Annotated in this window: 55 protein-coding genes and 1 pseudogene (1 of these 56 running past the window's edge); 37 read left to right on the forward strand and 19 right to left on the reverse strand. The window is 72.3% G+C overall.

The features are described from left to right. Positions 1–133: 133 nt before the first annotated feature. A complete protein-coding gene (locus LZ604_RS15470) occupies positions 134–964 on the reverse strand; it encodes a TetR family transcriptional regulator (RefSeq protein ID WP_234515681.1) in 831 nt (276 codons plus the stop codon). Between the two features lie 118 nt (positions 965–1,082). After that, entirely contained in the window at positions 1,083–2,888 is a 1,806-nt protein-coding gene (locus LZ604_RS15475) for a 3-hydroxyacyl-CoA dehydrogenase family protein (RefSeq protein WP_234515682.1), read from the reverse strand. Positions 2,889–3,277: 389 nt separating this feature from the next. Here LZ604_RS15475 and LZ604_RS15480 point away from each other — a divergent pair, with 389 nt between their 5' ends. Further along, positions 3,278–3,853, forward strand: a complete 576-nt coding sequence (locus LZ604_RS15480) for an adenylosuccinate lyase (protein ID WP_234515683.1) — start codon at positions 3,278–3,280, stop codon at positions 3,851–3,853. Positions 3,854–4,125: 272 nt separating this feature from the next. Here the strand turns inward: LZ604_RS15480 and LZ604_RS15485 are convergent, their stop codons facing one another. The 3 genes from LZ604_RS15485 to LZ604_RS15495 form a co-directional block, all read right to left on the reverse strand. Continuing rightward, positions 4,126–4,524 (reverse strand): RidA family protein, encoded by a 399-nt coding sequence (locus tag LZ604_RS15485; protein ID WP_234515684.1) that lies wholly within the window; start codon positions 4,522–4,524, stop codon positions 4,126–4,128. A gap of 54 nt (positions 4,525–4,578) precedes the next feature. Further along, positions 4,579–6,156 (reverse strand): alpha/beta hydrolase, encoded by a 1,578-nt coding sequence (locus LZ604_RS15490; RefSeq protein WP_234515685.1) that lies wholly within the window; start codon positions 6,154–6,156, stop codon positions 4,579–4,581. 144 nt (positions 6,157–6,300) lie between these two features. After that, the gene (locus LZ604_RS15495; RefSeq protein ID WP_234515686.1) at positions 6,301–7,356 is read right to left on the reverse strand and encodes an Rv2578c family radical SAM protein; all 1,056 of its coding nucleotides are present in this window, start codon (positions 7,354–7,356) and stop codon (positions 6,301–6,303) included. A 214-nt stretch (positions 7,357–7,570) separates the two neighbouring features. On the opposite strand from LZ604_RS15495, the gene LZ604_RS15500 reads away from it, so the two are divergent. The 3 genes from LZ604_RS15500 to LZ604_RS15510 all read left to right on the forward strand — a co-directional run bounded on the left by LZ604_RS15500 (position 7,571) and on the right by LZ604_RS15510 (position 11,727). Further along, positions 7,571–8,524 carry an alpha/beta hydrolase family protein gene (locus tag LZ604_RS15500; protein WP_234515687.1) on the forward strand — a complete coding sequence of 318 codons (954 nt, stop codon included), beginning with the start codon at positions 7,571–7,573 and terminating at the stop codon, positions 8,522–8,524. Between the two features lie 44 nt (positions 8,525–8,568). Continuing rightward, positions 8,569–9,012 carry an SRPBCC family protein gene (locus LZ604_RS15505; protein ID WP_234515688.1) on the forward strand — a complete coding sequence of 148 codons (444 nt, stop codon included), beginning with the start codon at positions 8,569–8,571 and terminating at the stop codon, positions 9,010–9,012. 318 nt (positions 9,013–9,330) lie between these two features. After that, complete coding sequence (locus LZ604_RS15510; protein WP_372482145.1) at positions 9,331–11,727, forward strand: MFS transporter; 2,397 nt, start codon at positions 9,331–9,333, stop codon at positions 11,725–11,727. A 22-nt stretch (positions 11,728–11,749) separates the two neighbouring features. On the opposite strand, the gene LZ604_RS15515 is transcribed toward LZ604_RS15510, so the two are convergent. Beyond that, entirely contained in the window at positions 11,750–12,754 is a 1,005-nt protein-coding gene (locus tag LZ604_RS15515) for a LacI family DNA-binding transcriptional regulator (RefSeq protein ID WP_234515689.1), read from the reverse strand. 109 nt (positions 12,755–12,863) lie between these two features. Here LZ604_RS15515 and LZ604_RS15520 point away from each other — a divergent pair, with 109 nt between their 5' ends. Then, a complete protein-coding gene (locus LZ604_RS15520) occupies positions 12,864–14,018 on the forward strand; it encodes a Gfo/Idh/MocA family protein (RefSeq protein WP_234515690.1) in 1,155 nt (384 codons plus the stop codon). 65 nt (positions 14,019–14,083) lie between these two features. Here LZ604_RS15520 and LZ604_RS15525 read toward each other — a convergent pair. Beyond that, positions 14,084–14,248 (reverse strand): annotated as a pseudogene (locus LZ604_RS15525) (UTRA domain-containing protein); the annotation flags it as partial. 366 nt (positions 14,249–14,614) lie between these two features. Here LZ604_RS15525 and LZ604_RS15530 point away from each other — a divergent pair. The 10 genes from LZ604_RS15530 to LZ604_RS15575 all read left to right on the forward strand — a co-directional run bounded on the left by LZ604_RS15530 (position 14,615) and on the right by LZ604_RS15575 (position 26,293). Further along, complete coding sequence (locus tag LZ604_RS15530) at positions 14,615–15,637, forward strand: sugar ABC transporter substrate-binding protein (RefSeq protein WP_234515691.1); 1,023 nt, start codon at positions 14,615–14,617, stop codon at positions 15,635–15,637. Next, positions 15,637–16,713: an ABC transporter permease gene (locus LZ604_RS15535; RefSeq protein WP_234515692.1), complete on the forward strand. Its 1,077-nt coding sequence runs from the start codon at positions 15,637–15,639 to the stop codon at positions 16,711–16,713. Before LZ604_RS15530 ends, LZ604_RS15535 begins: the two co-directional genes overlap by 1 nt. A 5-nt stretch (positions 16,714–16,718) precedes the next feature. After that, positions 16,719–17,621 (forward strand): ATP-binding cassette domain-containing protein, encoded by a 903-nt coding sequence (locus LZ604_RS15540; RefSeq protein ID WP_234515693.1) that lies wholly within the window; start codon positions 16,719–16,721, stop codon positions 17,619–17,621. 1 nt (position 17,622) lies between these two features. Further along, complete coding sequence (locus LZ604_RS15545) at positions 17,623–18,525, forward strand: sugar phosphate isomerase/epimerase family protein (RefSeq protein ID WP_234515694.1); 903 nt, start codon at positions 17,623–17,625, stop codon at positions 18,523–18,525. 70 nt (positions 18,526–18,595) lie between these two features. After that, a complete protein-coding gene (locus LZ604_RS15550) occupies positions 18,596–19,429 on the forward strand; it encodes a M55 family metallopeptidase (RefSeq protein WP_234515695.1) in 834 nt (277 codons plus the stop codon). Then, positions 19,422–20,735: a M20/M25/M40 family metallo-hydrolase gene (locus LZ604_RS15555; RefSeq protein ID WP_234515696.1), complete on the forward strand. Its 1,314-nt coding sequence runs from the start codon at positions 19,422–19,424 to the stop codon at positions 20,733–20,735. Before LZ604_RS15550 ends, LZ604_RS15555 begins: the two co-directional genes overlap by 8 nt. A 12-nt stretch (positions 20,736–20,747) precedes the next feature. Further along, the gene (locus LZ604_RS15560) at positions 20,748–22,712 is read left to right on the forward strand and encodes a dipeptidyl-peptidase 5 (RefSeq protein WP_234515697.1); all 1,965 of its coding nucleotides are present in this window, start codon (positions 20,748–20,750) and stop codon (positions 22,710–22,712) included. Next, positions 22,709–23,635 (forward strand): S66 peptidase family protein, encoded by a 927-nt coding sequence (locus tag LZ604_RS15565; protein ID WP_234515698.1) that lies wholly within the window; start codon positions 22,709–22,711, stop codon positions 23,633–23,635. The genes LZ604_RS15560 and LZ604_RS15565 overlap by 4 nt, the downstream gene beginning before the upstream one ends. Positions 23,636–23,676: 41 nt before the next feature. Further along, a complete protein-coding gene (locus LZ604_RS15570; RefSeq protein WP_234515699.1) occupies positions 23,677–24,246 on the forward strand; it encodes a GNAT family N-acetyltransferase in 570 nt (189 codons plus the stop codon). A gap of 94 nt (positions 24,247–24,340) precedes the next feature. Continuing rightward, positions 24,341–26,293 carry a DUF5107 domain-containing protein gene (locus tag LZ604_RS15575; RefSeq protein WP_234515700.1) on the forward strand — a complete coding sequence of 651 codons (1,953 nt, stop codon included), beginning with the start codon at positions 24,341–24,343 and terminating at the stop codon, positions 26,291–26,293. 38 nt (positions 26,294–26,331) lie between these two features. Here LZ604_RS15575 and LZ604_RS15580 read toward each other — a convergent pair whose 3' ends face one another. Further along, positions 26,332–26,685, reverse strand: a complete 354-nt coding sequence (locus LZ604_RS15580; RefSeq protein WP_234515701.1) for a VOC family protein — start codon at positions 26,683–26,685, stop codon at positions 26,332–26,334. A gap of 136 nt (positions 26,686–26,821) precedes the next feature. On the opposite strand from LZ604_RS15580, the gene LZ604_RS15585 reads away from it, so the two are divergent. Together LZ604_RS15585 and LZ604_RS15590 are read left to right on the forward strand one after the other, a co-directional pair. After that, positions 26,822–27,313: a phage holin family protein gene (locus LZ604_RS15585; protein ID WP_234515702.1), complete on the forward strand. Its 492-nt coding sequence runs from the start codon at positions 26,822–26,824 to the stop codon at positions 27,311–27,313. A 27-nt stretch (positions 27,314–27,340) separates the two neighbouring features. Then, the gene (locus LZ604_RS15590; RefSeq protein WP_234515703.1) at positions 27,341–28,363 is read left to right on the forward strand and encodes an SDR family oxidoreductase; all 1,023 of its coding nucleotides are present in this window, start codon (positions 27,341–27,343) and stop codon (positions 28,361–28,363) included. A gap of 171 nt (positions 28,364–28,534) precedes the next feature. On the opposite strand, the gene LZ604_RS15595 is transcribed toward LZ604_RS15590, so the two are convergent. Further along, positions 28,535–29,491, reverse strand: coding sequence for an LLM class F420-dependent oxidoreductase (locus tag LZ604_RS15595; RefSeq protein ID WP_234515704.1), 957 nt, complete (start codon positions 29,489–29,491; stop codon positions 28,535–28,537). A 181-nt stretch (positions 29,492–29,672) separates the two neighbouring features. On the opposite strand from LZ604_RS15595, the gene LZ604_RS15600 reads away from it, so the two are divergent. The 12 genes from LZ604_RS15600 to LZ604_RS15655 all read left to right on the forward strand — a co-directional run bounded on the left by LZ604_RS15600 (position 29,673) and on the right by LZ604_RS15655 (position 37,774). After that, positions 29,673–31,025 (forward strand): NAD(P)/FAD-dependent oxidoreductase, encoded by a 1,353-nt coding sequence (locus LZ604_RS15600; RefSeq protein ID WP_234515705.1) that lies wholly within the window; start codon positions 29,673–29,675, stop codon positions 31,023–31,025. Beyond that, positions 31,022–32,869 (forward strand): transketolase, encoded by a 1,848-nt coding sequence (locus LZ604_RS15605; RefSeq protein ID WP_234515706.1) that lies wholly within the window; start codon positions 31,022–31,024, stop codon positions 32,867–32,869. Before LZ604_RS15600 ends, LZ604_RS15605 begins: the two co-directional genes overlap by 4 nt. Before the next feature lie 13 nt (positions 32,870–32,882). Next, positions 32,883–33,803, forward strand: a complete 921-nt coding sequence (ligD, locus tag LZ604_RS15610; RefSeq protein ID WP_234515707.1) for a non-homologous end-joining DNA ligase — start codon at positions 32,883–32,885, stop codon at positions 33,801–33,803. Positions 33,804–33,861: 58 nt separating this feature from the next. Further along, positions 33,862–34,197: a gas vesicle protein GvpO gene (locus LZ604_RS15615; RefSeq protein WP_234515708.1), complete on the forward strand. Its 336-nt coding sequence runs from the start codon at positions 33,862–33,864 to the stop codon at positions 34,195–34,197. Between the two features lie 72 nt (positions 34,198–34,269). Then, the gene (locus LZ604_RS15620; RefSeq protein ID WP_234515709.1) at positions 34,270–34,689 is read left to right on the forward strand and encodes a gas vesicle structural protein GvpA; all 420 of its coding nucleotides are present in this window, start codon (positions 34,270–34,272) and stop codon (positions 34,687–34,689) included. Continuing rightward, a complete protein-coding gene (locus LZ604_RS15625; RefSeq protein WP_234515710.1) occupies positions 34,686–35,444 on the forward strand; it encodes a GvpL/GvpF family gas vesicle protein in 759 nt (252 codons plus the stop codon). The genes LZ604_RS15620 and LZ604_RS15625 overlap by 4 nt, the downstream gene beginning before the upstream one ends. A 4-nt stretch (positions 35,445–35,448) precedes the next feature. Further along, positions 35,449–35,715, forward strand: coding sequence for a gas vesicle protein GvpG (locus tag LZ604_RS15630; protein WP_234515711.1), 267 nt, complete (start codon positions 35,449–35,451; stop codon positions 35,713–35,715). Next, positions 35,712–36,212, forward strand: coding sequence for a hypothetical protein (locus LZ604_RS15635; protein ID WP_234515712.1), 501 nt, complete (start codon positions 35,712–35,714; stop codon positions 36,210–36,212). Before LZ604_RS15630 ends, LZ604_RS15635 begins: the two co-directional genes overlap by 4 nt. Then, positions 36,209–36,535: a gas vesicle protein gene (locus tag LZ604_RS15640; RefSeq protein WP_234515713.1), complete on the forward strand. Its 327-nt coding sequence runs from the start codon at positions 36,209–36,211 to the stop codon at positions 36,533–36,535. The genes LZ604_RS15635 and LZ604_RS15640 overlap by 4 nt, the downstream gene beginning before the upstream one ends. Further along, on the forward strand, positions 36,532–37,308 hold the full coding sequence (locus LZ604_RS15645; RefSeq protein ID WP_234515714.1) for a GvpL/GvpF family gas vesicle protein: 777 nt from the start codon (positions 36,532–36,534) through the stop codon (positions 37,306–37,308). Before LZ604_RS15640 ends, LZ604_RS15645 begins: the two co-directional genes overlap by 4 nt. Continuing rightward, complete coding sequence (locus LZ604_RS15650; RefSeq protein ID WP_234515715.1) at positions 37,305–37,493, forward strand: gas vesicle protein; 189 nt, start codon at positions 37,305–37,307, stop codon at positions 37,491–37,493. Before LZ604_RS15645 ends, LZ604_RS15650 begins: the two co-directional genes overlap by 4 nt. After that, entirely contained in the window at positions 37,490–37,774 is a 285-nt protein-coding gene (locus LZ604_RS15655; protein ID WP_234515716.1) for a gas vesicle protein K, read from the forward strand. Before LZ604_RS15650 ends, LZ604_RS15655 begins: the two co-directional genes overlap by 4 nt. Positions 37,775–37,830: 56 nt before the next feature. Here LZ604_RS15655 and LZ604_RS15660 read toward each other — a convergent pair whose 3' ends face one another. The 3 genes from LZ604_RS15660 to LZ604_RS15670 all read right to left on the reverse strand — a co-directional run bounded on the left by LZ604_RS15660 (position 37,831) and on the right by LZ604_RS15670 (position 40,519). After that, on the reverse strand, positions 37,831–38,001 hold the full coding sequence (locus tag LZ604_RS15660) for a hydrophobic protein (RefSeq protein WP_234515717.1): 171 nt from the start codon (positions 37,999–38,001) through the stop codon (positions 37,831–37,833). Positions 38,002–38,042: 41 nt separating this feature from the next. Next, positions 38,043–38,858: a class I SAM-dependent methyltransferase gene (locus LZ604_RS15665; protein WP_234515718.1), complete on the reverse strand. Its 816-nt coding sequence runs from the start codon at positions 38,856–38,858 to the stop codon at positions 38,043–38,045. Between the two features lie 167 nt (positions 38,859–39,025). Next, complete coding sequence (locus LZ604_RS15670) at positions 39,026–40,519, reverse strand: bifunctional phosphatase PAP2/diacylglycerol kinase family protein (protein WP_234515719.1); 1,494 nt, start codon at positions 40,517–40,519, stop codon at positions 39,026–39,028. Positions 40,520–40,629: 110 nt separating this feature from the next. Between LZ604_RS15670 and LZ604_RS15675 the strand changes: the two genes are divergently transcribed. Continuing rightward, positions 40,630–42,249: an ABC-F family ATP-binding cassette domain-containing protein gene (locus tag LZ604_RS15675; protein ID WP_234515720.1), complete on the forward strand. Its 1,620-nt coding sequence runs from the start codon at positions 40,630–40,632 to the stop codon at positions 42,247–42,249. On the opposite strand, the gene LZ604_RS15680 is transcribed toward LZ604_RS15675, so the two are convergent. Further along, positions 42,246–43,352, reverse strand: a complete 1,107-nt coding sequence (locus LZ604_RS15680) for a baeRF2 domain-containing protein (protein ID WP_234515721.1) — start codon at positions 43,350–43,352, stop codon at positions 42,246–42,248. The genes LZ604_RS15675 and LZ604_RS15680 overlap by 4 nt on opposite strands. Before the next feature lie 87 nt (positions 43,353–43,439). On the opposite strand from LZ604_RS15680, the gene LZ604_RS15685 reads away from it, so the two are divergent. After that, positions 43,440–43,703 (forward strand): DUF6158 family protein, encoded by a 264-nt coding sequence (locus LZ604_RS15685; protein ID WP_234515722.1) that lies wholly within the window; start codon positions 43,440–43,442, stop codon positions 43,701–43,703. 114 nt (positions 43,704–43,817) lie between these two features. On the opposite strand, the gene LZ604_RS15690 is transcribed toward LZ604_RS15685, so the two are convergent. The 4 genes from LZ604_RS15690 to LZ604_RS15705 form a co-directional block, all read right to left on the reverse strand. After that, positions 43,818–44,348 (reverse strand): type 1 glutamine amidotransferase domain-containing protein, encoded by a 531-nt coding sequence (locus LZ604_RS15690; RefSeq protein ID WP_234515723.1) that lies wholly within the window; start codon positions 44,346–44,348, stop codon positions 43,818–43,820. A 5-nt stretch (positions 44,349–44,353) separates the two neighbouring features. Then, the gene (locus LZ604_RS15695; protein ID WP_234515724.1) at positions 44,354–45,064 is read right to left on the reverse strand and encodes a diguanylate cyclase; all 711 of its coding nucleotides are present in this window, start codon (positions 45,062–45,064) and stop codon (positions 44,354–44,356) included. Beyond that, the gene (locus tag LZ604_RS15700; protein WP_234515725.1) at positions 45,061–45,207 is read right to left on the reverse strand and encodes a hypothetical protein; all 147 of its coding nucleotides are present in this window, start codon (positions 45,205–45,207) and stop codon (positions 45,061–45,063) included. The genes LZ604_RS15695 and LZ604_RS15700 overlap by 4 nt, the downstream gene beginning before the upstream one ends. Positions 45,208–45,310: 103 nt before the next feature. Then, positions 45,311–45,685: a DUF2795 domain-containing protein gene (locus LZ604_RS15705; protein ID WP_234515726.1), complete on the reverse strand. Its 375-nt coding sequence runs from the start codon at positions 45,683–45,685 to the stop codon at positions 45,311–45,313. Between the two features lie 448 nt (positions 45,686–46,133). On the opposite strand from LZ604_RS15705, the gene LZ604_RS15710 reads away from it, so the two are divergent. The 3 genes from LZ604_RS15710 to LZ604_RS15720 all read left to right on the forward strand — a co-directional run bounded on the left by LZ604_RS15710 (position 46,134) and on the right by LZ604_RS15720 (position 49,825). Further along, the gene (locus LZ604_RS15710; protein ID WP_234515727.1) at positions 46,134–46,928 is read left to right on the forward strand and encodes an RNA polymerase sigma factor SigF; all 795 of its coding nucleotides are present in this window, start codon (positions 46,134–46,136) and stop codon (positions 46,926–46,928) included. A 576-nt stretch (positions 46,929–47,504) separates the two neighbouring features. Continuing rightward, a complete protein-coding gene (locus tag LZ604_RS15715; protein WP_234515728.1) occupies positions 47,505–48,749 on the forward strand; it encodes an aminotransferase class I/II-fold pyridoxal phosphate-dependent enzyme in 1,245 nt (414 codons plus the stop codon). Beyond that, positions 48,746–49,825, forward strand: a complete 1,080-nt coding sequence (locus LZ604_RS15720) for an MBL fold metallo-hydrolase (RefSeq protein ID WP_234515729.1) — start codon at positions 48,746–48,748, stop codon at positions 49,823–49,825. Before LZ604_RS15715 ends, LZ604_RS15720 begins: the two co-directional genes overlap by 4 nt. A 9-nt stretch (positions 49,826–49,834) precedes the next feature. On the opposite strand, the gene LZ604_RS15725 is transcribed toward LZ604_RS15720, so the two are convergent. Beyond that, a complete protein-coding gene (locus LZ604_RS15725) occupies positions 49,835–50,458 on the reverse strand; it encodes a DedA family protein (protein WP_234515863.1) in 624 nt (207 codons plus the stop codon). Positions 50,459–50,579: 121 nt separating this feature from the next. Further along, entirely contained in the window at positions 50,580–51,353 is a 774-nt protein-coding gene (locus LZ604_RS15730; RefSeq protein WP_234515730.1) for an MBL fold metallo-hydrolase, read from the reverse strand. An 84-nt stretch (positions 51,354–51,437) separates the two neighbouring features. On the opposite strand from LZ604_RS15730, the gene LZ604_RS15735 reads away from it, so the two are divergent. The 3 genes from LZ604_RS15735 to LZ604_RS15745 all read left to right on the forward strand — a co-directional run. Next, positions 51,438–51,890: a recombinase family protein gene (locus LZ604_RS15735; protein WP_234515731.1), complete on the forward strand. Its 453-nt coding sequence runs from the start codon at positions 51,438–51,440 to the stop codon at positions 51,888–51,890. Positions 51,891–52,014: 124 nt separating this feature from the next. Continuing rightward, entirely contained in the window at positions 52,015–54,102 is a 2,088-nt protein-coding gene (locus tag LZ604_RS15740) for an alkaline phosphatase family protein (RefSeq protein ID WP_308283590.1), read from the forward strand. A gap of 97 nt (positions 54,103–54,199) precedes the next feature. After that, positions 54,200–54,857: the 5' portion of an intradiol ring-cleavage dioxygenase gene (locus tag LZ604_RS15745; RefSeq protein ID WP_234515732.1), read on the forward strand. Its footprint extends 170 nt past the window's final position; 658 of the gene's 828 nt are visible here — the first part of the coding sequence; it begins with the start codon at positions 54,200–54,202; the stop codon falls past the right edge of the window.

A 54,857-nucleotide genomic window follows, 5' to 3' on the forward strand; every position in this document is an offset into this window, starting at 1 on the left:
ACAAACACCAACGCGGCGCCCGCGACTTTTTTTAAAAACCCACCGAAAAAACCCACCGCCGGGGTGGTCCACCGGGGCGGGGGGGGGGCCCGCCCCGGGGGCCCGCCCCCCGCCCCTTCCCGCAGCGGTGCCGCTAGGAGCGCTCCTTGAGCGCCTGCTCGATGGTGCGCATCACCTCGTCGAGGGAGGCATCCGTCCTCGCCACCGTCACCAGGACCTCGCCCTGGGAGGTCACCGAAGCCGGCGTGGTCCGGGGCGCGGCGTCCCGCCCGGCGCCGATGCCCGTGCCGAACGTCCTGCGCACGATCGCGAAGGCGTGATCCAGCTGGGCCTCGACGTCCCCCTGGCCGCCGGCCCGCAGCCAGCGCCGCAGGACGTGGTTGTGGGCGGTGACGACCGCCGACGCGGCGACCTCCGCGAGCAGCGGATCGTCGTTGGCGTCGTCGTCGTGCGCGTGCTCGTCGAAGTGGCCGAGCAGATAGCGGGTGAACAGCCGCTCGTAGCGGGCCACCGAGGCGATCTCCGCCTCCCGCAGGGTCGGCACCTCGCGGGTCAGCTTGTAGCGCTGCACGGAGATCTCCGGCCGGGCCGCGTACATCTTCATGACTTCCTTGATGCCGCGGCACACGGTGTCCAGCGGGTGCTCGTGCGCGGGCGCGGCATTGAGCACCGCCTCGGCTCGGATCAGGGTGTCGTCGTGGTCGGGGAAGATCGCCTCTTCCTTGGAGCGGAAGTGGCGGAAGAAGGTGCGCCGGGCGACCCCGGCGGCCGCCGCGATCTCGTCGACGGTGGTCGCTTCGTACCCTTTGGTGGCGAAAAGCTCCATCGCCGCGGCCGCCAGTTCTCGGCGCATCTTGAGCCGCTGGGCGGCGGCGCGGCTGCCTGCGGCACTCTCCGGTGCGTCGGGCGTAGCTGGTGTGCGTGAGGACCTGGCGGGCTGGGACATGACCCGAACGTACTGCATGTGCGCAGGATGGTGCTCATGTCCCGGGTTCCCCCCGCCCCGCGCGGGCGGGGGGTCACCCAGGGGATCGAGCAGTCCGCCCCAGTCGGCGCCGCCTTCGAACCAGTCGCCGGGCCGGTCAGCGCTTGGCATATTCGCGGAAGCCGCGGCCGGTCTTACGGCCGAGGCAGCCCGCGGCCACCAGGTGTTCCAGGAGCGGCGCGGGAGCCAGGCCCGGGTCACGGAACTCGCGGTGCAGGACCTTCTCGATGGCGAGCGAGACGTCCAGACCGACCACGTCGAGCAGTTCGAACGGCCCCATCGGGTAGCCGCCGCCCAGCTTCATCGCCGCGTCGATGTCGTCGAGCGACGCGTAGTGCTCCTGCACCATCTTGACCGCGTTGTTGAGGTACGGGAAAAGCAGCGCGTTCACGATGAAGCCGGCGCGGTCGCCGCAGTCCACCGGGTGCTTCCTGATCGCCGCGCACAGCTCGCGGACCGTGGCGTGCACATCGTCCGCGGTCAGCACGGTGCGGACCACCTCGACCAGCTTCATGGCGGGCGCCGGGTTGAAGAAGTGCATGCCGATCACGTCCTGCGGGCGCGAGGTGGCGCGGGCGCAGGCGACGACGGGCAGCGACGAGGTGGTGGTGGCGAGGATCGCGCCGGGCTTGCAGACCTTGTCGAACGTGGCGAACAGCTGCTGCTTGACCTCCAGGTCCTCGGCGACCGCCTCCAGCGCCAGGTCGACGTCGGCGAAGTCGTCGTAGGAGCCCGTCGGCCGGATCAGGTCCAGCGTCTGTGCGGCCGCCTCGGCCGTCATCCGGCCCTTGTCGACCGAGCGCGCCAGCGACTTGCCGATCCGGGCCTTCGCGGCCAGCGCCTTCTCCTCGGTGCGGGCCGCGAGGACCACCTCGTACCCGGCCTTGGCGAACACCTCGGCGATCCCGGACGCCATGGTGCCGGAACCGGCGACTCCGACCGAGCGGACCGGCCGGCCCGCCACCGAGGCGGCGTCCGCGACCGGCGTCAGCGCGTCCTGTACGACGGTCGGGCTGCCGGGCGCCTCGTAGGTGTAGAAGCCGCGCCCCGACTTGCGGCCGGTCAGGCCCGCCTCGCTGAGCTGCTTCAGGATCGGTGCGGGCGCGTGCAGCCGGTCGTGGGAGGCCGCGTACATGGCCTCCAGAACGGTGCGCGCGGTGTCGACGCCGATCAGGTCGAGCAGGGCGAGCGGGCCCATGGGCAGGCCGCAGCCGAGCCGCATGGCGGCGTCGATGTCCTCGCGGGAGGCGTACTTGGCCTCGTACATCGCGGCGGCCTGGTTGAGGTAGCCGAACAGCAGCCCGTCGGCGACGAATCCGGGCCGGTCACCGACCGCGACGGGCTCCTTGCCGAGGTCCAGGGCGAGGTTGGTGACGGCGGTGACGGCCGCGGGCGCGGTCAGTACGGAGGAGACGACCTCGACCAGGCGCATCGCGGGCGCCGGGTTGAAGAAGTGCAGTCCGAGGACCCGCTCCGGGTGGGCCGAGTCGGCCGCCAGCCGGGTGACGGAGAGGGCGTTGGTGCCGGTGGCGAGGATGGTGTCCGGGCGCACGATGTCGTCGAGGGCCCGGAAGACCTGCTGCTTGATCTCGTACGACTCCGGGACCACCTCGATGACCAGGTCGGCTTCGGCCGCCGCGCGCAGGTCGGTGAAGGTGCGGAAACGGGCGAGGGCGTCCTCGCGCTCCTGCTCGGTCAGGCGGCCGCGGCTCACGGCTCGGGCGGTCGCGGCGTTCAGGGCGGCGACGGCCTTGGTGGCCGCGGCCTCGCTGATGTCGATGCCGACGACCTCGCGGCCGGCCCGGGTCAGCACCTCGGCGATGCCGGTGCCCATGGTGCCGAGACCGATCACGGCAATGGTCTTGAGCGGGGACAGAGGGGTGTCGGACAGGGGAGTGGCCATCGCGGGACTCCAGGAATGAGGGTGACGACTGAGAGGGCAGGCCTGGATACGCCGAAGGGCGCACACAGTGCGGAGAACGCGGGTGTCTGCCGGGCTGACGAGCGCACACGCCCGGTGCGTCCGCGGACGTGCACACGTCCGGGGGCGCTGTTCCGACCGGCCCTGTCCCGGAGCCGGGTCGTACTCGGGTACACGATGTACCGAACCGACGGGCGTCTCCCGCCCTGACGGCTGAGAGATGCCCCTGCAGTGGCTGCGTCACCAAACCACTGCGAGCCGCGAGCGGGTAGCTCGCTCGAATGAGCTTAACCGGTGGGTAACGAGCGCGCCACCCCTCGACTCTGTGATGTAGGTCCCCCGGTCGGGTCGGCCCCCCTACTCTCGGCTTCATGGACGAAGCGTTGCGATCGCTCACGGAACGTTTACGGATGGAGGCCGGCTCCTCGCCGGTGTACGGGCGGCTCGTCGCCACGGACGACCTCGACGAACTCGCCGCCGTGCTGACCGAGCACGGACAGCCGCTGTGGGCACGGGAGCTGGCCGCCTTCCGGCTGGGTGTGGCGGGGGACCGGAGGGCCTTCGAGACGCTCGTCCTGCTGCTCAACCATCGCGATCCCCAGCGATGTGTGTCGGCCGCGCACGCCCTGGCGCGGCTCGGCGATCCCCGCACCGCCCGCGCCGCGGCCGCCCTGGCCACCAACGAACTCCGCGTCGCCTACGCACTTCACCCCGTACGCCTGCTCGTGGCACTGCGCGCCCCCGAGTCCGTGCCCGCCCTGATCACCACGCTCCGGCGAAGACTGCGGCCGCACGACCCGTACCGGAAGGTGGCGCTCGCGTGTGTGGAGGGGCTCGGCGAGCTCGGGGACGCCCGGGCCGGATCCGTACTGAACGAGGCACTCGCCCACCCGGCGCTCGCGGAGGCGGCGGTGCACGCACTCGCGCGCATCGCTCCGCAGCGCTGAGCCCCGGCCGGAGGCGGTGCGGACCGCCTCCGTGAGCAGGGGCCGACCGGTGCCACCCCCGAGCAGGCCCGGGGCCGCCCAGAGCGCCTGCGACTCCGCGTTCCCGGTGCGGACTCACCCTCCCGGCACGGTCCGCGCGTGGCCCGGCCCACCGTCTCGCTGCCCTTCCCCGGTGCCTGGACGGTCTGGGAGGCGCCTCCGTCGCGGCCGGGTTCACCACCCGGCCGTCCATGGCGGAACCGTGGACGGGTGCCGCCGCGCCGGGCGACGGGTCATTCCGGCAGGACCGCGAACGCCTCGATCTCCATGAGGAACTCGGGGCCCACCAGCGCCGCCACCTGCACCGCCGACGAGGCGGGCAGGCGGTGCCCGGGTATGTGCGCGGCGCGGGCCGCGCGGATCGCCGGCAGGTACGCCATGTCCGTGACGAAGTAGGTCAGTTTGACCACGTCGTCGAACGTGGCCCCGGCGGCGGCCAGACAGCGGCGCAGATTCTCGAAGACCTGCCGGGCCTGTGCCGCCGGATCCCCCTCGCCGACGAGTCTTCCGTCCTCGTCCAGCGCAAGCTGACCGGAGATCGCGACGAAGCGTCCGGTGCCCATGACGACATGTGCGTACGCGGCGGCGGGCGCGACCCCGTCGGGGGCGGGGATTCTGGTCAGCTCACTCATGGGTCCATGGTGGACCACGGGTCTGACAACGCCCCCGACGGGCCGGCCGGCCTCTCAGCCGCGGAAGCCGAGCAGTCCGTGCAGTGTCGAACCGCTTGAGGAAGTGGCGGCCGACTTGGCGGTTTCCGGTTCGGGATCCGGCAGCTTCGCGCACACCGCGTCGATCCCGCCGCGGCCGTGCGGCACCGTTCCGTCGGTGAGATACGCCGTCAGGTACTTGTCGAGGCAGGAGTTGCCGCTCAGCGAGATGCCGTGGTTGCCGCCGCCCTGCTCGACCACCAGGCTGGAACCGCGCAGCAGATGATGGACCGTCACTCCGCCCTGGTACGGGGTGGCGGCGTCCTCGGTCGCCTGGAACAGCAGCGTCGGCGGCAGCGCGTCGTTGGCCACGTTCACCGGTCGCAGCGCGCTGGTCGGCCAGAAGACGCAGGGCGCGTTGTACCAGGCGTTGCTCCAGGCCATGAACGGCGCCTTTTCGTAGACCGCCCAGGTGTCCTTGCGCCACTGAGCCCAGCCGCGCGGCCAGGAGACGTCGCGGCACTGCACCGCGGTGTAGACGCTGTAGCCGTTGTCGCCCGAGGGGGCGACCGCTGCCATGGTCTGGTACGCGTCGACCAGCGGGCCGGAGTTCTTGTGGTTCACGTAGGCCGAGAACGCGGCGGCCAGGCGCGGCCAGTAGCCGTTGTAGTAGCCGCCCGGGATGAAGGTGTCCTCCAGTTCGGAGGCACCCACCTTGTTCCGGGCGGGGTTCTCGGCCAGAGCCGCACGCATCGCGTACCACTCGGCCCCTACCCGGGCCGGGTCGCTGCCCAGCCGGTACGTCCGGTCGTGCCGGGCGACCCACGACAGGAACGCCAGATGGCGGTCGTTGAAGGCGTAGTCCTGCTGGATGTTGTCGTCGTACCAGACGCCCGTGGGGTCGACGATGGAGTCCAGCACCAGTCGGTGCACCCGCTGCGGGAAGAGCTTCGCGTAGACGGCGCCCAGATAGGTGCCGTAGGAGTACCCGAAGTAGCTCACCTTCTCGGCGCCCAGCGCCTCCCGGATCGCGTCCATGTCCCGCGCGGCGTTGATCGTGTCGATGTACGGCAGCACGCTCGCGTACTTCATGGCGCAGGCCATGGCGAAGGAGCGGACGCGGGCGAGGTTGGCCCTCTCCACGGCGAGTGTGCCCGGCACCGAGTCCGGGCGCACCGGGTCGAAGTGGCCGGGGCGGCAGTCCAGCGCCGGCTCGCTCCTGCCCACGCCCCGGGGGTCGAAGCCGATGACGTCGTACTGCGCCGCCACCGCCTTGGGCAGCGCGGACGCGACGAACCCGGCGAGCTTCAGGCCGCTGCCGCCGGGCCCGCCCGGGTTGACCAGCAGCGGCCCCTGAGAGGTCTTCGCGGTGTGCGGGACGCGCGACAGCGCCACCGTGATCTGCCGTCCGCGGGGGTTGGCGTAGTTGAGCGGCACCGTCACGGATGCGCACTGGAGCGTCGGGTAGGCGGTGGTGGCGCACCTGTTCCAGGTGAGTCCGGTCGCTTGCGCGGTGTCCGCGGCGCGTGGGGCGTTCGCACCGGCCGGGACCGCGGGGAGCATCCCGGCCACCACGAGGGCGGCACCGCACAGTGCGGCTGCGCCTTTTCTCATGTCAGTCCTCCCAGGACGGAGGGGGCGGACCACGGCTGTCAGGTCCTCGCCGCATCGTCCCCGAAAGGGCCGCCCGACAGGGCGTGTTCCCGCGGCGCTTGACCCGATTGGGTAGCCCGAAGCGCTCGGATGCCTGCGGCGCGGTCAGAGGAGAGAGAGCTGGGTCGGCTCGCTCACCGCGGGTCCGGGCATCGCGGGGACGGGCGCCGGGGGCTCGGGCCGTCGGATGCGGCGCGGCATTCCGGCGGGCGTGGGCCCGATGCCGTACTCCCGTGCCAGTTCGTGCACCTGACGGGTGATCCGGCGCTGGTACCACTTCGGCGCGTAGGCACCGTCCGCGTACAGCCGCTCGTAGCGGCGTACGAGATAAGGGTGCCGATGCCCCAGCCAGGCCATGAACCACTCGCGGGCGCCCGGGCGCAGATGCAGTACCAGCGGGGTCACCGAGGTGGCCCCGGCGGCGGCGATCGCCCTTACGGTGGCGCGCAGTTGGGCAGGCTGGTCGCCGAGGAAGGGGATCACCGGGGCCATCAGGACACCGCAGCCGATGCCGTGCTCGCTCAGGGTGCGTACGACGTCCAGACGGCGCTCCGGCGCCGGAGTTCCCGGTTCCACGGTGCGCCAGAGCTCCTGGTCGACGAAGCCGACGGAGACGGAGATGCCGACATCGGTGACCTCCGAGGCCTGCCGGAGCAGGTCGAGATCGCGCAGGATCAGCGTGCCCTTGGTCAGGATGGAGAACGGGTTGGCGTGGTCGCGCAGGGCCGTGATGATCCCCGGCATCAGCCGGTAGCGGCCCTCGGCCCGCTGGTAGCAGTCGACATTGGTGCCCATCGCGATGTGCTCGCCGTGCCAGCGGCGCGAGCCGAGATGGGCGCGCAGCAGCTCCGGGGCGTTGACCTTCACCACGATCTGGGTGTCGAAGCCGAGGCCCGTGTCGAGGTCCAGGTAGCTGTGCGTCTTGCGGGCGAAACAGTAGACGCACGCGTGCGTGCAGCCTCTGTAGGGGTTGACGGTCCACTCGAACGGCATGCGGGAGGCGCCCGGTACCCGGTTCACGATCGAGCGGGCCCTGACCTCGTGGAAGGTGATGCCGCGGAACTCCGGGGCGTCGAAGGTGCGGGTGGTCACCGCGTCCGCGTCGAACAGTGCGGCGTCGCGGGCCGTGGCGGGGTTCTCGGCCAGATGGTCCCAGCGCATGGGCACCTCCTCGGTAGCACTGGCCACAGAATAGAACACATGTTCCCGTGATCGCGAGGTTGATTCGATTACGAGTTCGATTCGCGGGTGATTCCTTGGGGCACCCGGTCTGACCTGCTTCTTTCCCTACGGTCACACGGAAGCGGCAATGGTTCGACGGCGAGATCGGCGCGTCCACCGCCTCCGGGGCCGCGATCTGCGTCATAACGGATGGGTGGAGACGTCGACACCGTCGCAGCCCCTGTCCCCGGGCGTGCGCCCCCTCAGCCTGGACGCCGCGGGCGTCACCCTGTCCTGTCTGCTGGCCGAGCCACCGGACGGGGAGCCGCGGGCCACCGTGGTCGCCGTGCACGGCGGCGGTATGACGGCCGGCTACTTCGACGGCCAGGCCCACCCGGACCTGTCCCTGCTGACGCTCGGCGCGCGCCTCGGCTTCACGGTGCTCGCCCTGGACCGGCCCGGCTACGGCCTGTCCGCCGGACAGCTGCCCGCCGGGCAGAGCCTGGCCGAGCAGGCCGAGGTGCTGGACGCCGTCATGGACCGGTTCGCGCAGCGGCACGCCACGGGAGCGGGGTTCTTCCTGCTGGCCCACTCCTACGGCGGCAAGGTCGCCCTGGTCGCCGCCGCGCACACCCTCCGGCCGCTCGCCCTCGACGTGTCGGGCTGCGGCCACCGCTACGACATCGAGCCGGCCGATCTTCCCCGGGTCCTCAGCCGTTCCTCCTGGGGACGCAACTGGGGCCCGCTGCGGCTGTATCCGCCGGACACCTTCCGCTCCCTCGGAGCCCTGGTGGCCCCCATGCCGGTGCTCGAGGCCGACGAAGTCGCCCGCTGGCCGGGGACGTTCGAGGACCTCGCGCCCCGCCTCCGGATCCCCGTACGGATGACCTTCGCCGAGCACGAGGCCTGGTGGCTGCACGGCGAGCGGGACATCGCGGAGATCACCGCACTGCTGGCCGCGGCACCCGTCCTGCGGGTCGAACGCCAGCCGGACGCGGGCCACAACATCAGCCTGGGCTGGGCGGCCCGGTCGTACCATCTGCGCGCCCTCGGCTTCTTCGAGGAGTGCCTCGCGGCGCTCCGCGCCCGGCGCGGCCGGCCGGCCGTGGACGTCCGCCCGGTGCCGGCGACCACGGCGTCCCCGTCCGCGACCGTGCCCGGGGTGTGATGGGATGGCGGACGCCCCATCACACGTACAGGAAGAGGATGGTCATGGCGCAGGTCGAGGCCACGACGGAGCGGATCATCGCGGCGGACGCGGAGACGGTGTTCGACGCCCTCGCCGACTACAGCGGCATCCGCGCGCGGGTGCTTCCGGAGCAGTTCAGCGAGTACGAGGTGCGCGAGGGCGGCGACGGCGAGGGCACCCTCGTGCACTGGAAGCTGCAGGCCACCAGCAAGCGCGTCCGTGACTGCCTGCTCGAGGTCAGCGAGCCGACCGACGGGGAGCTCGTCGAGAAGGACCGCAACTCCTCGATGGTGACCACCTGGCGGGTCACCCCGGCCGGCGAGGGCAGGTCCCGGGTCGTCGTGACCACCACCTGGAAGGGCGCCGGCGGCATCGGCGGCTTCTTCGAGAGGACCTTCGCGCCCAAGGGGCTCGCCCGGATCTACGACGCGGAGCTGGCGAAGCTGGCCGCCGAGGTGGAGAAGTGACGCCGGCGGCGCACTGACGCCGGTGCGAAGCGACACCGAACGCGCCCGGCGCGAGCCTCCGGCTCCGTCGTGACCCTGTGTGCGCTCCGGGGCGTGAAGCCCTGAGTCCGAGCCCCGGAGTGCACATCGTCAGTCGTCCGGCCGAATCTCACGCTCACCGTTTCGAGTGGTTTTCCGCATGACGCGGTTGTACGCCGTAGGGCTCCGACCGGCGGATACCTCCGCACCGCCCCCTCACCTGGCAACTCGCCTCGCTTGAACGCAGTTGTCGCGCAATGCGAGAAATGGGCGGCGCAGAGGCGACGAGGGGAGCGGTACGTGGGCGGGACGACGGTGGTGGACGTGGACGACGAGCGGACCGTGCCGTCCGTGGTCCCGGACGCGCCCCGGGAGCCGGCCGGCGCCGAACGCCCCGCCGCACTGGCCCCCCGCCGGGTACGCCTCGTCTTCGTCGGGCTGATGCTCGCGCTCCTGCTCGCGGCCCTCGACCAGATGATCGTGGCCACCGCGCTCCCGAAGACCGTCGGCGAGCTGCACGGCCTGGACCGGATGTCCTGGGCGATCACGGCCTATCTGCTGACCTCCACCGTGGGACTGCCCGTCTACGGCAAGTGCGGGGATCTGTTCGGCCGCAAGGGCGTGTTCCAGTTCGCGATCGCCGTCTTCGTCGTCGGCTCCGCGCTCGCCGGACGGGCCCAGACCATGGACCAGCTGATCGCGTTCCGCGCCGTCCAGGGCGTCGGCGCCGGCGGGCTGATGATCGGGGTGCAGGCGATCATGGCGGACATCGTCCCGCCCCGTGAACGCGCCCGGTTCATGGGCCTGATCGGCGCCGCCTTCGGGCTCGCCTCCGTCGCCGGACCGCTGCTGGGCGGCTACTTCACGGACCACCTCTCCTGGCGCTGGTGCTTCTACATCAACGTGCCCTTCGGCCTGATCACCCTGGCCGTCGTCACCGTGGTGCTGAAGCTGCCGAAGCCCGCCGCGAAGGGCCGCCTGGACGTGCCCGGCACCCTGCTGCTGGCCGCCGCGTCCACCTGCCTGGTGCTGCTGGCCAGTTGGGGCGGAACCGAGTACGCGTGGGGTTCGCGCGTCATCCTGGGGCTCGGCGCCGGCGCGGCCGTCGCCGTCGTCCTTTTCGTGGCCGCCGAGAGGTTCGCCGCCGAACCCCTCATTCCGCTGCGGCTGTTCCGCGACTCCGTGTTCAACGTCACGGCCCTGGTGGGCCTGGTGGTCGGTGTCGCGCTGTTCGGCGCCGCCAGCTACCTCCCCACCTTCCTGCAGATGGCCGACGGGGCGAGCGCCACGGAGTCCGGGCTGCTGATGCTGCCGATGATGGCCGGGATCGTCGGTGCCTCCGTCATCGGCGGACATCTCGTCAGCCACACCGGCCGGTACAAGGTGTTCCCCGTGCTGGGCTGTGGCGTGGCGGCCGTCGGCATGTGGCTGCTGTCCCGGCTCGACCTGGGCACGACGCGGCTGCAGTACAGCGTCTGGATGGCGGTCCTCGGAGCGGGCATCGGCCTGGTGATGCCGGTGCTGGTCCTCGCCGTGCAGAACTCCGTGCGCCCCGCCGACCTGGGCACCGCGACCAGCGCCAACAACTACTTCCGGCAGATCGGCGGAAGCGCGGGCGCGGCCGTCTTCGGCACCCTGTTCGCGAACCGTCTCTCCGACGCGCTGGAACACCGCCTCCCGCCGCGCGCCGGCACCCGTCTGCCCGACCCCGAGTCCCTCACCCCGCAGCTCGTCCACGCGCTTCCGCCCGCCCTGCGCGACACGTACATCGAGGCGTACGCCGACGCCATGCCGAGGATCTTCCTCTATCTCGCGCCGGTGCTCGTCCTCGGCCTGCTCATCGCCTTCTTCCTCAAGGAGAAACCACTGGTGTCCCACAACGCCTCCGCCGAGTGCCCGCCCACCACCCAGGTCCCGCAGGCGCGTTCGCCGTACGCCGCAGGAGTGCCGGTCTGCGGCACGGTCCAGCACCCCGACGGCACCGTCGTGCCGCGTGCGGCGCTCACCCTCATCGACGTCGCGGGACAACAGATCGGGCGCGGCGCGAGCGGCGAGGACGGGCGGTACGCGCTGTCCACGCCGGGATCCGGGTCCTACGTCCTGATCGCCGCGGCCGGCGGCCACCAGCCGCAGGCGGTCTCGGTGACCGTGGGGGAGCGTCCGGTGGAACTGGACGTCGTGCTCGGCGGCGCGGGACGGCTGGCGGGCAGCGTGCTGACCGCCGACGGCACGCCGGTGCGCGACGCCGCCGTCACGCTCACCAACGTGCACGGAGAAGTGGTCGCGAGCACCCGCAGCGGGCGTGAAGGGGCCTATGTCATCACCGAATTGGTGGCCGGGGAGTACACCCTGGCCGCCAGTGCGCCCGCGTTCCGCCCGGCCGCGCTGCCCGTCAGCGTCCAGGCCTCCCGCGAGACCCGGCAGGACGTGGAACTCGCGGGCGGCGCGGTGCTGCGCGGCACCGTGCGCGCGGCCGGCGGGCGGCCGGTCGAGGACGCCCGGGTCACCCTGCTCGACGCGGCGGGCAACGTCGTCGACACGCTGACGACGGGAGCCGACGGAACGTTCCGGTTCGTCGATCTGTCATCCGGGGAGTACACCGTGATCGCGGCGGGGTACCCGCCGGTGGCCACCGTGTTGCAGGTCGCCGGGGGCGGCCGGACGGAGCGCGATCTGCAGTTGGGGCACGAGGACTAAGGGGGCGGGGCCTCGGTCGCCCTCACGCCGCAACCGGCGCTCCCGTCGTCCCCCGCACCTCCAGCGCCGGTGTGGTGAGCACCAGTTCGGCGGGGCGGGAGGGGTCGGCGATCCGGTCGAGCAGGCACTGGGCGGCGCGGCGGCCGACATCGTGGCTGCCGTTGTCCACCGTGGTGAGCCACAGGTGCCGCAGACGGGAGACGTAGGTGTTGTCGTAGCCGACGACGGAGAGGTCGCGGGGCACCTGGAGGCCGAGCTGCTCGGCCGCCGAGAGGGCGCCGACCCCCGCCATGTCGTTGAACGCCAGGACGGCGGTGGGGCGTTCGCGTGCCGAGAGAAGGCGGACCGCGGCCCGGTAGCCGCCCTCCTCGGTGAGATCGCCCTGTTCCACGACCGCCGTGTCCGCCAGACCGTGCTCGCGCATGACCGTCTCGAAGCCGCGTCGGCGCAGTTCCCCGACCACCCCCTGACCGGCGATGTGCGCGATGCGGCGGTGGCCGAGGCCGATGAGGTGCTCCGTGGCGAGCCGGGCGCCGTGTCCGTCGTCGCCCGCCACGATGTCCACCGCGGGCAGCCGGGGCTCGCGGGCCCCCGCGACCACAGTGGGAATCCGCGCCGCCGCCGTTCGCAGCGCCTCGGACGGCGGCAGGGTGCCCACGGCGATCAGCCCGTCGACCCCGAGGTCCGTGAACGTACGGGTGAGGTCCTCGCCGAGGCGCCGGCTGAGGCGCCCGTCGGCCATCAGCATGCGCAGCCCGGCGTCGTGCAGCCGGGAGTTGAGGCCGTCGAGCAGCTCCACGAACCAGGGGTTGCGCAGGTCGTTCAGCAGCACACCCACCGTACGGGTGCGCCGTTCGCTGAGACTGCGCGCTGCGGCGTTGGGGCGATAGCCCAGCTCCTCGACGGCCGCCAGCACGGCCTGCCGTTTCTCCGGGCGCACCTGGTCGGAGCCGCGCAGCACCAGGGAGACCAGCGATTTCGACACTCCGGCCCGTTCGGCCACATCGCGGATCGTCGGCGCTCTCATGTCTGGACCGTTCCATACGGCTCACCTGCTTGTCAAAGGATTGACAACTGCCAGAACGGGCTCCACTGTGGGCCGGAGCAGCTGTGGACCGGTCCAAAGAGGGGCAGTCATGGTGGGTAAGCTCGGCGTCGCCGTCGTGGGGTTCGGCTGGATGGGACGGGTGCACACCCAGGCGTACATCCGTGTGCCGCACCATTTCCCGCGGCTGCCGCTGCGGCCCGAACTGGTCGCCGTGGCCGACGAGGTGCCGGGCCGCGCCGAGGAGGCCGCCCGGCAGTACGGCTTCGCCACCGCCGTCCGCGACTGGCGGGAGGTCGCCTCCGACCCCCGCATCCAGGCGGTGAGCATCGCCGCGCCGAACTTTCTGCACCGGGAGATCGGCGTCGCCATGGCCGAGGCGGGCAAGCACATCTGGATCGAGAAACCGGTCGGCCTGACCGTCGGGGACGCCCGTGCGGTCGCGGGTGCCGTCGCCAAGGCCGGGGTGCGGGGCACGGTCGGCTTCAACTACCGCAACGCACCGGCGGTCGAGGCCGCCCGCGAGCTGGTCGCCTCCGGCGGGATCGGCACCGTCACCCATGTCCGCATCCGGCTCTTCAGCGACTACGCCGCTCACCCCGAGTCCGCGCTGACCTGGCGGTACGAGCGTGCCCGGGGCGGCAGCGGGGTCCTCGGCGACCTCGCCTCGCACGGGGTGGACCTGGCGCGCTTCCTGCTCGGCGAGATCGAGTCGCTGGCCGCCGACACCGCCGTCTTCATCCCCGAACGAGCCCGTCCCGCCGGCGCCACCGCGGGCCACACACGCGCGACGGGCGGCGAGCCGGGCCCGGTGGAGAACGAGGACTACGTCAACTGCCTGCTGCGCTTCGTCTCCGGGGCCCGCGGAGTCCTGGAGGCCTGCCGGGTCTCCGTCGGCGAGCAGAACAGCTACGGCTTCGAGGTGCACGGCACCGAGGGCGCGGTCTTCTGGGACTTCCGGCGCATGGGTGAACTGGGCGTCAGCCGCGGCGCGTTCTACCAGGACCAGCCGGTCAGCACCCTCTACGTCGGCCCCGGCCACGGCGAGTACGCCGCCTTCCAGCCCGGCGCCGCCAACGCCATGGGGTACGACGACCTGAAGGTGATCGAGGCTTACCACTTCCTGCGCTCGGTCGCGGAGGGCACGGCGTACGGCCCCACCCTCGACGACGCCGTGCACAGCGCCACCGCCCTGCACGCCATGAGCCGCTCCGCGCAGCTGCGGACCTGGGTGGACCTCCGCTGACCGCGCGGGCCGGAACGCGGCCGCCGCTTGGCTGCGGCACGGCGGCGCACCGATGCCCGGCCGGTTCAGGGGCGGACGAGCAACCGGAAGTCGAAGGAGTAGCGCGAGGCGCGGTAGATGTGGGTGCCGTACTCGACTGCGCGGCCCGTGTCGTCGTACGCCGTGCGCCGCATGGTCAGCAGGGCGGCACCCTCGGGCTCGCCCAGCAGGGCGCCCTCCCCGGGGGTGGCGGTGTCCTGGAAACTTTGCGAACGACTCGACCTGCGGAAGCGCCATACCGGTCTGCGGTGGGTAGAGATCGACCCCGATGCGTCGCATGGTGATCGGATCGAAACGCACGGCGGCCTCGGACATGTGTAGGCCGCACGGCAAGCCACTGTCAAGGCTATGTACTTACATTCGGACCTGCTTCTGAAATAATGTCTTAACAAAGTATTGACAGGTGGGTGTGGCAGGGACTTGTATCCCGTCCCAGCGAAACCGCCGGATCACCGGCACCCGGCCCGGACCCCCGGTCCGGGCCCAGCGTGGGGCCGCCGCCGGCGCCGTCCCTCTCCCTTTCCCCTTCCCCGGCCGCACAGTGAGGTGCAGGAAAGATGGACCGCACATTCCACCCCCGCCGCTCCCGCAGAGTCGTCCCCCTTGTCGCGCTGGCCGCGGCGTCCGCGCTGCTCGTCGCCGGCTGCTCCAGCAGCTCGGGCGGCAAGAAGGCGGAGGAGAAGAACTCCGGCGTCGCCGCGGGCAAGGCGACCACGCCCCGGATGACGGTCGCACTGGTCACCCACCAGGCCCCGGGCGACACGTTCTGGGACATCGTCCGCAAGGGAGCCGAGGCGGCCGCGGCCAAGGACAACATCAAGCTCGTCTACTCCAGCGACCCCAACGCGGGCACCCAGGCCAACCTGGTGCAGAACGCCATCGACCAGAAGGTCGACGGCATAGCGATCACCCTTGCCAAACCGGACGCCATGAAGGACGTCGTGGGCAAGGCGACGCAGGCGGGGATCCCGGTGGTCGGCCTCAACTCCGGGGTGAGCGACTGGAAGAAGCTGGGACTGCTGGAGTTCTTCGGGCAGGACGAGAGCGTGGCGGGAGAGGCGTTCGGCAAGAAGCTGAACGAGGTCGGAGCGAAGAACGCGGTCTGCGTGATCCAGGAGCAGGGCAACATCGGGCTCACCCAGCGCTGCGACGGCGTGAAGAAGACATTCGGCGGCAAGACGCAGATCCTCTATGTCAACGGCACCGACATGCCGTCCGTGAAGTCGACCATCACCGCCAAGCTGAAGCAGGACAGCTCCATCGACTACGTCGCCACGCTGGGCGCGCCCTATGCCCTGACCGCGGTGCAGTCGGTGGGCGACGCGGGCAGCAAGGCGAAGGTCGCCACCTTCGACCTCAACAAGGACCTCACCAACGCCATCCAGAAGGGTGACATCCAGTTCGCCGTCGACCAGCAGCCCTATCTCCAGGGTTATCTGGCGATCGACTCCCTGTGGCTGGAGAAGAACAACGGCAACTACAGCGGCGGCGGCGAACAGCCGGTGCTGACCGGACCGGCCTTCGTCGACAAGTCCAACGTCGACACCGTCGCGGCGTTCGCCGCGAAGGGCACGAGGTGATGGCCATGTCCGACCAGGCTGTGCCGGCGGTGTCCTCACCGCCGGCCTCCGGCCCCAAGGAGCGCGACGGCCGGGCCCTGCAGCGCCCCCTCCTGCTCCGGCTGCTCGCCCGGCCCGAGGTCGGCGTCTTCCTCGGGGCCGTCGCGGTGTTCGTCTTCTTCTTCGCGGCGGCGCCCACGTTCCGCACCGGCAGTGCGATGGCCACCGTCCTCTACCAGTCGTCCACCATCGGGATCATGGCGCTGCCCGTGGCGCTGCTGATGATCGGCGGCGAGTTCGACCTCTCGTCCGGTGTCGCGGTGATCACCTCCGCGCTCACCGCGAGCATGGTCAGCTACCAGCTGACCATGAACGTATGGGTGGGCGTGATCGTCGCCCTCGTGGTGTCGCTCGCGATCGGGGCGTTCAACGGCTGGATGGTGATGCGCACCGGGCTGCCGAGCTTCCTGATCACGCTCGGCACGTTCCTCGGCCTTCAGGGCATCAACCTCGCGGTCGCCAAGCTGGTCACCGGCAACGTGGCCACCGACGACATCAGCGACATGGAAGGCTTCGACCAGGCCAAGGCGGTCTTCGCCTCCTCCTTCACCGTCGGGGGCGTCCAGTTCAAGGTCACCGTCCTGTGGTGGCTCGGCTTCGCGGCCCTGGCCACCTGGGTTCTGCTGCGCACCAAGTACGGCAACTGGACCTTCGCGGTCGGCGGCAACAAGGACAGCGCCCGGGCCGTCGGCGTGCCGGTGAAGTTCACCAAGATCACCCTGTTCATGCTGGTCGGCTTCGGTGCCTGGTTCGTCGGCATGCACCAGCTGTTCGCCTTCAACACCGTGCAGTCCGGCGAGGGCGTCGGCCAGGAGCTGATCTACATCGCCGCCGCGGTCATCGGCGGCTGCCTGCTCACCGGCGGCTACGGCTCCGCGATCGGCCCCGTCTTCGGCGCCTTCATGTTCGGCATGGTCAGCCAGGGCATCGTCTACGCCGGCTGGAACCCCGACTGGTTCAAGGCGTTCCTGGGTGTGATGCTCCTCGGCGCCACCCTCATCAATCTGTGGGTCCGCCAGTCGGCGGCCCGGAGGTGATCCCCATGACGACCGACGACCTCGGCACCCCCAACGGCACGCCCACCCCGGCCGACCGGGTCCCCATCGTCGAACTGCGCGGTGCGGGCAAGTCCTACGGCAACATCCGCGCCCTGCACGGCGTCGACCTCGCCGTCCACCCCGGCAGGGTCGCCTGCGTCCTGGGCGACAACGGCGCCGGCAAGTCCACCCTGATCAAGATCATCTCCGGGCTCCACCAGCACACCGAGGGCGAGCTCCTCGTCGACGGGCGACCGGTGCGCTTCAGCACCCCGCGCGAGGCCCTGGACCGCGGCATCGCCACCGTCTACCAGGACCTGGCGACCGTGCCCCTCATGCCGGTGTGGCGGAACTTCTTCCTCGGCTCCGAGATGACCAAGGGACCCTGGCCGGTCCGCCGCCTCGACATCGCCCGGATGAAGAAGACCGCGGACGACGAACTGCGCAACATGGGCATCGTCCTCGACGATCTCGAACAGCCCATCGGCACCCTCTCCGGGGGCCAGCGCCAGTGCGTGGCCATCGCCCGCGCCGTCTACTTCGGAGCCCGCGTCCTCATCCTGGACGAGCCCACCGCCGCCCTCGGCGTCAAGCAGTCGGGCGTGGTCCTGAAGTACATCGCGGCCGCCCGCGAGCGTGGCCTGGGCGTCATCTTCATCACCCACAACCCGCACCACGCCTATATGGTCGGCGACCACTTCAGCGTGCTGCGCCTGGGCACCCTGGAGCTCAGCGCCGACCGCACACAGGTCGGCCTGGAAGAGCTGACCAACCACATGGCCGGCGGCGCCGAACTCGCCGCCCTCAAGCACGAGCTGGCACAGGTCGGCGGCGTCGACGTCCAGGGCCTGCCGGAAGAGAAGGACCTCCGGGCGCCCGTGGCCGCACCTCCGGAAGGGAACTCCTGACATGACCCCTGCCCTGGACCGCATCCGGGTCGGCTCCGCCCCGGACTCCTGGGGCGTCTGGTTCCCCGACGACCCACGGCAGGTGCCCTGGGAACGCTTCCTCGACGAGGTCGCCGAGGCCGGCTACTCCTGGATCGAACTCGGCCCCTACGGCTACCTGCCGACCGACCCGGCCCGGCTCACCGACGAGGTGGACAAGCGGAACCTGAAGGTCTCGGCGGGCACCGTCTTCACCGCGCTGCACCGCGGACCGGCCGTATGGGAGTCCACCTGGGAGCACGTGGGCCGGGTCGCCGCGCTCACCCAGGCGATGGGCGCGCACCACCTGGTGGTCATCCCCTCCTTCTGGCGGGACGACGAGACCGCCGAGATCATCGAGCCGTCGGAGCTGACCGCCGAACAGTGGGGCCACCTCGGCAGGGGCATGGAGCGGCTCGGCCGCGAGGTCAAGGAGACCTATGGCCTCGACATCGTCGTCCACCCGCACGCCGACACCCACATCGACACCGAGGAGCACGTCGGGCGCTTCCTCGACGCCACCGACTCCGGCCTCGTCAACCTCTGTCTGGACACCGGGCACTACGCCTACTGCGGCGGCGACAGCGTCAAGCTCATCGAGACCTACGGCGAGCGCATCGGCTACCTCCACCTCAAGCAGGTCGACCCGGAGATCCTCGCCGACGTCGTGGCGAACGGGGTGCCCTTCGGGCCCGCCGTGCAGCGCGGCGTGATGTGCGAACCCCCGGCCGGCGTGCCCGCGCTGGAACCGGTGCTCGCCGCCGCCCAGGGCCTCGGGGTCGACCTCTTCGCCATCGTCGAGCAGGACATGTACCCCTGCCCGCCGGACCGGCCGCTGCCCATCGCCGTCCGCACCCGCGCCTTCCTCCGCTCCTGCGGCGCGTGACCTCCGAAGGGACGAGCGCTTTTCCACAGGGCTGGTCACGCATCGTCACGAGCGCGTACGGTTTCGTGCCATGAAGATCCTCATCAGCGCCGACATGGAGGGCGCCACCGGTGTGACCTGGCCGGCCGACGTGCTGCCCGGGACGCCGCAGTGGGAGCGGTGCCGGACCATGTTCACTTCGGACGTGAACGCCGCCGTGCTCGGTTTCCTCGACGGCGGCGCCGACGAGGTGCTGATCAACGAGGCGCACTGGACCATGCGCAATCTGCTCCTGGAACGGCTCGACGAGCGGGCGCAGATGCTCACCGGCCGTCACAAGTCCCTGTCCATGGTGGAGGGCGTCCAACACGGCGACGTGGACGGCATCGCGTTCGTCGGCTACCACGCGGGCGCCGGTATGGAAGGCGTGCTGGCGCACACCTACCTCGCCAACTCCATCACCGGAGTCTGGCTGAACGACGTCCGCGCCAGCGAGGGCCTGCTGAACGCGCACGTCGCCGCCGAGTACGGCGTGCCCGTCATCCTGGTCACCGGCGACGACGTGGCCTGCGAGGACGCGCTGGGCTACGCGCCGGAGGCGCTCAAGGTCGCAGTCAAGGACCACGTCTCCCGGTACGCGGCCGTGTGCCGCACACCCGCCAGGACCGCCGCCGACATCCGCGCCGCCGCCAAACAGGCGGCCGCGCTGGCGGTACGTCTGGAACCGGCCGATGAGGGCCCGTTCACCGTGGCACTCGAGTTCGACGCCGAGCACCTCGCGATGGCCGCCACCGTCGTCCCGGGCGTGGACCGCATCGGCGAGCGGAAGGTGGCGTTCACGAGCGCGACCATGTACGAGGGCATCCGTACCTTCAAGGCGGTCACCACGATCGCCTCGGCTGCGGTGGAGGAGCAGTATGGCTGACCGGCAGGCACTCGACGAGGTCGTGCGCTTCACCTCGGACCTCATCCGGATCGACACCACCAACCGGGGCGGCGGGGACTGCAGGGAGCGGCCCGCCGCCGAGTACGCGGCGGCGCGGCTGGCCGAGGCGGGCCTGGAGCCCACGCTGCTGGAACGCGCCGAGGGCCGGACCAACGTCGTCGCCCGGATCGAGGGCTCCGACCCGTCCGCGGACGCGCTGCTCGTCCACGGCCACCTGGACGTGGTGCCCGCCGAGGCCGCCGACTGGAGCGTGCACCCGTTCTCCGGAGAGGTGCGCGACGGTGTCGTCTGGGGCCGTGGCGCGGTCGACATGAAGAACATGGACGCGATGATCCTCGCGGTCCTGGCGGCCTGGGCTCGCACGGGCGTGCGACCACGCCGCGACCTCGTCGTCGCGTTCACCGCCGACGAGGAGGCGAGCGCCGAGGACGGTTCCGGGTTCCTGGCGGACCGCCACGCGCACCTCTTCGAGGGGTGCACCGAAGGAATCAGCGAGTCCGGAGCGTTCACGTTCCACGACGGCAGCGGCCGGCGCATCTACCCCATCGCGGCGGGCGAGCGCGGCACCGCCTGGCTCACCCTGACCGCCCGCGGCCGGGCAGGCCACGGCTCCAAGCCGAACAGCAGCAACGCCGTCACCCGGCTCGCCGCCGCCGTCGCCCGGATCGGCGCCCACGAGTGGCCGCTGCGGCTCACCCCGACCGTGCGTGCCGCGCTCACCGAGCTCGCCACCCTGTACGGCCTCGACGCCGACCTCGACGACCCCGTCGCCACGGACGACCTCCTGGAGAAGCTGGGCCCGGCCGCGGCACTGGTCCGGCCGACCGTCCGCAACAGCGCCACCCCGACCATGCTCCGCGCCGGTTACAAGGTGAACGTGATCCCGGGAGAGGCCGTCGCCCACATCGACGGCCGCTATGTGCCCGGCTGTGAGGACGAGTTCCGCACCACCCTCGACGAACTGACCGGAGAGGACGTGGACTGGGAGTACCACCACCGCGAGGTCGCCCTCCAGGCACCGGTGGACTCACCGACGTTCGCCCGGATGCGGGCCGCCGTCGAGGAATTCGCACCCGAGGGACATGTGGTGCCGTACTGCATGTCGGGCGGCACGGACGCCAAGCAGTTCTCGCGCCTCGGCATCACCGGATACGGCTTCGCGCCGCTGAAGCTGCCGGAGGGCTTCGACTACGAGGCGCTCTTCCACGGCGTCGACGAACGCGTCCCCGTGGAGGCCCTGCACTTCGGCGTCCGCGTCCTCGACCGCTTTCTGCGGACGGCCTAGGGGGTGGGGGAGATGGCGCGGATCCTGCCCTACGGGGAATGGCCCTCGCCCATCGACGCGGCGCTCGCCGCCGGGCACGACGGGCAGCCGGAGTCGGTGGACCTCGTGGGCGAGGAGGCGTGGTGGACCGAGCCGCGCCCCACGGAAGGCGGCCGCCGCACCCTCGTGCGGCGCACGGTCGACGGTGCACAGGAGACGGTGCTGCCCCCGCCGTGGAACGTGCGCAGCCGGGTCATGGAGTACGGCGGCCGGTCCTGGTCTGGCGCCATGCGTCCCGAGGGCCCGCTGCTGGTCTTCGTCAACTTCGCGGACCAGCGGCTGTACGCGTACGAGCCGGCGGCGCCCGGTGACGGGCCGCGCCCGCTCACTCCCCTTTCGCCCGTGGGCGGCGGACTGCGCTGGGTCGACCCGCAGTTGCATGTCGAGCGCGGCGAGGTGTGGTGCGTGCTGGAGGAGTTCACCGGCGACGGGCCCTCGGACGTACGCCGGGTGGCGGCCGCGGTGCCCCTGGACGGTTCCGCGGCGCAGGACCGGCATGCCGTTCGGGAACTCACCGATACCCGGCACCGCTTCGTCACGGGGCCCCGCCTCTCGCCGGACGGGCGGCGTGTGGCATGGATCGCCTGGGACCATCCGCGCATGCCGTGGGACGGCACCGAGCTCATCGTGGCCGAGGTGACCGGCGACGGGACACTCCGGGAGCCGCACATCCTCGCCGGCGGCCCCGAGGAGTCCATCCCCCAGGCCGAGTGGGCGGCCGACGGCTCCCTGCTGTACGCCAGTGACCGCGGCGGCTGGTGGAACCTGTACCGGGACGGCGTGGCGCTGTGCCCCCGCGCGGAGGAGTTCGCCGGGCCGCTGTGGAAGGTCGGCCTGCGGTGGTTCGCTCCGCTGGAGAGCGGGCTGATCGCCGTCCTGCACGGCAGGGGAGCGAGCCGGCTGGGCATCCTCGACCCGGACAGCGGCGAGGTCGTCGACGCGGCCGGACCGTGGACCGAGTTCGCCGCCACCCTCGCCGCGCACGGCAGCCGGATCGTCGCCGTCGGCGCGAGCCCGCGCACCGCGTACGAGGTGGTCGAACTGGATGCGAAAACCGGCCGCGCCCGGGTCGTCGGCGCCGCCCACGAGGACGCGGTGGATCCCGCGTACTACCCCGACCCCCGGGTCCGTACCTTCACCGGGCCCGGGGGCCGCGAGATCCATGCGCACCTGTATCCGCCGCACCACCCCGGTCACACCGCGCCCGAGGGCGAGCTGCCGCCCTATGTCGTGTGGGCGCACGGCGGGCCCACGAGCCGGGTCCCGCTCGTCCTCGACCTGGAGATCGCCTACTTCACCTCGCGCGGCATCGGCGTCGTCGAGGTGAACTACGGCGGCTCGACCGGATACGGGCGCGAGTACCGCAACCGGCTCCGCGGACAGTGGGGCGTCGTCGACGTCGAGGACTGCGCGGCCGTCGCGGCCGCCCTCGCCGACGAGGGCACCGCCGACCGGAGCCGGCTCGCCGTGCGGGGCGGCAGCGCGGGCGGCTGGACGTCGGCGGTGTCCCTGACGACGACCGACGGCTACGCCTGCGGCACGATCATCTATCCCGTCCTGGACCTGAAGAGCTTCGGCTCGGGAGAGACCCACGACTTCGAGTCCCGCTATACGGAGACCCTGGTGGGGCCCTACTCCGAGGTTCCCGACCGGTATGCCGAGCGGTCGCCCCTCGAGCACGTCCACCGGATCACCGCCCCCTTCCTGCTGCTCCAGGGGCTCGAGGACCCCATCTGCCCGCCGGCGCAGTGCGAGCGGTTCCTCGCCCGGCTGGCGGGGCGGCGGGTCCCGCACGCCTACCTCGCCTTCGAGGGCGAGGGGCACGGCTTCCGGCGGGCTGAGACCATGGTGCGTGCCCTGGAGGCCGAGCTGTCCCTGTACGCGCAGGTCTTCGGGTTCGCCCCGCCCGGCATACCGACCCTGGAGCTCAGCAAGTGAACCCTCTCGTACGGCCGCCCAGACTCGCCCCCGGCGCCCGCGTGGCCGTCGTCGCGCCCAGCGGGCCCGTGGTCGAGGAGCGGCTCGCCGCCGGGCTCGACCTTCTGCGCGCCTGGGAGCTGGACCCGGTCGTGGGCCCGCATGTCCTTGACCGGCACCCCGACTACCCCTACCTCGCGGGCACGGACGCCGACCGGGCCGCCGACTTCCAGGCCGCGTGGTGTGACCCGGACGTGACCGCGGTGCTGTGCGCCCGCGGTGGATACGGGGCGCAGCGCATGGTGGACCTGCTCGACTGGGACGCCCTGCGGGCCGCCGGGCCCAAGGTGCTGGTCGGCTTCAGCGACATCACCGCGCTGCACGAGGCGTTCGCGGTCCGGCTCGGCCTGGTCACGCTGCACGGCCCGATGGTGTCGGCCGTCGACTTCCTGAAGAACGCGCGGGCGCAGGAGCATCTGCGGGCCACGCTCTTCGAGCCGGAGTCCGTGACGACCATCCGCGCTCTCGGCGGGACGGTGCTCGTGCCCGGTCGCGCCCGGGGTGTCACCTTCGGCGGCTGTCTGAGCCTGCTCGCGGCCGAACTGGGCACCCCGCACGCCCGGGCCGGCACACGCGGAGGACTGCTGATGATCGAGGACGTCGGCGAGGAGGCGTACCGCGTCGACCGGATCCTCACCCAGCTGCTGCGCTCCGGCAGGCTCGACGGCGTCGCCGGGATCGCGTTCGGGTCCTGGGAGCAGTGCGGTCCGTACGAGCTGCTGCGGCGGGTTCTCACCGACCGGCTCGGCGGCCTTGGGGTACCGGTGGTCGAGGAGTTCGGCTTCGGGCACGGCGAGGGCGCGCTGACGATCCCGTTCGGGGTCGGGGCCGAGCTGGACGCGGAGGCGGGGACGCTGGCGCTGGCCGAGCCGGCGCTGGCCTAGCTCCGCGGCCCGGGGGCCGGAGGGTCGCGTAGGGTGTCGCCGTGCCCCTGACCCGTGGATATCTCGCCGAAGGCCCCCGCGTGGGCATCCGCCACTTCACCTATGAGGACGAGGCCGAATTCACCGCCCGGGCGCGGGAGAGCAGGGACCTGCACCATCCGTGGCTCTTCCCGCCGGTCACCGCGCGGGCCTACGCGGCCTACGCGGGCCGGCTGATCGACGATCCGACGAAGGCCGGCTTCCTGGTGTGCGAGAAGGACAGCGGGGCCATCGCCGGGTACATCAACATCAACAACATCGTCGAGGGCGGGTTCCTGTGCGGAGCCCTCGGCTACGGTGCCTTCGCCCACGCGGCCGGGCGGGGACTGATGGCGGAGGCCCTCGACCTCGTGGTGCGGTATGCGTTCGGACCGATGGGACTGCACCGGCTGGAGATCAACGCGCAGCCCGGCAACACCGCCTCGATCGCGCTCGCCCGGCGCTGTGGCTTCCGCCTCGAGGGCTTCTCACCGAACATGATCTACATCGACGGGGCCTGGCGCGACCACGAACGCTGGGCCATCACCGCCGAGATGACCGGCAGCCGCCCCGGGCCCGCGCCCTCCGCGTAGGTCCGGCGCGGCGTCCCCTCGGGCGGCGTCATGTCCGGCTTTGCGGAATCCTGACCGGCAGAGCCCCTGGTCGGCTCTTCGGCAAACGGGTTCCATGGCGATCGTGACGACGATCCGACGGGACGCGATGAGGCTGCCCGCGGCGGCTCTGGGACCGGACAACCCACTGCCCCCGCTGCGGCCGCCCGACGACGTGCACCGCATCGAGGACCGAGGCAGAGAGAACCTGCCGCCCGACATGGCCCGGCAGCTCGGCTGTGCGCCCCTGCGCAGCCTGCTGCCCGTGCGCGTGCGGGACGGCTACGGCAGAGCGCGCGCCCCTCGGGAGATCGGCACCCTCGTGATCGAGAACGACCGGCTGCGCGCCACCGTCCTGCCAGGCCTCGGCGGACGCGTCGCGTCGCTGTTCCACAAGCCCACCGGCCGTGAACTCCTCTACCGCAACCCCGTGTTCCAGCCCGCCTGCTTCGCGCTCAACGGCGCCTGGTTCTCCGGCGGTATCGAGTGGAACATCGGCGCAACCGGCCACACCACCCTCTCCTGTTCCCCCCTGCACGCGGCCCGCGTCACCGCGCCCGACGGCGGGGAGATGCTGCGCCTGTGGGAGTGGGAGCGCCTGCGCGACCTGCCGTTCCAGGTCGACCTCTGGCTGCCGCAAGGCTCCGACTTCCTGTACGTCGGTGTGCGGATCCGCAATCCGCACGACCGGCCGGTGCCGGCCTACTGGTGGTCCAATACCGCCGTGCCGGAGGAGTGCCGGGTGCTCGCCCCCGCCGAGGAGGCCTACCACTTCGGCTACGAGCGCCGACTGCACCGGGTGCCGGTGCCGTCGTACGGCGGTGTGGACCGCACCTACCCCGCGAACAGCGTCCATCCCGCCGACTGGTTCTACGAGGTGCCCGACGGGCGGCGGCGCTGGATCGCCGCGCTCGGCCAGGACGGCCACGGGCTGGTGCAGACGTCGACCGATGTGCTGCGCGGCCGGAAGCTGTTCGTCTGGGGCACGGGCACCGGCGGCCGCCGCTGGCAGGAGTGGCTCACCGAACCGGGCACCGGCGGCTACTGCGAGATCCAGGCCGGACTCGCCCGCACCCAGCTGGAACATATACCACTGGACGCGGAGAGCGAGGTGGCCTGGCTGGAGGCGTACGGGCCGCTGCACGCCGAACGGGAAGGGGACTGGGACCGCGTCGTGCGCGCGGCCGGGGCACGCCTGGAGGCCTGCCTGCCGCGCGAGCGCGTCGAGGGCGCCTACGCGGCGTGGCGGCCGTACGCCGACGCCGAACCCGGTGAGGTGCTCGCCGCCGGTTCGGGCTGGGGCGCGCTCGAAGTGCTGCGCATGGGCGACAAGTTGCCGGGCACCCCGTTCGAGGAGGGGACGCTCGGCGATGCGCAGGCGCCCTGGCTGGAGCTGTTGCGGACCGGTTCCTTCCCCGAGGCGAGGCGGGCCGGGCCGCCCGGGGAGACGCTGGTGGCGCCGCACTGGCGGGACATGCTGGAGACCGCGCCCGCACTGCCGCTGACGGAATATCACCTGGGTATCGCCCAGTGGCACGCGGGCGACCGCGCCCAGGCGGTGCGCAGTTGGGAGCGCGCGCTTCCTCTCGCCCCGTCCCTGTGGCCGTTGCTGCGCTGTCTCGCGGTGGCCGACCAGGAGGCCGGCCACCGCGAGCGCGCCGCCGACCGGTATGCCGAGGCCTTCGACGACCTGTGCCGGGAGCGTCGCGACGACGGGGAGACCTGGATGGCCGCCGGCGCGGCGCTCGGCCGCGAGACCCTGGAGGCGCTGCTGGCCGTGGGCCGCGCCCGGGACGCGCGCGCCGTGTGGCACCGCCTCCACCCCGTGACGCGAGAGCGCGGCCGCTTCCGGCTGATCGAGGCCCGGCTGCTGCTCGCGGAGGGCGATCGCGAGGCGGCGCGGGCCGTGTTCGAGGAGGGGTTCGAAGTCGCCGACCTGCGGGAGGGCGCGGAGACGATCAGCGAGCTGTGGGCGCGGCTCACCGACGAGCCGCTGCCGGCGCGCTACGACTTCCGGATGCGGCCCTGACGGCGTCTGACAATCCCCGGGCGCGGATCGGACACTCCCTAGGCGGGCGGTCGGCGGTCCACGTACTCGTAGACCGTCCCGTCCGGATGCGCCGCGATCAGATTGCGGCCCGCAGGTGTGGGGACGGGGCCCGCGATGATACGGGCTCCGAGCCCGGTCAGCACGCGGTGGGCCTCGTCGACGTCCTCGACGGCGATCGTCGCCGCCACCTTGCGCAGCAGCTCCAGTGCGGGCGCGGGGCCGCTCATCAGCAGGAAGCAGCCGACCGCGGCCACCTGGACACCACCGCGTTCGAAACGGAGAGCTCTGCCGCCCGCCAGACGTTCGTAGAAGGGGACCGCGGTCTCCAGGTCGTCGACGCAGACGCGTAGCGAGGCTCCCAGAATCTCCATGCGGACGAGCCTAGTTGGGACGTCCGGGAGAGGAGATCGTTTCCGCCGTATACACGCCACTTCTCCCCGGCATGGGTGTGTGCGGCAGGCGGGTGGCACGGCGTTATGCGCGCCCTTGCCCGGGTACCCGGCGCACATGAAGCGCTTGGATCATCTGGAACATCTGGACAAGCAGCTGGTCGACGAGCTGGCACAGGTGGCCCGGGAGGCCGTGCGTGACGAGCTGCGCGAACAGACGCGCAAGCAGCGTCGCACGGCCGCGCTGTACGCCGCGTCCGGTGCCACTGGTCTGTACGCGGGTGCCGCGCTGGCGCTCGCCGCCGGCCTGGCCCTGGCCCTCGGCCTGCCCGGCTGGGCCGCCGCGCTGGTCATGGCGGCGGTGCTGGGCGTGGGCGCCTATGTGCTGCGCGGTGCCGCCCGCTCCGGCGGCGGCCACCCGCACGGGACCGCATCCCACGGCGCCACGGGCCGTGTCGTCGGCGGTACGCCGCCCGCCGGGCCGTCCGGCGGCCACGGCATGCCGTACCCGCCGGTGCCGCCCGCAGCACCCGGGAACCCGGTGACGGGTGACCCTGTGCCGGGCATGCCGGAAGCCGACCCGGACATACCGCGCCGCCGGGGTCGGTGAGCGATGGCCAGGGCGTGGTCGCGAGCCATGACAGGGCGCCGCAGGGCGGTCGTGGTGACCGGGGCGAGTGGTGGAGTGGGCCGGGCCACGGCCGTGGCCTTCGCCGCCCGCGGAGACAGGGTCGCCCTGCTCGCCCGCGGCCGCGAGGGCCTCGGCGCGGCCGCGGAGGAGGTGCGGCGCGTCGGCGGTGAGGCGCTCGTCGTGCCCGTCGACGTGGCGGACGCGAGAGCGGTCGAGGACGCCGCGCAGCAGGTCGCCGACGCGTTCGGGCGGATCGACGTCTGGGTCAACAACGCGTTTACGGGCGTCTTCGCGCGGTTCACCGACATCGCGCCGGACGAGTTCCGCCGCGTCACCGAAGTGACGTACCTCGGTTATGTGTTCGGCACCCGGGCCGCCCTGCGGCACATGCGTCCCGCGAACCACGGGACGATCGTCCAGGTCGGCTCCGCGCTCGCGTACCGGGGGATACCGCTCCAGTCGGCGTACTGCGGTGCCAAGCATGCCATCCAGGGGTTCAACGAGTCCCTGCGCTGCGAACTGATGCACGAACGGTCGCGGGTGCGGACGACGATGGTGCAGCTGCCGGCCCTGAACACCCCGCAGTTCGACTGGGTGCTGAACCGGATGCCGGGGCGGGCCAGGCCGGTGGCGCCGGTCTACCAGCCGGAGGTGGCGGCACGCGCGATCGTGCATGCGGCCGGGCACGCCAGGCGCCGGGAGTACTGGGTGGGCGGATCGACGGTGGCCACTCTGATCGCCAACGCGGTGGCCCCCGGGCTGCTGGACCGGTACCTCGCACGCACCGGGTTCGACGCCCAGCAGGACGCGCGGGACAAGGCGCGGCACGACGGGGCGGGGAATCTGTGGACTCCCGCGGACGGCCCGCACGGCCATGACTTCGGGGCGCACGGACGCTTCGACGCGGAGTCCCAGCCGGGGAGCGCCGAGGAATGGATCTCCCGCAACCGGGCCAGGATCGGTGCCGGCCTGCTGGCCGGCGGCCTGGGCGCCGCGGTGACAGCCGAGGCCCTGCGCCGCCGCGGCTGACGGTGGGGCCGGGGACGGGGCGATCTCGTGCGCCAAGCCCCGCCTCCGGCCCCAGGTCGCCTCAGGTCCCAGGCCCACCCGGCCGTGCTCCCTCCCGGCGCCACCGGGAAGCCGAAGCCTGGGCAGCCCCCGGCGCAACGACGGCGGGCGCTAGGACGGCGCCCGAGCGTCTCAACGCGGCAGCTGCGGCAGCACCTTGGTGCGGTAGAAGTCGAAGAAACCGCGCTGGTCGGGGCCGATCTGGTTGACGTAGACCCGGTCGAAGCCCGCGTCGACGAACGCGGACAGCGCGGCCACGTGCTCGTCCACGTCGTCCCCGCACACCCGGTTCTCGCGCACCGTCTCCTCGGTGATCAGCTGCTGCAACTGCTCGAAGTGCTTCGGCGAGGGCAGCACCTGCCCCATCTCGCCGGGCAGCAGCTCGTTGGCCCACAGCCTGCGCACCGTACGGACGGCCTCGTCCCGGTCGGTGCCGTAGCAGACCTTCGCACCGCCGCTCACCGGCTTGGCGCCACCCCCGCCCTTGCGGAACTGCGCCACCATCGACTCCTGCGGCATCATGGTGATGTATCCGTCGCCGATCCGGGCCGCGAGCGAGGTCGCCGCGGGCCCGAAGCCGGAGATGTCGATGGGGACGGGCTCGTCGGGGACCGTGTAGAGGCGGGCGTTCTCCACCGTGTAGTGGGTGCCGTGGTGGGTGACCTCCTCGCCGGTGAACAGCCGGCGCATCACCTGGATGGCCTCCTCCAGCATCTCCAGACGCACGCTCGTGGGCGGCCAGCGGTCGCCGAGGATGTGCTCGTTGAGCGCCTCGCCCGAGCCGACTCCCAGCCGGAAGCGGCCGCCGGTCATCACCGCGCTGGTCGCGGCGGCCTGCGCCACCACCGCGGGATGCATCCGCACCGTCGGGCAGGTCACCGCGGTCTCGACCGGCAGCGACACGGCCTCCGAGATGGCACCGATCACCGACCAGACGAAGGGGCTCTGGCCCTGCGCGTCGTTCCACGGGTGGTAGTGGTCCGAGATCCACAGCGCCTGGAATCCGGCCTGCTCGGCCATCCGCGCCTGCTCGATCAGAGCGGCGGGGCCGAACTCCTCACACGAGAGGAAATAGCCGTACTCGGTCATGAAGAACCTCCGGGACGGGGCTTACCGCGTCGGTCTCCGGCCGGGTAACCGTGCGGATGGGGGCGAAACGCCGGGGCTGCCGGGTTTGGGTGCCCCGACCCGGGAAACGCGGAAGGTCTCCACGGGTGGCATTCGTGCGCCCGCCAGGCAGACGTACGCGCGACCACGCCGGAGGCGAAACGTGAGTCGACCTCGCATCCTCATCGTCGGTGCCGGATTCGCCGGCTACCGCACGGCACGCACCCTCTCCCGGCTGACCCGGAACCGGGCCGAGATCACCCTGCTCAACCCGACGGACTACTTTCTGTATCTGCCCCTGCTGCCCCAGGTCGCGGCGGGCATCCTGGAGCCGCGGCGCGTCGCCGTCCCCCTCGCCGGCACACTGCGCCATGTTCGCCTGGTGCTCGGCGAGGCCGACGGTGTCGATCTCGACGCGCGCACGGTTCACTACACCGACCCCGAGGGCCAGGGCGGCACCCTCGGCTACGACCGGCTGGTGCTCGCCGTCGGCAGCGTGAACAAGCTGCTGCCCGTTCCCGGCGTAGCCGAGAACGCCCATGGCTTCCGGGGACTGCCCGAGGCGCTCTACCTGCGCGACCACGTGACCCGCCAGGTGGAGCTGGCCGCCGCGGCCGACGAGCCCAAGAGCTGCGCCTCCCGCTGCACCTTCGTGGTGGTCGGCGCCGGTTACACCGGCACCGAACTCGCCGCGCAGGGCAAGCTGTTCACCGACGCCCTGGTGCGCAGGCAGCCGCTGCGCGCGGGCATGCGCCCGCGCTGGCTGCTGCTGGACATCGCGCCCCGCGTGCTGCCGGAGATGGACGAACGGCTCTCCCGCACCGCCGACCGCGTCCTGCGTCGCCGCGGTGTCGACGTACGGATGGGAGTCTCCGTGAAGGAGGCGACCCACGACGGAGTCCTGCTGACGGACGGGGAGTTCGTCGACAGCCGCACCCTGGTGTGGTGTGTCGGCGTACGGCCCGACCCGCTCGTCAGCAGCCTCGGACGGCCCCTGGAACGCGGCCGGCTGCTGGTCGACCCGTACTTGCAGGTGCCGGGTCACCCCGACGTGTTCGCCTGTGGGGACGCGGCCGCCGTGCCCGATCTCGCCAAGCCCGGCCAGTACACGCCGATGACGGCGCAGCACGCCTGGCGGCACGGCAAGGTCGCCGCCGTCAACGTCGCGGCCTCGCTGGGCATCGGCAGCCGGCGTCCCTACCGCCACCGCGACCTGGGCTTCGTCGTGGACCTCGGCGGCGTGCAGGCCGCCGCCAACCCGCTCGGGATCCCCCTGTCCGGGCCGCTCGCGGGAGCCGTCACCCGTGGTTACCACCTCGCGGCGATGCCCGCGAACCGCATCCGGGTCGCCGCCGACTGGCTCCTGGAGACCGTACTGCCTCGCCAGGACGTCCAGTTGGGGCTGGTCCGCTCCTGGAACGTGCCGCTGGACAGCGCGTCGCCCGAACTGGCCCGCGTGCCGGGAGCCCCCGCACAGTCCGGTACGGAGAAATCCGGTACGGAGGAACCTCGATGAACACACGTCAGCTCACCGAACTCGCCCAGCAACTGCGCGTCGACAGCGTGCGCGCCGCCGCCGCGGCGGGCTCCGGGCACCCGACCTCCTCGATGTCCGCGGCGGACCTGATGGCCGTCCTGCTGGCCCACCACCTCCGCTACGACTTCGAACGCCCCGCCCACCTCGGCAACGACCGGTTCATCCTCTCCAAGGGGCACGCCTCGCCCCTGCTGTACGCCGCCTACAAGGCCGCCGGGGCCATCAACGAGACCGAGCTGCTCACCTTCCGCAAGCTCGGCAGCCGGCTCGAAGGACATCCCACGCCCCGCCGGCTGCCCTGGGTCGAGACGGCCACCGGCTCCCTCGGCCAGGGGCTGCCCGTCGGGGTCGGTGTCGCCCTGGCCGAACAGCGGCTCGACCGCACCGGCTACCGCGTATGGGTGCTGTGCGGCGACAGCGAGCTGGCCGAGGGATCCGTGTGGGAGGCCGCCGAGCACGCCGGGTTCGAACATCTGGACAACCTGATCGCGATCGTCGACGTGAACCGGCTGGGCCAGCGCGGACCCACCCGCCACGGCCACGACCTCGACGCCTACGCGCGCCGCTTCAAGGCCTTCGACTGGCACACCGTCGAGGTCGACGGGCACGACGTCGAGGCCATCGACCGCGCCTACGCCGAGGCCGAGTCCACCACCGGGCAGCCGACCGTGATCCTCGCACGCACCCTGAAAGGCAAGGGCGTCGCCGCCGTCCAGGACCGCGAGGGCCAGCACGGCAAGCCGCTGCCGGACGCCGACGAGGCGATCGAGGAACTCGGTGGCGTACGGAATCTGCACGTCGAGGTCCAGCCGCCGCCGACCGCCCGTGTGCTGCACGCGGTCCAGGGCGGCCATCTGGAGCTGCCGCGCTACGACATCGGCGACCAGGTCCCCACCCGGGACGCCTACGGCCAGGCGCTCGCCGCGCTCGGCAGCGCACGCGGCGACGTCGTCGCCCTGGACGGCGAGGTCGGCGACTCCACACGCACCGAGTACTTCGCCAAGGACCACCCCGAACGCTACTTCGAGTGCTATATCGCCGAACAGCTGATGGTGGCCGCCGCCGTCGGTATGGCCACGCGCGGCTGGGTGCCCTACGCCTCCTCGTTCGCCGCGTTCCTCACCCGCGCCCACGACTTCGTCCGTATGGCCTCCATCAGCGGCTCCGGCATCAACCTCGTGGGCTCGCACGCCGGTTGCGCCATCGGCGAGGACGGGCCCTCGCAGATGGGCCTCGAGGACCTCGCGATGTTCCGCGCCGTGTACGGCTCCACCGTCCTGTACCCGTGCGACGCCAACCAGACGGCCAAGCTCGTCGCCGGCATGGCGGGCCGCGAGGGCATCCGCTATCTGCGGACCACCCGGGGCAAGACCCCGGTCATCTACGGCCCCACCGAGGAGTTCCCGATCGGCGGCAGCAAGGTGCTGCGCGCCTCCGCCGAGGACCGGCTCACCCTGGTCGCCGCGGGCGTCACCCTCCACGAGGCGCTGAAGGCCGCCGACGCCCTCGCCGAGCACGGCATCCGCGTACGGGTCGTCGACCTGTACTCGGTCAAGCCCGTCGACCGCGCCACCCTGCGCGAGGCCGCCGAACGCACCGGATGCCTCCTCACCGTCGAGGACCACCGGGAGGAGGGCGGCCTGGGCGACGCGGTCCTCGACGCCTTCCTCGACGGACGGCCCGTACCGCGTCTGGTGCGCCTCGCGGTCCGTACGATGCCCGGCTCGGCGGCGCCCGCCGAGCAGCTGCACGCCGCGGGCATCGACGCGGAGTCCATCGCCGCCGCGGCCCGGCTGCTCGTGGAACACGCCGTGGTGCCGTGACCGAAGGAGCGCGATGACCAGCACGCGGACCGTGCGGGCGGGCCGCCGCACACTGGAGGTCCACCGTCCGGACAAGGTGCTGTTCCCCGGCGACGGGAGCGGCAAGGAGTACACCAAGGCCGACCTCGTCGACTACTACCTCTCCGTCGCCCCCTGGATGCTGCCCCATCTGCGGGGACGCCCCCTGATGCTGGAACGGCACCCGGACGGTGTCCGCGGCCCCCGCTTCATGCAGAAGAACACTCCCGACCACTACCCGGACTGGGTCCACCGCGTCGAGCTGCCCAAGGAGGGCGGCACCGTCTGCCACACCGTCTGCGACGACACCGCCACCCTGGTGTACCTCGCCGACCAGGCCTGTCTCACCCTGCACCGCTGGCTCTCCCGCGCCGACCGGCCGGAGCGGCCCGACCGGCTGGTGTTCGACCTCGATCCGGCGGAGGACGACTTCGGCCAAGTACGGCACGCGGCACGGCTGGTGGGGGAGCTGCTCGATGAACTGGGGCTGCCCTCGGGCCTGATGACCACTGGTTCGCGCGGCCTGCACGTCGTGGTGCCGCTCGCCGGTTCCCCCGGCTTCGACGAGGTACGGAAGTTCGCCAGGGACTTGGCCGACACCCTCGCCGCCGCACACCCCGACCAGCTCACCACCGCGACCCTCAAGAAGGACCGCGGCGACCGCCTCTACCTCGATGTGCAGCGCAACGCGTACGCGCAGACCGCCGTCGCCCCCTTCGCCGTCCGTGCTCTGCCCGGCGCCCCGGTCGCCGCACCCCTGACATGGGATCAGCTGGACGACCATGACGTCCACGCGCGCCGCTGGACCATCGCCGACGCGGTGGAGCAGGCACGCACCAAGCCCTGGGCGGACCTGCCGGGCAGAGCACGCTCCCTCGGCCCCGCCCGTCGGCGTCTCGAGGCGCTGCGGGGCTGAACCGCACAAGTGCAGGTTTGGCCAACGGCTTTGCGGCCACACGGGGGGAGAGGTGGCCATGACGAATACATCACGTACGCCGAACAACCACGACTCTTCCGACGACGCCCGGGCGAACGACCGGCCGAGCACCATGGAGGTGCTGCGCCATGCGAGCGCCCAGTTCACGGAGCTCACGGGTCTGGCCGCCGAGGCCGTGTCGTCCTTCGAACGCACCGAGGACGGCTGGACCCTGCACATCGAGGTCCTGGAACTCGCCAGAGTCCCCGACACGATGAGCCTGCTCGCGAGCTATGAGGTGGACGTCGCCACGGACGGCGAGCTGACCGGCTACCGGCGTGTTCGCCGCTACGAACGCGGAAGGGCCGACACACGCGCGGGCGGCCGCTCCTAGGCGACCGCGCGCCCCATATCCGTATCCCGCATTTCTGTCCCGTATCCGAGACCGTAAGGAGGTCCTGTCGCCATGACCGTTGTCCCGGCTCAACAGACCGGAGGAGGCGGCAGCAGCGGCCTGTACGACGTTCTGGAACTCGTGCTCGACCGTGGGCTCGTCATCGACGCGTTCGTCCGCGTCTCGCTCGTCGGCATCGAGATCCTGAAGATCGACGTACGGGTCGTCGTCGCCAGTGTCGACACCTATCTGCGCTTCGCCGAGGCGTGCAACCGCCTCGACCTGGAGTCCGGCCCGCACAAGAACCCCGGACTGCCCGACCTGGTCGGTGAGATCACCGAGTCCGGGGCGCGCGGCAAGTCCAAGGGCGCGCTCTCCGGCGCCGCCGAGACCATATCCGACGCCTTCCGCCAGGCCCGTGAAGAGGCCCAGCCCCGGTCCCGGACCCGCAAGTCCACCTCGGCCCGGGAGAAGAAGGAGGAGCAGGAGTGAGCACGTACGTCTACGGCATCGCCGCGGCCTCCCACCCCTCGCTCCCCGCCGGCATGGGCGGGGTAGGCGACCCGGCCCGCCCGGTGCGCGTGCTGACGCGGGGCGAGCTGGCCGCGATCGTCAGCGACGCGCCCGAGGGTCTGCGCCCCAAGCGCCGTGACCTGCTGGCCCATCAGAACGTGCTGAGCGAGGCGGCCGCGGGTGGACCCGTTCTTCCCATGCGGTTCGGCAGTGTCGCGACGGACGACGACGCCGTCACCGGCGTTCTCGAGGAGCGCGTCGACCACTATCGGGAGCGGCTGGACGCGCTGGCCGGGAAGATCGAGTACAACGTCAAGGCCAGCCACGACCAGGAGGCCGTGCTGCACCGCGTGATGTCCGAGAACGCGGACGTCCGTGCCCTCGCGGAGGCCAACCGCGCCGCGGGCGGCGGCAGTTACGAGGACCGGCTGCGGCTCGGCGAGATGGTGGCGGCCGCGGTGCAGCGCCGTGAGGGCGAGGACGCCGCGGAGGTGCAGCGCTCCCTGGAGCCGGTCGCCGAGGCCGTGAGCGTGGGTCCGGAGTCCACGGGGTGGCTGGCCAATGTGTCGTTCCTGGTGGACCGGGACTCCTCCGCCGCGTTCCTGAACGCCGTCGAGGAGGTCCGCAGGGCACACCCGCACATCGATGTGCGGGTCAACGGCCCGCTGCCGCCGTACAGCTTCGTCGAGCCCGGGCCGGCCGAGCCGGCGGCCGCCGCCAAGGGCGCGGAGTGAGCGCATGGGGCTGATCGGCGAGGTGCTGCTGCTGCCGTTCGCACCCGTGCGCGGCAGCTGCTGGGCGGTGAGACAGGTGCTCGCCGAGGCCGAGCGCCAGTACTACGACCCGGCCGCCGTACGCGCCGAACTCTCCCGTCTGGAGGAGCGGCTGGAGGCGGGCGAGATCGACGACGAGGAGTTCGACCGGCTGGAGGACCAGCTCCTGGACCGGCTGCAGACCGCCATGGAACGCGGCGGTCCCGGCACAGCGGGTGGTACGGCACGATGAACCGACTGGAACTCGGCCTCGCCCTGACAATCGCCTACGCCCTCGGACGCAGGAGCGGCAGGTCGAGTCGTCCCTTGGCGGCCCGCGCCCCGGCGGCCGCGCACGATCCGGCCGTCCAGCGGCTCAAGGCGGAGGCGTGGGCGTACCTGATGGTGCGGGCCCGGCCCCTGCTCGCCGCACTCGGCCGCGGGCTGGGTGGGCTCAGCGTCAGGCTCGGCGACATCGCCGAGGGCAACAGCCCCGGGTTCGCCCGCCTGGCCCTGGCCGTCGGCCGCCATGTCACCCGGGCCGGCGGCCCGGCGCACCCCGTGGACGAGGGCACTCGGGGGGACGAGGACGTGGAGGACGTGGAGGGCCTGGTGGCCGCCGCGCTGGAGGCCGCGGACCTGGAGGACGCCGAGTTCCCTGAGGACGCCGAGTACGACGACGAGGATCCGGAGCCTGCCGAGTTCGAGGACGAGGTCGACGAGGATCCGGAGAAGGGCGGTCGTTCATGACCACTCCCGGGCGACTGCCCGATCCCTACGCACGCGACGGCGGCGCGAACCTGGCCGACATCCTCGAACGCGTCCTCGACAAGGGCATCGTGATCGCGGGTGACATCCGGATCAACCTGCTGGACATCGAACTGCTCACCATCAAGCTCCGCCTGGTAGTCGCCTCCGTGGAGCGGGCGAAGGAGATGGGCATCGACTGGTGGGAGGACGACCCGGCGTTGTCCTCCCGCGCCCGCCACCGGGAACTGGCCCGTGAGAACACCGAGTTGCGCGCCCGGCTGTCCCGGCTGGAGGCGCCCCCAGTCGAGGAGGAGGGATCATGACCGGACTGCGGTACGTGTACGCCGTCTGCCGTCCCTTCGGCGCGGCACTCGAGGACGGCCCGGCGGGCGTCGCGGGGGTACCGCCCCGGCAGATGTCCCATCGCGGCCTGATCGCCATCGTCAGCACCGTCCCGGAGGAGGACTTCGCCGAGGCGCCGCTCAGGGCCCATCTGGAGGACCTGGAGTGGCTCACCGCAACCGCCCGTGCCCACCAGGGCGTCATCGACGCCCTCACCTCCGTCACCACCCCCCTGCCGCTGCGGCTCGCCACCGTGTTCCGCGACGACAGCGGCGTACGCGCGATGCTGGAGGAACGCGAGGAGGACTTCCACCGTGCGCTCGAGCGGCTCGACGGCCGGGTGGAATGGGGCGTCAAGGTGTATGCCGAAGAGGAGCGGAAGGAAAGCGTGCAGGAACCCGCCGGCGACCGGAAAGCCGTCTCGGGCCGTGATTACCTGCGTCAGCGGCGTCTGCGCCACCAGGCACACGAGGAAATGCGGGAGAACACCGAGAGGTTCGCGCGCAGACTGCACGAGACTCTTTCAGGTTTCGCCGAGGATTCCCTTCTCCATCCTCCTCAGAATCCCGCGCTCTCCAAAGCGGCGGGCCGTAACGTGCTCAACGCGGCCTATCTGGTGCCGCGTTCGGCGTCCGAGGCGTTCGTGGAACGGGTCGACCGCGAGAACAGCGGAGTTCCCGGTGTCCGCGTGGAACTGACGGGGCCCTGGGCCGCGTACTCCTTCAGCGCCGACGAAGGGCGGGCCCGGCCGTGACCGCCCTCGAGCACCGGCAGGTCGCGCTGGTCGACCTCCTCGACCGGCTGCTGGCCGGCGGAGTCGTCATCACCGGCGATCTCACCCTGCGCATCGCCGACGTCGACCTCGTCCGCATCGACCTCAACGCGCTGATCAGCTCGGTCGGCGCGCAGGTGCCCGCACCCTGGCCGGAGGAATCGTGACCCCTCGACAGAACCGACTCGAGCTCGCCCCCGACACCGTGGAGCGGGACCTGGTCAAACTCGTGCTGACCGTCGTCGAACTGCTCCGCCAGCTCATGGAGCGACAGGCGCTGCGCCGGTTCGACACCGGCGAGCTGAGCGAGGAGCAGGAGGAGCGCATCGGCCTCACCCTGATGCTGCTCGAGGAGCGCATGACCGAACTCCGGCAGCGCTACGGACTGCGGCCCGAGGACCTCAATCTGGACCTCGGGCCGCTGGGAACGTTGCTTCCCCGGGACTGACCGTCCGGGATGTCACCCGGCGATCAGGTGCCGGACGGATCATCTGCCCCGACCGGTCACCAGCGATACCACCGGCCCCTCCCTCCGGCCGCGGTCGTACCGCGCGCCAGGAATCCCAGAAGCCAGATCACGAGCACCGCCAGAGCGATCCACCACAGCACTTTGATCGCGAATCCGGCGCCGAAGAGAACGAGGGCCAGCAGAAGAACCAAGAGAACGGGAACCATAGTGTGACCTCCTGCACACCGGGTTTCCCGAAATCCGGGAATCAGACGTCCTTTCGGCACAATATTTCTCCGTGCAGCACCGAGAACCACCCGTCCTCGTTCCGCCCCCACTCCCGCCAGGCGCGGGACACGGCCGCCAATTGCCCGGCGGTCGCATGGCCGCCCTCGGTCACCCGGTCGGCGTAGGCGGAGGCGAGGGTGCGGTCCGCCCACAGCCCGCTCCACCAGGCCCTCTCCTGCGGCGTGGCGAAGGTCCAGGTGGCGGAGGTGGCCCTGACGTCCCCGAGACCGGCCCGCAGAGCCCATGACCTCAGCCGTCGCCCGGCGTCGGGCTCACCTCCGTTGGCGCGGGCGACCCGCCGGTACAGGTCCAGCCAGTCGTCCAGCCCCTCGGACGCCGGGTACCAGGTCATCGCAGCGTAGTCGGCGTCGCGGACGGCGATGAGGCCCCCCGGACGGGTGACCCGGTGCATCTCCCGCAGCGCCTGCACCGGGTCGCCCACGTGCTGGAGCACCTGGTGCGCATGGACCACGCAGAAGGTGTCGTCCGGATACTCCAGCGCGTGCACGTCCGCCACGGCGAAGTCCACGTTGGCCAGGCCACGGGCGGCGGCGGTGGCCCGGGCGTCCTCCAGCACCCCCGACGCCCGGTCGACACCGGTGACATGGCCGGCGGGGACCAGCTCCGCGAGGTCGGCGGTGATGGTGCCCGGGCCGCAGCCGATGTCCAGGATCCGCATATGCGGCTCGAGCGAGTCGAGGAGGTATGCCGCGGAGTTGGCGGCTGTCCGCCAGGTGTGCGAGCGCAGCACGGACTCGTGGTGGCCGTGCGTGTAGACGGCGGTCTCCTTCGGCATGCCCTGCCTCTTCTCCTCGTACGGGCGGTACGCGCCCCACGGGCCTCGCCGTGGAGCGGGGTACGCATCACCGTAGGCCCACATGTCGAATAATGAGACCCGTGTCTTATAATGTGGACGAGTTCGGACAGGGTGGACCACTGTGCGGGCCACGGCGGGCCGGCCGGTCAGTGGACGGGCAGCGGGCGGTACACGGCCAGCGCCTCGGGGAGCTTCTCGAGCGTCACCTCGCCCTCGACCTCGGTGACTTCCCCGTCGTAGGCGAGGAGGGTGCCGGGCGCCAGCCCGTCGAGGCGCAGGCGCCGCACCCGGACCGCCGAGTGCACGGGGGAGCGGGACAGCGGGCCCGCGACGGCGGCCGCCAGCAGCCGGGCCGCGGGGTGGCGGCCGCCGCGCACCACCCGCACATCGAGCCTCCCGTCGGCCAGGTCGTAGCGGCGGCCGGGTGCGAGGCCCATCCGGTGGTACGTACCGTTGCCGGCGAACAGCAGCCACAAGGGATGGGTCCGGCCGCCCAGTTCGACCTCCAGGGGACGTCGGTCGGCGCGCAGGACGCGCAGGGCGGCCAGGACGCCGGCCGGCCAGCCGCCGATCCTCCGCGACCAACGCTCCCGCTCGCGCACCAGCTCGGGATAGACGCCCAGGCTGAAGGTGTTGAGGAAGCAGCCCCGGGTCTTCCCGGAGGAGAACCGGCCCACGTCGACGCGGACCGCGTCACCCCGCTGGAGCGCCCGGACCACGTCCCTGACCTCCTCGATGCCCAGGTCGAGCGCGAAGTGGTTGAGCGTGCCGCCGGGGAGGACCGCCAACGGCAGATCACGGCGCAGGGCGACATCGGCGGCCGCGTTCACCGTGCCGTCGCCGCCGCACACCCCGAGGACACGGGCGCGGGCCGCCGCTTTCTCCAGCTCGGCGCGCACGTCCGCGGGCTCGCACTCCACCGTCTCCGCGGCCGGAAGGGCGTCCTGGAGGGCACGGACACGGTCCGCGGTCCCCGAGCCCTTGTTCACGACGACCACCAGCCCCGCACCGTCCGGCAACGCGGGCGCGTCCACGTGCGGACGGCCGGGCGGCGGTACCAGGTCGCGGGTCGGCACCAGACCCCGTACGGCGTAGGCGGCGCCCGCGCCCAGCGCCGCACCCGCGAGGACGTCGCTCGGGAAGTGGGCACCGGTGTAGACACGGGAGACCGCGACGGCGGCGGCCAGCGGCGCGACCGCCGCCCCCCAACCGCGCGACTCCAGGGCGACGCCCGTGGCGAACGCGGCGGCCGAGGCGGCGTGACCCGACGGGAACGACGTGGTGATCGGCTGGCGCTTCAGCCGGCGGATGGCCGGGACCGGGTCCAGGACGGGGCGCGGGCGACGGACCGAGCGCTTGCCGACGGTGTTGATGGTGGCGGAGGCGAGTGCGAGGGAGGCGACACCACGGGCGGCGGCCCGGCGCGCGCGGGGACTGCGGGTGGCGGCCAGGGCCGCCGCCGTCGCGAACCACAGCACACCGTGGTTGGCGGCACGGCTCAGACGGGGGAGCAGAGGGTCGGCCCCGGGCCAGTGCCGGGCGGCGACGGCCTCGAACAGACGACAGTCCAAGGCGAGGAACCGGTCACGGAACGGGTGCGGGCCCGGCGGGCGGGCGGTGAGGTCGACGTCTGGGGTCATGGGACGCGGATACCCCGGGACGGCCGAACCGTGCGGGGCCCTCCGGACGGGATGCCTACGGCGCGATAACCGTTTGCCCGCTCCCTTCACTGCCGCCCACAATGCGCGGCATGGGACATCTGGAAGCCGCACACCTCGAGTACTACCTCCCGGACGGGAGGGCGTTGCTCGGCGATGTGTCCTTCCGGGTCGGCGAAGGAGCCGTCGTCGCGCTCGTCGGACCGAACGGGGCGGGGAAGACCACCTTGTTGCGGCTGCTCTCCGGTGAGCTGAAGCCGCACGGCGGGACCGTCACCACCAGCGGCGGGCTCGGGGTGATGCGCCAGTTCGTGGGGTCCGTACGGGACGAGACGACCGTACGGGACCTCCTCGTCTCGGTCGCACCGCCCCGCATCCGCGAGGCCGCCCGCGCCGTGGACGCCGCCGAGCACGCCGTCATGACCGTCGACGACGAGGCCGCCCAGCTCCGCTACGCGCAGGCACTCGCCGACTGGGCCGAGGCACGGGGCTACGAGGCGGAGACGCTGTGGGACATGTGCACCACGGCGGCGCTCGGCATCCCGTACGAGAAGGCCCAGTGGCGCCAGGTCCGCACCCTCTCCGGCGGCGAGCAGAAGCGGCTCGTCCTCGAGGCACTGCTGCGCGGCACCGACGAGGTCCTCCTCCTCGACGAGCCCGACAACTACCTGGACGTCCCCGGGAAACGCTGGCTGGAGGAGCGGCTCGCGGAGACCCGCAAGACCGTCCTGTTCGTCTCCCACGACCGGGAGCTGCTGGCCCGCGCCGCACAGCGGATCGTGTCGCTCGAACCGGGCCCCGCCGGCGCCGACGCCTGGCTGCACGGTGGCGGTTTCGCCACGTACGACGAGGCCCGCCGCGAACGCTTCGCCCGTTTCGAGGAGTTGCGCAGACGCTGGGACGAGAAGCACGCCCAGCTGAAGAAGCTCGTTCTGAACCTGCGGCAGGCCGCGACCGTCAGCCATGAGCTGGCGTCCCGCTACCAGGCCGCCCAGACCCGGCTGCGGAAGTTCGAGGAGGCCGGGCCGCCGCCCGAGCCGCCGCGGGAGCAGGACATCCGCATGCGGCTCAAGGGAGGCCGTACCGGCGTCCGGGCCGTCACCTGCCAGGGACTCGAGCTGACGGGCCTCATGAAACCCTTCGATCTTGAGGTCTTCTACGGCGAGCGCGTCGCGGTCCTCGGCTCCAACGGCTCAGGGAAGTCGCACTTCCTGCGGCTGCTCGCGGGCGGCGACGTGGCGCACACGGGGCAGTGGCGGCTGGGGGCGCGCGTCGTACCCGGGCACTTCGCCCAGACGCACGCGCACCCCGAGCTGGAGGGCCGTCCGCTGCTCGACATCCTGTGGCGGGAACACTCCCAGGACCGGGGCGCGGCCATGTCCCGGTTGCGCCGTTACGAGCTGACCGCGCAGGCCGAGCAGACCTTCGACCGGCTGTCCGGGGGACAGCAGGCCCGGTTCCAGATCCTGCTGCTGGAACTGGAGGGGGCGACCGCCCTGCTGCTCGACGAGCCGACGGACAACCTGGACCTGGAATCCGCCGAGGCGCTCCAGAAGGGCCTGGAGGGGTTCGAGGGCACGGTGCTCGCGGTGACCCACGACCGTTGGTTCGCCCGCTCGTTCGACCGCTACCTGGTCTTCGGCAGCGACGGCCGGCTCCGGGAGACCGCGGAACCGGTCTGGGACGAACGGCGCGTGGAACGGGCCCGTTAGGGCCAGCGCAGCAACGCGCCCACGCCGCCCGCAGGGCCCTCGGCCGCCGACGCCGCCGTCACCGAGACGGCCTCGGCCCCCGTCTCCACCACGGAGCGCACCAGGGCGTCGTCCGCGCGGGCCTGCAGGGCGTGCTCCTCACCCAGCGCCTCCAGCTCGTTACGGCGCACCGCGAGCAGGTCCGGATTCTCGCCGATCCACACCTCGAGGCGGGTGTCCGGGCCGCCCGGCTGGATCAGGAGTTCGTCGATACGGTGTTCGCGTGCCGCCTCGACGACGGCGGGCACACCCTCGACCGCCCGCGTCCGTCCCTGCTCGTCCGGTGCCCGGGCCGCCAGGAAACGCTCCAGTTCCTGTTCCGCCCGCCGACGCACGTGCTCGTTACGGATCCGCTCCACGTCCTCGTCCAGCAGCCGGCTGCCCGCGCCGTGCGGGGCCTCGGCCACCCGGTCCTTGAGTCGCTGCGGCAGCCGCTCGTGCACGGCGCGCCGCTCACGCTGCTCGCCGACGAGGATCACCAGGTCGGCGCGGGTCTCCTCCTGGCAGACGGTGAGCGCATCGGCGATCTCCGCCGCGTTGTGCTCCCAGGTGTTCTCCACCCGCAGCTGGAAGTGCCGCACCGACCAGTCCCAGGTGGTCGTACGGTGCAGCGGCCATTCCTTTCCCGTGACCTGCCCGGCCTCCCGGCTGCCCAGCGCCCCGCGGAGCTCGAATTCGGCGCCCTTGCGGTCGATGTACGCCACCACGCACACCGGATCCTCGCCGGCCAGCTCCAGCAGCGGCGCCGTGTGGGGCAGCGGCGACCAGTGGGCCGAGGAACGCGGCGGGGCGGCGACCAGGGGCGGATCCAGGACGACCTCGCCCGCGCGGGCGAACATGGCCCTTCCGTACGGCTCGGGCATGTGGCCCAGCTCCTCGACCGCCTCCCGCACGGCCCGGCAGGTGGGCTCGTCCGCGCCTTGTCCGGCCAGGTCCCGGGCGAGGGCCCGAGCGGTCAGGGAGAGCTCATGCGGGGTGGACTCCGTGTGGCGGGAGGTGTCGACGTATACGGAGGCCCAGGGCCCGGGATGTTCGTACAGTGGATGGAGGAACGCGAGATCCATGGCTCCCTCCCGGATGCCGCTCGGGGTATTGCCTTTCCGGGCGGGTACCCGGACCGCACTGAGGAACACGACGAGCGGGGTGCCACCATGACCGGAGTCGACCCGGGCCTGCTGACCGATCAGCAGCTCATGAAGGAGCTGGAGAACATCCACCGCACCCGTCACGACACGCTGCTGTACGGCTCCAACGACGCGCTGCGCACGCACAACGACCGCATGGCGCGGCTGGAGGGGGAGTATCTGCGCCGCCATCCCCGCCGCCCGGTCGTGGCCAGCCGGACCCGCGACGGGGCACGCGAACGGGGAGCGGCCGACCTGGGCCCCTGCCAAGGAGCCGAACCGGCTCGCTGAGATCGCGTCCCCGCGCCGGCCCGCTCTTCTTGCGGGGCGGCGCGGGGCAGGCAGGAGCGACGTGGGCCCCCGACCGGCGAAGGACGAGGGACCCGAGTGCCGAAGGCGAGGGACCTAACTGCCGAACTCGGTCAGGATCGCCTCGGTGAACGCCTTCAGGTCGTCCGGCTTACGGCTGGTGATCAGCTTGTTCTGGCCCTGGTCGAGCCGTACCTGCTCGTCCACCCAGGTGCCGCCGGCGTTGCGGATGTCCGTTTGCAGGCTCGGCCACGACGTCAGCACCCGGCCGCGTACGACGTCCGCCTCGATCAGCGTCCAGGGCCCGTGACAGATCGCGGCCACCGGGCGGCCCTGCTGGAAGAAGGACCGGGTGAACGAGACGGCCTGTTCGTCCATCCGCAGGAAGTCCGGATTGGCCACACCACCCGGCAGGACGAGCCCGTCGAAGGATTCGGCCTCCACCTGGCCGACGACCGCGTCCACCGGGAAGGTGTCCGCCTTGTCGAGGTGGTTGAACGCCTGGACGTGGCCCGGCTTCGTGCACACCAGGACCGGCTCGTGACCGGCTTCCGACACCGCCTTCCAGGGCTCGGTGAGTTCGACCTGCTCCACGCCTTCGGGCGCGGTCAGGAACGCGATACGCATGTTGCTCACTGTCCTTTCGTTACTGGAGCGGGCTCTGCCGGCGCGGGCTCCGCCTCCACGTGCCATGCGGCCTCGTCCCGGGGCGCCCCGTTCTTCCGGCCGCGCGCCCGGTCGCGTCCGGCACGGACACAGCGCACCAGCTCCTCGCCGTACGGCAGCAGCACACAGGCGCCGATCGCCGCCGCCACACCCGCGAGATACCCGCGGGACAGCGGCCGCCGCCGGGGTACCAGCCGCCAGGCGTGCGGGTCGCCTCGGCCGCCGCGCAGCAGCGAGCGCACCTGGTCGACGTGCAGACACGACAGCGCCGTGAGCGCCGCGAAGGGCAGCGACTCCAGAAAACTGTGGATGTGCTGCTCGACGGGCTTGACCTCGCGTTCGCTGTCGACGGCCGTCCGCACGTCCCACAGAGCGGTCGCCTCGTGCACCGCGATCCCGGCCAACTGCACGCTCAGCAGCAGGGGGTTGACCTCGTACCGCAGGGTCAGCGCGATGGGCGCACCCACCTCGGCCATCATCAGCGCATGGATCAGTGACTCCTTCGTGCCGGCCGTGTCCTCGATCCGGGTGCGTCGGTGCATCGCCCAGTCGGCCAGACCCGGCACGAACCAGGACGGCAGCAGCCCGTACAGGAGGTAGCGGGTCGTCGCCTCGCCCACGTCCACCGCGGCGGCTCCGTACGCGCTGACCTCGGCGGCCCGGTCACGGCGGCTCATCCGGTCACCCGCCCGGCGGTGGTCACCCGTCCGGACACGCGCGTCGGCTGCGCCGCCTCGTCCGGCGAGGCGTCCGGGCGGACCGCCACGGCGCCGGGCGCCATGACCTTCTCGACGATGGCCTCCCTGACGAAATCAGCCATGCACTCCGGTCCTTTCCTGGATCCCCCGGCCGTCGCGGGGGCACGTCAGCGGGACGACGCCCGCAGTACCCCCTCGGCCGGGGCCCCATGCCTTCTCCGAGGCTCACGCCTCGAGGACGGCCTCGGCGAGCTCGTGGGCGTTGGCGAAGCGCGCCGAACGCGGGAGCCGCTCCACGGTCTCGACGAGCGTGTCCGGGGCATGCCTGCGGCGCAGGGTTTCGATCAGGTCGTCCCGGCGCGCCGGGAAGGCCGTGCGGCCAAGGATCCGCGCGAATTCGTAGCGGACGTCGGCCACCGAGCGCGGGACGCCGCCCGGTACCACCGGACCACCCCAGACCGCCGGATCGTCGTCGGCGCTCGGTTCGGGGTCGTGCCACTCCTCGGTCCGCGTCGGGTGACCGGACCGCAGCAGTCCTTGCAGTTCGTGCTTCATCTCGTCGTCGCGGTGAACGTTCAGCCGGTCGCTGCCTCGCTGCATGACTCCCTCCAGTTGTTCGGGGGTGGCAGTCGCGTACCCGGTGGGCCGCGATCGACACCGAATCCCGGCAGGCGTTCGGCGGGGGAGACAGAGGTTCAACCCTCAAGCTTCTGGCGGGCGCGGTGTCGGTCGGCATCGGGCGTGAGACCAGGAACCCCGTGCCGCCTGGGCGCGCACGCTCCGGGACGGCCGCTGAACCCCGCGTAGCCGACCGCCTCGGACGCACGACAGCGTGCCGGTGTAGGGGTGAGTCCAAGCCACGCCGGACGAACCGCGGGACCGGGCGTTTGTCGCGGAGGGGTGGGGGCAGGCGCTGTCTCAGTGCTTCGGACAGGAGGCACGTCCGTGGGAGCGGTGGATACCTGCCACGGGTGTACCCGTCCGGCACGGGTGCCCCTCCCACGCTGACCGTCCACCCAAGGCACCAGCTAGGGAGTTGCGACCCACCATGCCGAACCGAGCGAGCGTGAAGCACCACCCCCACGACGACGCCCCCGACACCGCGGAGGCCTTCCGCAGGCTCGCCACACTCCCCCCGGGCTCGGAGCGCGACGCGCTCCGCGACGAGATCGTCGAGGCCTGGCTGCCCATGGCCGAACGGCTCGCGGGACGCTTCCGCAGCCGTGGCGAGAGCTTCGATGACCTGCGCCAGGTCGCCGCGCTCGGCCTCGTCAAGGCCGTCGACCGGTACGACCCGGAACGCGGCCACGCCTTCGAGAGCTTCGCCGTCCCCACGGTCACGGGCGAGATCAAGCGGCACTTCCGTGACCACATGTGGACGCTGCACGTGCCGCGCCGCGTCCAGGACCTGCGCAACCGGGTCCGTTTCGCCTGCCAGGACCTGTCGGGAACCATCTCGGGACGCAGGCCCACCATCGCCGAGATCGCCGAGCACGCCGGGATGAGCGAGGAGGACGTCCGGGAGGGCCTCGAGGCCCTGGAGAGCTTCACGGCACTGTCGCTGGATGCCGAGCTGCCGGGCAGCGAGGACGGATACTCGCTCAGCGACTCCCTCGGCGCTCCCGACACGGCGCTCGACACCGTCGTCGACCGCGAGGCCGTCAAGCCCCGGCTCCAGGCCCTGCCCGAACGGGAACGAGCCATTCTCTACATGCGGTTCTTCGACGACATGACCCAGAGCAGCATCGCCGAACGGCTCGGCATCTCGCAGATGCACGTCTCCCGGCTGATCAGCCGCTGCTGCCACCGGCTCAGGGACCAGGTCATGAAGGACGCGGCATAGCGATACCGGCCCCGCGCCCCGGCGTACTCGGGGCGCGGTGGTCACCCGCCCGGACGCCCCGGTCGCGCGAATGGGGCACGGCCACGCGCGGGCCGGGGGCCGGCGGGCTGTCATGGGCTTGCAGGGGCACGGTCGCCGTGCCCGGAGGTAACCCCGTCGAAGGAGCCCCCGATGGACCGAAGCGCCCGCGTCCCGTCCGCCACCGCTCCGGCCGGTGCCGCCTCGTGCGCGGTCGCCTCGTGCGCGGTCGCCCCGTGCGCGTGCGCCGGCGCCCGGGCGGCTCCTTCACCGAGCCCGTCCCCGCGCTCGTCATGGGCGGGCTCCTGATCGCGGGCGCGTGCGCCGTCGTGCGCCGGGTCTGGCGCCGCGTGCCGGCCGGCAGCGGCTGCACCCGTGATCCCGGGAACCGGCCGGACGCCCATGACCGGCCGGAACCGTGGGTACTCAGACCCGTGGGCACCACCGGCACCGAAGGGGAACAGCTGTACGAGGACGGTCGGTCGGGCGTCGGATGCCCGCGGCGAGCCGGAGTCCGGGGGGCCCGGGCACGGCACCACGGACTGCGCGGAGGCACGCATGCGGCGTACGGATCAGGAAGGGCACGGCCCGGTCCGCTACGGCCCGTCCCTTCCCGGCCATGGGCTGCCTCTGCCGGCCGGACTGTCCGCCGCGCTCGCCGACGCCGCGGACCATGACGGCGCCGAGTCCGGCGGGGTGCCGGGGCTGCCCGCCGCCGCGTGCGGCTACTTCGAACGACGCGGACTGCCCGCCCGGCCCGACGCGGTGGCCGCCGCACCCGGCGCCCCCACCCTGCTGCTCGCGGTCACCGCCGCGCTCGGTGGTGATGTGCTCGTCCCGCGGCCCTGCGCCGCCTGGTGGGTGCCCCAGGTGAGGGCGCTGGGACGGTCCGTGTTCCACGTGGCGACACCCGCCGAGTGCGGGGGCGTGCCCGACTCGTACGCCCTTCTGGAGACCGTCCGCAGGATCCGCGCCGAAGGCGGCGACCCGCGGCTGCTGGCGCTGGCGGTCGCCGACGACCCGACCGCCACGGTGGCCCCACCCGAACTGGTGCACGAGATCGTGGAGGCCGCCGCCGGTGAGGGGCTCCATGTGGTGAGCGACGAGACATGGCGCGACACCGTGCACCGGCCGCACGACACCGTGTTGTTCAGCCCCGCCGAGATGCTGCCCGAACGGGTCACGGTGGTCACCGACCTCGCCGGACCCTTTCTGCCCACGAGCTGGCCCGCCGCCGTCGCCCGCTTCCCGGCCACTGCCGACGGTGCCGGGCTGCGTGCCCGCGTCCTCGACGTGCTCACCGCCCTCGACGCCCGTGTGGCCGACCCGGTCGCCGCCGCGGCCGTGTACGCCCTCGACGAGCCCCCCGAGGTGACCCAGCGCCTTGCCGCCGGCGTCGCGCTGCACGCGCGCGTGGCCGCCGCCGTGCACCGCACCGTGCTGACCGCGGGGGCCTTCGCCAGGCCCCCGCTGGCCGGCCGCCACCTCTACGCCGACCTCGGCCCCCTGCGCTCCGCGCTCGGCGCGCACGGCGTCGGCGACGCCCAGGAACTGGAGGACTTCCTCACCGCCCGGCTCGGCATGCCCGTGCCGGGCGGTCACCGTTTCGGCGACGACCTGGCCGAACTCCGCGTGCGCCTGTCCACCGGCCCGTTCCTCGGCACGACGGCCGAGGAGCGGATCCAGTCCCTCCTTTCGCCCGCGCCGTTGGAACTGCCGCATGTGCAACGCGCGTTGAACCACCTGGGATCAGTCCTCGACGATCTACGCGACGACGCTGGGCGATGGGAGCCTCCTCGATGACGCAGCAGTCCGAGCCGACCACACCCTCCGCCCCGGCCCGCCAGTACGCGGGAGAGCCGGTGTCCGCGTCCCTGCTGAGCCCGGAACCCGGGGCGCCGACCGCGCCCCAGCCGCTCGTCGAGCCCCGACCGCTCGGCGCACGCCGTATCTGGCCCCGCTCCTTCGCCGACCGGCTCACCGCACCCCTGCCCGGCCTGCGGGGCCTGGCCCGCTTCGCCCGGGAGGGTGCGGTACGGCCCGGGCCCGAGGGCCTCAGAGACATCCCGCTGCTGCCGTACGAACCGGGGCCCCTGCCCCGAGTCGGCGTGCGCACGATCGCCGTCTCCTGGGCGGGACACGCCAGTTGGGTGGTGCGCATCGGCGGGCTGACCGTGCTCACCGACCCGGTGTGGTCCTGGCGCATCCTCGGCACGCCGGCCCGGATCACCCCCGTCGGCATCGCCTGGAGCGCCCTGCCGCGCATCGACGCGGTCGTGATCAGCCACAACCACTACGACCATCTGGACGCGCCGACCCTGCGCCTGCTCCCGTCCACGACACCGGTGTTCGTACCGGCCGGGCTCGCCCCGTGGTTCCGGCGGCGCCGGTTCACCTGCGTCACCGAGCTGGACTGGTGGGAGGGCGCCGAACTCCGGGGCGTCCGCTTCGACTTCGTCCCCGCCCACCACTGGTCCAAGCGCACCCTGACCGACACCTGCCGTTCGCTGTGGGGCGGCTGGATGCTGACGGCGCCCGACGGACGCCGCGTGTACTTCGCGGGCGACACGGGCTACGGCCACTGGTTCGAGCGGATCGGCCGCCGCTACCCGGGGATCGACCTGGCGCTCATGCCGATCGGCGCCTACGACCCGCGATGGTGGCTCAGGGACGTCCACTGCGACCCGGAGGAGGCGGTGCGGGCGACGGTGGACCTCGGCGCGCGGCGGATGGCGCCGATGCACTGGGGCACGTTCGTGCTGTCGGCGGAGCCGGTCCTGGAACCGCTGACGCGGGTGCGGGTGGCCTGGGAGAAGGCCGGCCTGGCCCGTGAGCATCTGTGGGACCTGCCGATCGGGGCGTCCCGGGTGCTGGAGTGAGCCCGGCACTCAGGGGGCGGCGGAGCGGCGCACCCGGCGCCACACCCCGGGCGCCGCGCTGATCGCGAGGGTCAGCGCGACCGCCGCCACCACGCCCTCCCAGGGCTCGGCGAACAGGGACCCGCCCAGGATGCCGATCAGCTGGTACGTCACGGCCCAGGCGAGACAGGCCGGGGCGTCGCCGCGGGCGAACTCCCTGAGCGGCATCCGGGCCAGGAGGCAGGCGAGCATCACGGGGATCCGGCCGGCCGGCACGAGCCGGGAGAGGGTGAGCACCGCGATGCCGTGGTCGTGGAGCTTCTCCTGCGCCTGCGCCAGCCGTTCCTCCGGGGCGCGGTCGCGGATCGTCTCCAGCCGGCGGGAGCCGTTCTTCGACCGCATGCCGCGCCGCCCCAGCCAGTAGAGGGCGACGTCCCCGAGGAAGGCCGCGAGCGAGGACACGACGAAGACCAGCGCGAGCGAGAAGGGCGCGGTCTGGTGGAAGGCCACGACCGCCGCCGTGCTGACGAGTGCCCCCGTGGGCACGACCGGCACCAGGGCGCCGATCAGCACCAGCAGGAACAGCGACGGATAACCGACCGCCTGCTGCGTGGACTCCGTGGGCACGATGCCGCCCGCCGCGGCGAGGAACATCACCGGGCCCTCCGCGGGGACTCGGCGGCGTGCCCACCTGCCGGACCGTGGGGGTTGCGCCCGGGGGCACGGCGACGGCCCGGGCGGGCGGGGGCGGCCGGCCGGCGCCGGACGGCGGCGGTCATCGGGCGGCTTCCAGCCGTACGCTTTCGCCGTGGCCGAGGAGGTGCACCGCGACGCCCGGCGCGCGTTGCGCGGCGAGGCGCACGAACTCCTCACCCGGCGCATGGAATTCATGGGGGCGCACGACATCCATCCCGATCGGCCAGTACGTGCCGTAGTGCACCGGCACCGCGCTGCGCGGCATCAGTCCGGCCAGCGCCTGCGCCGCACGCCCCGCGTCCAGATGCCCCTCGCCGAGGTAGGGTCCCCAGCCGCCGACCGGCAGCAGCGCGACATCGACCGGCCCGACCTCCTCGGCCATCGACGGGAACAGGCCCGTGTCGCCGGCGAAGTACGTCCGTGCCTCGCCCTCGACGACGAACCCCAGGGCGGGGGAGCGGTGCGGTCCCACGGGCAGCCGGCGTCCGTCGTGCCGCGCGGAAACGACCCGTACCACCAGGTCACCGACCCGCACCCGGTCGCCGGGCACGACCTCCGTGACCCGCAGCAGATCGAGCCGCCGCAGCCCCGGCACCTGTCCGGGGGCCCCGCGCGGCACCAGCAGACGGGTGCCCGGGGCCAGCCGGGCCAGCGACGGCACATGCAGATGGTCGGCGTGCAGATGCGACACCAGCGCCAGGTCGGCGACCGCGGCCTCGGGCGGTGGCGGGGCACCGCACCGCCGCCGCAGATGCGCCAGCCGGCGTGTGAACAGAGGATCGGTCAGAATCCGCAGCCCGGAGTCCTCGACCGTGCAGGCGGCGTGTCCCCACCACGTGATCTCCACCGGCACTCCGATGCCTCCTTCCCGCGACTCCCCTCGAGCCTACGGGCAGGAGTAGGGTCTGCGGCGAAACCCTGAGGTGAGGGGAACACCATGGGAGATGCGCACGGCACCTCCGGCGCACGCGACGCCTTGGGCGGTCCGGCCACGGTCCGGGTCACGGCGATCGCCAGTCTGACGCCGCTGGAGGAGCTGGACGCGGACCCCTTCCTCGTCGACTCCCGCAGCCAGCACGCGATGTGCGCCCGCTGGGCCGCGGAGCACGGCTATGTGGTGACGCGGGAACTGCTCGTCCGTGGCCTGCGCCCCGACCACTGCGCGCTGTGGGCGGACGTGGACGCGGGCCTGGTCGACCTGTTCGTCGCCCCGAGCCGCCGCGTCCTGGAGCGGGCCCTGTCCTCCGTGGAGGAGTTCACCGCCGAGTGCGCACGGCGGGGGGTGCGGGTCGAGACGGTCGGTCGCGCCGAACCGTCGTACGACGCCCAGATGAAGGCCCGCGTCCACCGCCGCCTCTCGATGCCGACGGCGGGCTACGACGGCCGCTGACCCGGCGCCCGGCCCGTCCGGACTCCCGAGGCCGCCCCACGTCCCGAACGGTTTTCCGGGCCGGTGTGACAAGGTGGGGCAGGCCCCGAGGGGTGCGGAAGGGGGCCGGGACGTGAGGTGTGGTGTGGGGAGCGGGCGTCTACGGAACCTGATCAGCGGAGTGTGGCGGAGCATCGCCGTCTGGGCCGTGTCCACCGCCACGATGCTGGTCCTCGCCGGTATCCTCCCGGACTTCCGGCTCCAGTCCGCGGGCGGCGACAGCGCCACCCGTATCGCCGTCACCGCCGCGGCCGGCGCCGGTGCTTTCGGCCTGCTGTCGTCCCTCGTATGGCCCCTGCTAGTCCGCCTGCTGCTGCTCGTGCCCGCCCTCGTCCTCGGGCTGCTCGTCTTCTTCCTCAACGGCTCCCTGCTCCTGGTCGCCCTGCGCATCAACCCCTCCGGGCGCGGCGAGGCCGCGCCCGAGACCGCCGTGGTGGTCGCCGCCGTGATGTCCGCGGTCGCCTCGGCCACCGGCGCCGCCCTGGCCGTCCGGGACGACGACGCGTACCGCAGACGGCTCTACCGGCTCGCCGACCGGAGGCGCGGACACGGCCCCGGACAGGCCGGGGCGGTCACACCGGGTACGGTCTTCGTGCAACTCGACGGCGTCGGACACGATGTGCTGCGGGCGGCCGTCGACAAGGGGCTGATGCCGGCCGTCGCCTCCTGGCTCACGCCGTCCGAGGGCCGCGGCCCCACCCACCGCCTCACCGCCTGGCGCACCGACTGGTCCAGCCAGACCGGCGCGAGCCAGCTCGGCATCCTGCACGGCTCCAACCACGACGTGCCTGCCTTCCGGTGGTACGAGAAGGACAGCCGCGAGGTCATGGTCTGCAACCGGCCGACGAGCGCGGCCGAACTCCAGCGCCGCGCCATCGAACGGACCGGTGACGGAGGGCTGCTGACCGTGGACGGCGCAAGCCGCGGCAACCTGTTCAGCGGCGGCGCCGACCAGCTCGCCCTGGTGCTGTCCGTCGCCGCGCGGCGCGGCCGGGAGAACCGCTCGCGTGCCGGCTATTTCGCCTACTTCAGCGATCCCGCCAACGCCGTCCGCACCGCCCTGTCGTTCGTCGCCGAGGTCGGCCGGGAGATGGGGCAGTCCACCCGGGCCCGTCTTGCCGGACAGCGGCCCCGGGTCGGCCGCGGCGGTCTCTACCCCTTCGTGCGCGCCTTCGCCACGGTCGTGGAACGGGACGTCGTCGTGGCCGCCGTGATCGGCGACATGCTCGCCGGGCGCGACGCGGTCTACGCGGACCTGGTGGCGTACGACGAAGTGGCCCACCACTCCGGCCCGCACAGCCGCGATGCCGAGAAGGTGCTGCAGAAGCTGGACCGCTCGCTCGCGCTGCTGGCACAGGTCGCCGAGCACGCCCCGCGCCCGTACCGGATCGTCGTGCTGTCCGACCACGGCCAGAGCCCCGGCGAGACCTTCCGGACCCGCTACGGACTCAGTCTCGGCAATCTGGTCCGGGCCGGCTGCGGACTGCCCGTGCCGCGCCGGGTGGAGAGCACCCACAGCGGCGCCGAGGCGCGTGCGGCGGTCCGGGCCGCGCTGCACAGGCCGGTCGAGGAGAACGGCGGGGGACACCCGGCCGCGCACCGCCGTTCCGAGCCCGTCGTACTCGCCTCCGGCAACCTGGGGCTCGTCTCCTTCCCGGACGTGCCGCACCGGATGAGCAGGGAGGAGATCGACCGCCGTCACCCCGCGCTGCTGCCGACGCTCGCCGACCACCCCGGCGTCGGCTTCGTTCTCGTCCGCAGCGAGGAGCACGGCGGGGTGGCGCTGGGCGCGCACGGCGCCGAGATCCCGGTCGACCGGCTCGCCGACGGGACCGGGCCGCTGGCCGCCTTCGGCCCCGGCGCCGCCGACGCCGTACGCCGCACCCACTCCTTCCCGCACACCGCCGACATCATGGTCAACTCCTGGTACGACCCGGCCTCGGGCGAAGTCCTCGCCTTCGAGGAGCAGATCGGCTCGCACGGCGGACTCGGCGGCGACCAGGGGCGGCCCTTCCTGCTGTGGCCGCTGACCCTGTCCGCCCCGGCCGGGGACGGAGCCGAACTCGTCGGCGCCGAGCGGCTCCACGAGGTCTTCCGCCACTGGCTGCGTGAGTGCGACGGCCCCCAAGTGCCCCTGAGCGGACGCGAGGAGGAGAACGAGCGCGCCGCCTGACCGCCCGGCGGGGCTGCCGCCGGGAGTTTCGTCACTCGCCCGGTCCACGGGTCATGCGAGGGATGCGCCGGGGCACACACGGTGCCACTGTCGCAGCATGACTGACACCCCCCACCCCCACTCCGCCCAGGCGGAGCAGACGTCCGCGTCCACCGACGGCCGGAGCGGAACCACCCGCAGATCAGTGATCACGGGCATCGGCGGGATGACCCTCGGACTGGCCGCCCTGGGCGTGGCGGGTTCCGCCGCCGCCCAGTCGCAGACGCAGACGGAACCGGACCGGAACACCGCGGAGGCGGGCCACCGCCTCGCCGCCGCCTGCGTCCTCACCCCCGAACAGACGGAGGGCCCCTACTACCTGGACCTGGAGACGGTCCGCAAGGACATCACCGAGGGCAAGGCCGGCGTGCCCCTCACCCTGCGCGTCACGGTGGTCGACGCCACGACGTGCTTACCGCTGCCCGGAACGGCGGTCGACATCTGGCACTGCGACGCTCTCGGGGTCTACTCCGGCTACGTGGCCGGCGGCTCTACCCCGGACACGACGTTTCTGCGCGGGGTGCAGCTGACCGACGCCACCGGCGTGGCCACGTTCACCACGATCTATCCCGGCTGGTACGTGGGGCGCGCCCTGCACATCCATGTCAAGACGCACGTCGGCGGCACCGTCTCCGGCGGGAAGTACCACGGCGGCCATGTCTCCCACACCGGCCAGCTCTACTTCCCGGAGACGTACAACGACAGGGTCGCCGCAC

This window comes from Streptomyces glomeratus (assembly GCF_021462825.1).
Lineage (GTDB): Bacteria > Actinomycetota > Actinomycetes > Streptomycetales > Streptomycetaceae > Streptomyces > Streptomyces glomeratus.

Excerpts from the sequence above, each read along its gene's own strand:
- LZ604_RS15470 (WP_234515681.1), bottom strand. The coding sequence starts at position 964 with ATGCAGTACGTTCGGGTCATGTCCCAGCCCGCCAGGTCCTCACGCACA.
- LZ604_RS15475 (WP_234515682.1), bottom strand. The coding sequence starts at position 2,888 with ATGGCCACTCCCCTGTCCGACACCCCTCTGTCCCCGCTCAAGACCATT.
- LZ604_RS15480 (WP_234515683.1), top strand. The coding sequence starts at position 3,278 with ATGGACGAAGCGTTGCGATCGCTCACGGAACGTTTACGGATGGAGGCC.
- LZ604_RS15485 (WP_234515684.1), bottom strand. The coding sequence starts at position 4,524 with ATGAGTGAGCTGACCAGAATCCCCGCCCCCGACGGGGTCGCGCCCGCC.
- LZ604_RS15490 (WP_234515685.1), bottom strand. The coding sequence starts at position 6,156 with ATGAGAAAAGGCGCAGCCGCACTGTGCGGTGCCGCCCTCGTGGTGGCC.
- LZ604_RS15495 (WP_234515686.1), bottom strand. The coding sequence starts at position 7,356 with ATGCGCTGGGACCATCTGGCCGAGAACCCCGCCACGGCCCGCGACGCC.
- LZ604_RS15505 (WP_234515688.1), top strand. The coding sequence starts at position 8,569 with ATGGCGCAGGTCGAGGCCACGACGGAGCGGATCATCGCGGCGGACGCG.
- LZ604_RS15515 (WP_234515689.1), bottom strand. The coding sequence starts at position 12,754 with ATGAGAGCGCCGACGATCCGCGATGTGGCCGAACGGGCCGGAGTGTCG.
- LZ604_RS15520 (WP_234515690.1), top strand. The coding sequence starts at position 12,864 with ATGGTGGGTAAGCTCGGCGTCGCCGTCGTGGGGTTCGGCTGGATGGGA.
- LZ604_RS15530 (WP_234515691.1), top strand. The coding sequence starts at position 14,615 with ATGGACCGCACATTCCACCCCCGCCGCTCCCGCAGAGTCGTCCCCCTT.
- LZ604_RS15535 (WP_234515692.1), top strand. The coding sequence starts at position 15,637 with ATGGCCATGTCCGACCAGGCTGTGCCGGCGGTGTCCTCACCGCCGGCC.
- LZ604_RS15540 (WP_234515693.1), top strand. The coding sequence starts at position 16,719 with ATGACGACCGACGACCTCGGCACCCCCAACGGCACGCCCACCCCGGCC.
- LZ604_RS15545 (WP_234515694.1), top strand. The coding sequence starts at position 17,623 with ATGACCCCTGCCCTGGACCGCATCCGGGTCGGCTCCGCCCCGGACTCC.
- LZ604_RS15550 (WP_234515695.1), top strand. The coding sequence starts at position 18,596 with ATGAAGATCCTCATCAGCGCCGACATGGAGGGCGCCACCGGTGTGACC.
- LZ604_RS15555 (WP_234515696.1), top strand. The coding sequence starts at position 19,422 with ATGGCTGACCGGCAGGCACTCGACGAGGTCGTGCGCTTCACCTCGGAC.
- LZ604_RS15560 (WP_234515697.1), top strand. The coding sequence starts at position 20,748 with ATGGCGCGGATCCTGCCCTACGGGGAATGGCCCTCGCCCATCGACGCG.
- LZ604_RS15575 (WP_234515700.1), top strand. The coding sequence starts at position 24,341 with ATGGCGATCGTGACGACGATCCGACGGGACGCGATGAGGCTGCCCGCG.
- LZ604_RS15580 (WP_234515701.1), bottom strand. The coding sequence starts at position 26,685 with ATGGAGATTCTGGGAGCCTCGCTACGCGTCTGCGTCGACGACCTGGAG.
- LZ604_RS15585 (WP_234515702.1), top strand. The coding sequence starts at position 26,822 with ATGAAGCGCTTGGATCATCTGGAACATCTGGACAAGCAGCTGGTCGAC.
- LZ604_RS15590 (WP_234515703.1), top strand. The coding sequence starts at position 27,341 with ATGACAGGGCGCCGCAGGGCGGTCGTGGTGACCGGGGCGAGTGGTGGA.
- LZ604_RS15595 (WP_234515704.1), bottom strand. The coding sequence starts at position 29,491 with ATGACCGAGTACGGCTATTTCCTCTCGTGTGAGGAGTTCGGCCCCGCC.
- LZ604_RS15605 (WP_234515706.1), top strand. The coding sequence starts at position 31,022 with ATGAACACACGTCAGCTCACCGAACTCGCCCAGCAACTGCGCGTCGAC.
- ligD (WP_234515707.1), top strand. The coding sequence starts at position 32,883 with ATGACCAGCACGCGGACCGTGCGGGCGGGCCGCCGCACACTGGAGGTC.
- LZ604_RS15615 (WP_234515708.1), top strand. The coding sequence starts at position 33,862 with ATGACGAATACATCACGTACGCCGAACAACCACGACTCTTCCGACGAC.
- LZ604_RS15620 (WP_234515709.1), top strand. The coding sequence starts at position 34,270 with ATGACCGTTGTCCCGGCTCAACAGACCGGAGGAGGCGGCAGCAGCGGC.
- LZ604_RS15630 (WP_234515711.1), top strand. The coding sequence starts at position 35,449 with ATGGGGCTGATCGGCGAGGTGCTGCTGCTGCCGTTCGCACCCGTGCGC.
- LZ604_RS15635 (WP_234515712.1), top strand. The coding sequence starts at position 35,712 with ATGAACCGACTGGAACTCGGCCTCGCCCTGACAATCGCCTACGCCCTC.
- LZ604_RS15640 (WP_234515713.1), top strand. The coding sequence starts at position 36,209 with ATGACCACTCCCGGGCGACTGCCCGATCCCTACGCACGCGACGGCGGC.
- LZ604_RS15645 (WP_234515714.1), top strand. The coding sequence starts at position 36,532 with ATGACCGGACTGCGGTACGTGTACGCCGTCTGCCGTCCCTTCGGCGCG.
- LZ604_RS15660 (WP_234515717.1), bottom strand. The coding sequence starts at position 38,001 with ATGGTTCCCGTTCTCTTGGTTCTTCTGCTGGCCCTCGTTCTCTTCGGC.
- LZ604_RS15665 (WP_234515718.1), bottom strand. The coding sequence starts at position 38,858 with ATGCCGAAGGAGACCGCCGTCTACACGCACGGCCACCACGAGTCCGTG.
- LZ604_RS15670 (WP_234515719.1), bottom strand. The coding sequence starts at position 40,519 with ATGACCCCAGACGTCGACCTCACCGCCCGCCCGCCGGGCCCGCACCCG.
- LZ604_RS15675 (WP_234515720.1), top strand. The coding sequence starts at position 40,630 with ATGGGACATCTGGAAGCCGCACACCTCGAGTACTACCTCCCGGACGGG.
- LZ604_RS15680 (WP_234515721.1), bottom strand. The coding sequence starts at position 43,352 with ATGGATCTCGCGTTCCTCCATCCACTGTACGAACATCCCGGGCCCTGG.
- LZ604_RS15685 (WP_234515722.1), top strand. The coding sequence starts at position 43,440 with ATGACCGGAGTCGACCCGGGCCTGCTGACCGATCAGCAGCTCATGAAG.
- LZ604_RS15690 (WP_234515723.1), bottom strand. The coding sequence starts at position 44,348 with ATGCGTATCGCGTTCCTGACCGCGCCCGAAGGCGTGGAGCAGGTCGAA.
- LZ604_RS15695 (WP_234515724.1), bottom strand. The coding sequence starts at position 45,064 with ATGAGCCGCCGTGACCGGGCCGCCGAGGTCAGCGCGTACGGAGCCGCC.
- LZ604_RS15700 (WP_234515725.1), bottom strand. The coding sequence starts at position 45,207 with ATGGCTGATTTCGTCAGGGAGGCCATCGTCGAGAAGGTCATGGCGCCC.
- LZ604_RS15705 (WP_234515726.1), bottom strand. The coding sequence starts at position 45,685 with ATGCAGCGAGGCAGCGACCGGCTGAACGTTCACCGCGACGACGAGATG.
- LZ604_RS15710 (WP_234515727.1), top strand. The coding sequence starts at position 46,134 with ATGCCGAACCGAGCGAGCGTGAAGCACCACCCCCACGACGACGCCCCC.
- LZ604_RS15715 (WP_234515728.1), top strand. The coding sequence starts at position 47,505 with ATGCGGCGTACGGATCAGGAAGGGCACGGCCCGGTCCGCTACGGCCCG.
- LZ604_RS15720 (WP_234515729.1), top strand. The coding sequence starts at position 48,746 with ATGACGCAGCAGTCCGAGCCGACCACACCCTCCGCCCCGGCCCGCCAG.
- LZ604_RS15725 (WP_234515863.1), bottom strand. The coding sequence starts at position 50,458 with ATGTTCCTCGCCGCGGCGGGCGGCATCGTGCCCACGGAGTCCACGCAG.
- LZ604_RS15735 (WP_234515731.1), top strand. The coding sequence starts at position 51,438 with ATGGGAGATGCGCACGGCACCTCCGGCGCACGCGACGCCTTGGGCGGT.